Origin of the sequence: Sphingomonas sp. (assembly GCF_026460985.1) — a bacterium.
Classification (GTDB): domain Bacteria; phylum Pseudomonadota; class Alphaproteobacteria; order Sphingomonadales; family Sphingomonadaceae; genus Sphingomonas.
In genome coordinates this window covers 1-54,614 of record NZ_JAPKNM010000068.1, presented here as the reverse complement: position 1 = coordinate 54,614, position 54,614 = coordinate 1, and the positions used below count along the sequence as shown (strand labels likewise).

Genomic DNA, 54,614 nt, shown 5'->3' with positions numbered 1-54,614 from the left:
AGCGTGCATTGCGCGACTTCCACGCCGCGCACGGGATCGTGACGCAGAGCTGGGGGCCGCTGGGGCAGGGGACCCTGCTTGCCGACCCCGAGATCGTCCGCATCGCTGAGGCGCGCGGCTGCTCGCCGGCGCAGGCGATCCTGGCGTGGCATCTGCACCACGGATTGGCGGTGATCCCCAAGGCCTCGTCGCGCGATCGGCTTGCGGCCAACCTTGCGGCGGGGCAGGCGGCGCTGGAAGCGGAGGACATCGCGGCGATCGACGCGCTCGACGATCCGGCGGGGCGGCTGGGTCCCGATCCGGACCGGCTCTAGTCCGGGCACAGACACCTTCCCCGTTCGCCCTGAGCCTGTCTGCCTCCCGCGTTCGGGCATCCGCTCCTAACGCGCGGGGGCGGCTTTCGGCATCGCGGCGATCCATTCGCGCAGCAGCGCCACGCCCTCGGCATGCACCGTCGCGCGGCCCAGCTCGGGCATGGCGATGCCCGGGTCCACGCTCTCCATGCGGTAGATCAGGATCGAGGCGTCGGGTTCGCCCGGCGCAATCGCGAAGTCGCGATCGCCGCTGCCGCGTCCGGCCGCGACGGGGCGCTTGCGGACACCGAGCGCAACAGGGTCGCTCCGGCGCAAGTCGAGGAACAGGCCCGAGTTCGACGCGGCGCCCGCGGTATTGTGGCAATGCGCGCAATTGATCTCGAGATAGGCCCGCGCCCGATCCTCGAGCCTAGCCGCGGGATCGTCCCAGCGCGCGACGCGCGGGGCGTCGGCCGGCAGCCGGTCGAGCATGCCGGCGGCGAGCAGCTTCTGGAGCCGGCCGTCATGGTTGAGGTAGCGTGCCTTGGCGCCGATCGGCGTGATCGTGCCCGACAGGGCGTGGCAGTCCTTGCACTGGTTCTGGTTGGGGACCGCATAGCTGATCTGGCGGATCTTGCCGGCGGGATCGGTGAAGGCGACCGGGATGCGCGTGCCCGCGCGCTTGAGCAGCGCATCGGTCCCCTCGGCGTCCCAGACATAGGGCAAGGCCACCCAGCCGCTCGCCCGGCGGAGCAGCAGCCGCGTCTCGAGCGGTTTGAACCGGCCCTGCTGCGGATAGCCGAAGGTCTTGATCAGCGCCGTGCCGACGGGGAAGTCGAAGGCGGCCTCCGCATCGTAGCGCGCCTTCTGTCCGGCAGGGACGTAGAGAAAGCGGCGCTTCTCGGCATAGTCGGAGAAGAGCGGCGTCTCCAGGCCGTAGGGCATCACCCGCGCTGCGGGCTTCTCGCCGGCGAGATCGGCGAAGAAGCCATAGTCGGAGAGCCTGGCGGGCAGGCCGTCGCCGGTGATCGCCGCATCGTTTACCTCTGCCGGGCGTCCGGCGAGAGCGGCGCAGAAGAGCAGGCAGGCGGCAGCGAGCGCCTTCACCTGGCCGCCGCCTCCATCGCCGCGGGGAGCGTGACGGCGGCCGGGCGCGGGGCGGCGGGGCCGTTGAGCTCGACCGGCGCCGGCTTGGCGGTCTCGAGCGGGGCACCCTGCGCCAGGCCCATGCTCAGCACCGGGACGCCGTCCGCGACATGGAGCGCGCGGGCATCGCCGCTGCCGTCCCATAGGACCGGCGGGATCGATCCGCCGAGCGCGGCGGCGAGCTCGGCGCCGCCCGGAAAGCCCGGCGCGAATCCGGCGCGGCCATGCTTGTTGCCGCTCACCATGATCCGCGTCGGCACCGGCTTGAACTTGGCGTCGTCATAGCTCTGGCGATAGGCGGTGATCATCACGTTCGCGGTGGCGTTGCCCGAGAGCTCGTTGGCGAAGACATGGACATTGTCGTTCGCCATGATCAGTACGCCGGTGCCGGCGGGCACGGTGGCGACGATATTGCCCTTGGGCGCGAAATTGGCCTGGTTGTTGTCGATCACCCTGTTCTCGAACACGCGCACTTCGCCGCCGCCCATCTTGGGCAGGCTCGGCATGTCGAACACCAGGATGCCGCCGGTATTGCCGGTGGCGAGATTGCCGAAGACGTCGGCGTGGCGGCTGTTCTCGATCTCGATCCCGGCGACGTTGGCCGACACCTTCGAGTTGCGGACGACGATCTGCTCGGACTGGCCGACATAGATGCCCGCGTCGGACGCGCCCTTCACTTCGACGCCGTCGATCAGGATCATGGTGCTCGAGACCGGATAGACGCCGTACGCGCCGTTGGTCGCCTTGGGCCCGCCGGTCCATTCGACGCGGATATCCTTGTAGACGATCCGGTCGGCGCCCTTGGACTTGATCCCGTCGCCCTTGCTGTCCTCCACCGCGAAGCCGCGCAGCACCACGTCGTCCGACGTGACCAGCAGCCCCTCGCCGGCGCCGAGCTGGCCCTTGAGGCTGAGCACGGTCTTGTCCGGCCCCGCGCCGCGCACCGTCACGCGGTTCACGTCGAGCGAGAGGCCGTCGGTGAGCTCGAAACGGCCGGGGCCGATCTCGACCACGTCGCCGGGCTTGGCCTCGATCAACGCGGCCTGGAGGCGCTCCTGCGCATCGGCGCCGGCCTCGACCCGGATGGTCTCCGCCGCGGCGGGCACGGCGAGCAGCAGCGCGAACATGGCGATCCGAACCATCTTCCTCTCCCTCTGTTTTCGCGCATCCTGCCGTGCGGGAGAGGCCGGGTCCAGCCTTGTTGACAGGTGTGTCAGCGAGGGCGGGGATCATGCAACCGCTGCCTTGGCGGACGGACGGTTTCTCTGTTCGTCACCCCCGCGAAAGCGGGGGCCCATCTCCCGACCTGTCCACGAACGCTCTGGTGCGTTTTGCTGCTCGCTCAGGAGATGGGTCCCCGCTTTCGCGGGGATGACGATGAAGAGGAGATAGTCTCTCTGTCCCATGTGGACGCCGTTCGCCGCGCACGATAAGCAGCCGGCGCATGGGGTGGGCTCTTCCGCGCGACGTGAACTGGCGAAGGGCCGCGCTCTGGTGCGCGCTGATGCTCACCCTCGGCGCGGGCTGGCTGTTCAAGGGGCATTGCGTGCCCGGCGGCTGGACCGGTGCCGAGCAATATACCACCGGCTGCTACAACGACGTGATGCCCTTCTGGCACGGCCGTGGCGTGGCCGAGGGCAAGATCCCCTATTTCGAGGCACGGATGGAATATCCGGTGCTCACCGGTGCGCAGATCTGGGCGGAGGGCGGGGCCGTGCGGCTGCTCTTCGGCCAAAGCGCGCGCGACTGGCACTTCCTCGGCGCGGTGGTGATCGTCAACGCGCTGCTCGCGGCGCTGCTGATGCGGCTGTTCATCCGCGCCGGGATGGACGAGCGGCGGCTCTGGGGCTGGGCGCTGGCGCCGCCCTTGATTCTCTATGTCGGGCACAATTGGGACATGGCTGCGGTCGCGCTCGCAGTCGGCGCGATGCTGCTGGCGCGCCAGGACCGGTTGGTGCCGGCGGCTGCGGTGGCGGGGCTCGGCACCGCGGCCAAGTTGTTCCCGGTGCTCGCGCTGCCGCTGATCGGCCTCTCCGCGTTATTCGGCGACGCCCGGCCTTGGCCGCAGCGATTGCTCCGCGCGACGGCACTGTCCGTGGCGGCGATCGGCGCCTGGGGCCTGGTCAACCTGCCGGTCGCCTGGTTCGCCCCCGAGAATTGGAGCGAGTTCTACCGCTTCTCGCAGGAACGGCAGGGGACCGCCGCGGCCTCGTGGGAGATATTCTCCAATTTGGGCTGGTGGTTCACCTGGATCGAGGACCGCAACCGCTATGCCGCGATTGCCTTCCTCCTCGGCGCGGCGGCGATCGTCGCGCTCGGCTGGCGCAGGCATCGCACGCACCTCTGGGTGCTGTTCACCCCGGTGCTCGCCTGGTTCATGCTGACCAACAAGGTCTATTCGCCGCAATTCGACCTGTGGCTCTATCCGGTGCTGCTGATGACCGTGCCGCGCCTATGGCCGGTGGCGCTGTTCGTGCTGGGCGACATCGCCGCCTATTTCGCCGAATTCTGGTGGTTCGCTGGAATGGAGCAGGGCTGGCCCGCGACGAGCTATGGCCATATCGCGATCGCGGCGGGTTTCCGCGCGGCGGTGATGCTGTGGATCATCGGCGAGTGCACGCTGCGCGCGCCGCCGGCATGGCTGGTGCGCCGCGTGGACTGATCCGACTCAGGGCAGCGGGAGGTCGGTCTGTTCCTCGCGGCGCGCCCGCGCCTCGGCCATTCCTCGGCTGATATTGCGCGTCGCGCATCCAATGCCGCCTCCGGCACCGACGGCGGAGCAACTGCCGACGCCCGTGCGTCCGGTCGTGAGCGCGTCCTGCGAGCGCACCGACCAACTCTCGCTCACCTGCGGGCGGGCCGGCTGCTCGCGCAGCGTCTTGGGGATGCGGAAGCGCTCGGCCTCGTCGAGCCGCTGGCAGACGACGATCTCCTCGCCATTGTCGTTGGTCGGGCATTTGTCGTCGCCATAGATGACCAGCACGCCGTTCTGCGCGGCATTCTGGGCCTGCGCGGCGGGCGCCAGCAGGGGCGCGGCCGCGAGCCCCGCCACGATCATGATCCGCTTGAGCATCCTGCCTTCTCCTCGACGCCCGTTCTGGCGCTTCAACGCTGAACCCGGCCTGTCATATCCGTTTCGACAGCGCAATGGCGGCCCGGCAGCCCATCCGGATCAGTCCCGAGAGCATTGGATAGCCCAGAGCGGTCTCCGCGCCCGAGGCGATCGCGGTATCGAGATGCTCGAGCTCCTCGTCGCGGAATTGCGACACGGCGGCGCTCAATTCGGGATCGCTCTCGCCCAATTCCTCGAGCTGGCGCTTATAGTGGCGGTCGATCTCGGTCTCGACCGCGGCGGTGCAGGCCATCGCGGCGGCGGGGCCCATCGCCGCAGTGGCAGCGCCGAGTGCGAAGCCGGCGACGTTCCAGAAGGGCTGGAGCGCGGTGGGGCGCACGCCGCGGCGCGCGATCATCGCGTCGAAGAAGGCGCGGTGGCGTTCCTCCTGATTGGCCATGCCGTTGATCGTGCGCGCCGCGGGGGTGCGATCGCCCATCACCGCGAGCTGGCCGGCATAGATGCGCGTCGCGCCATATTCGCCGGCCTGGTCCACTCGGACCATCGCGGCCATGCCCTCGCGGCGGTCGCCCGGCTTCCAGCTCATCGGCGCGCCTTGCGGGGCACCAGCGCGAAGATCGCCACCGCGCCGCCGAGCGAGAGGATCGCGTTGAATCCCGCCAGGCTGATCCCGAAGAGCGTCCATTGCGGTACGTCACAACGCACGAGCGGGCGGCGAAGTGCCTGGTTGAGCAGGTCCATCGCATCGCCATGGCCGACCGGGGCGGTGCAGGCGGTGATCCCCTGCCACCAATGATATTCGACTCCGGCGTGGAAGACGCCGATCGCGCCGCTGACCGCGATCAGCGCGCCGGCGAGGAGCACGAACAGCATCTGCACCGGGCGCGGCAGCGGCGCGAACGCCAGCGCCGCCACCGGAATCGCGGCATAATGCGGCCAGCGCTGCCAGTGGCACATCTCGCACGGCACCAGCCCGAAGAGCTGCGAACCCCATGCCCCGGCCAGCAAGGCAGCCGGCAGCAGGAGCGCGATCAGCCGCGCGGTGCGGAGCCCGTCCCTGCGCACGCCTCAGCGGCCCTTGGTCGCGACCTGGGGCTTGCCGCCCGAGCGAACGATCGTCTGCAGCGCATAATGGAGCTGGAAGTCCTCGATGCCCTGCTTCTTGAGCTGCTCGGCGGTGGCCGAGAAGCGCGGATCGGTGCGCGCATCGTCCTCGAGCGTCGAATCGTCGACCTTCTCGGCGTTGATCAGGTGGCGGCGCAGATCCGCCTCGCGGATCACGGTGCGGTCCTTGTAGTCGGGATCGGAGATCTGCGGCACGAGCAGGTCGGGCTTGATCCCGCCTTCCTGCACCGAATGGCCCGACGGGGTGAAATAGCGCGCGGTGGTGAGCCGCAGCGCGGCGCGCTGGCCCATCGGCAGGATCGTCTGCACCGATCCCTTGCCGAAGCTGCGCACGCCCATGACGAGCCCGCGATGATGGTCCTGGATCGCGCCGGCGACGATCTCCGAGGCCGAGGCGGTGCCCGAATCGACGAGGACGATCACCGGCAGCCCGCGCGCGAGGTCGCCCGGCACCATGGATTCGGCGTAGTAGCGCTCGATGTCGCCCTTCTCGCGGCCGCGCTGCGAGACGATCTCGCCGTGCCCGAGGAACACGTCGGACACCGCGATCGCCTCGCTCAGCAGCCCGCCGCCATTCTCGCGCAGGTCGACGACATAGCCGAGCGGCTTGTGGCCGAGCTGCTTGTCGATGCCCTGGATCGCCTTGATCGTGTCGGCGCCGGTCTGGGCGGTGAAGGTGTTGATGTTGATGTAGCCGACGCCGTTCTTGACCTCCCACTTCACCGGCTTCTGCACGATGATCTCGCGGACGAGGCTGAACTGGAGCGGCTTGTCTGCGCCCGGGCGCACCACGGTCAGGTTGATCTTGGTGCCCGGCGCGCCGCGCATCTGCTCGATCGCCTCGTCGAGGCTGCCGCCGACGATGAACTTGCCGTCGAGATGGGTGATGAAGTCGCCCGACTTGATCCCCGCACGGGCGGCGGGGGTATCCTCGGTCGGCGCGATCACCTTCACCGCGCCGTCTTCCTGCGTCACGGTGAGGCCGAGCCCGCCGTAGTTGCCGTCGGTCTGGATCTTGAGATTGTCGAAGTCGAGCCCGTCGGCATAGCTCGAATGCGGATCGAGCGCCGCGAGCATGCCCTGGATCGCGCCCTTCATCAGCGTCTGATCGTCGACCTTGTCGACATAGTTCGCCTTCACCTGGTTGAAGACTTCCATGAAGGTGTCGAGCTCGCGATAGCTGTTGGTATCGACACCCGCCATTGCGCCCGAGGCGACGGGAACGAGCGCCAGCGCGCTGACGGCGGCGGTGACCTGGAGAAGCGGACGAAGCATCATACGACTTTCGGCAAAAGCGACCTTATAGATTTAGTGCAGGATAACGGCATTTCCACGGCCTGTCAGTTCAGCAATTGCGCGAGGTCCATCGGCTGCCCTCGGCGGCGCAGCTCGACGGTGACGCGCGGATCGCCATTCGCCCAGGCACGGCCGATGACCTGCCCCTGCGCGACCTGGTCGCCCACCCGGACGGCGAGCCCGCCCAGCCCCGCGACGAGCGTGGTCCAGCCCTCGCCATGGTCGATGATCACCACCCCGCCATAGGCGCGGAAGGGGCCGGCATAGACGACCCTTCCTGCGGCGGGCGCGATCGTGCGTGCGTTGGGCGTGGTCGCGAGAGTCAGGCCGCGGGCGCGGACCCCGGTGGCGGACAGCTCGCCCAGGCCGGTGATGAGCCGGCCCGCGACGGGCAGCCGATAGGCGGGCAGGCGCGCTGGGGCGGCGGCGGGGGAGGCCCCGGCGTCGGGGCGCGGCAGCGGGCCGGGCAAAGCGAGCAACTCGCGCTGGACCTGGCTGGCCTCGCCCTGCGTCTGCATCTGATCGACGATGTCGCGTGCCTGCTCGCCGAGCGCCAGCGCGCGATCCGATTCGACCAGGGCGCTGCGTCCGAGCGCCTGCGATCGGGCGCGATGCGTGGCTTCGAGCTGGACCAGGGCGATGCGCTCGCCCTCGAGCCGGGCGCGGCCGTCGCGCAGGCTCTTGACGGCCGTACCGGCAGTGGCGCGGAGCTGCTGGACGCGGGCGAGCTCGGCGCGCACCTCGGCGGTGCGCCGCTCGACCACCGGCATCGTCGTGCCCAGCACCGCGCGGACATGGACCATGTCCTCGGTCGAGCCGGGCTGGATGAGTCCGAGAACGGCGGGCCGTCGCGCCATGGATTGCAGCGCCGCGATCAGCCGGACGATGGGTCCCTGCCGCTCGGCGACCCGCACGCGCTGCCCGGCGAGCAGCCGGTCGACGATCGCGATGCGCGCCTCGGCGGCGGTGATGTCGGCCTCGGCGGCCTTGACCCGTTCGGCGGCGGCGGCCTCCTGCGCCCGGGCCTGCGCGGCGCGGTCACGCTCGTTGGCAGCGGCCGCCTCGAGCGCCTGCGCGCGCGCCTGGGCGGCGTTCGAGGCGGCGGTGGCGGATTTCAGCCGCGCCTGCTGCTCGCGCATCTCCTGCGCGGGCGCCATGCTGCCCGCGGCGAGCATCGCCAGCAAGGCGGCGGCGACGGCGATGCTCCGCGTGGGCCCCATGGCTCAGCCTTCGCGGTGATAGGGATGGTTGGCAAGGATCGAAGTGGCGCGCCACAATTGCTCGGCGAGCATCGCGCGCGCCATCAGGTGCGGCCAGGTCGCGCGCCCGAAGGAAATCAGCAGGTCGGCACCGGCGCGCTGGTCATCGTCGAAACCGTCGGCCGCGCCGATCAGGAAGCGCGCCTCGCGCACGCCGTCGTCGCGCCACCGCCCCAGCCGTTCGGCGATCACCCGCGAGGGCAGGTTCTCGCCGGTCTCGTCGAGCATGACGATGCGCGTGGCGGGGCCCTGATCGGGCATCTTGCCGCCGGTGTCGGGAAGCTCGGTGACCTTGGTCGGCCAGGCGACGCGCTTCAGATAGCGCTCGACCAACTCCGCCTCGGGCCCGCGCCCGATGCGTCCCCTTGCCACGATATGGAGCAGCATAGCCGCTCGTCAGCCGCTCAGGCCTGGCCCGCGGTTTCCCCGAACGACCACATGCGCTCGAGATTGTAGAAGGTGCGCACTTCGGGCCGGAACAGGTGAACGATCACGTCGCCCGCGTCGATCAGCACCCAATCGGCGGTGGGAAGGCCCTCGACCCGCGGGGACCGGCCGAACTCCGCCTTGATCTTCTCGGCCAGCTTTGCCGCCATCGACGCGACCTGACGGGTCGAACGGCCCGAGGCCACGACCATATAGTCGGCGATGCTGCTCTTGCCGGCGAGCGGGATCGAGACGGTTTCGACCGCCTGATCGTCGTCGAGCGAGTTCATCACGAGCGCGTGCAGCGCCTCGACGCCTTCGGCACCGGGGACGCGCTGCACATTGGGGGAAGTTGCCAAGTTAGCTCCTCAGGATTGCAACAGGTCTGTGCGCGGCGGTGGAGACGGCACGGACGGCGTGGATATGGGTATCGCACGCACGTCCGGAAAGTGCCGGTGCCAGGCAGGGTCGGCGGCGCGAATGCGGGTCGCCGAAGTCGGATCGGGGCGAAAGCGCAGCAGCACGAGGGCCGGCAATCTCCAACGCGTCCATTTCTTCGCCTGGCCTGCGGGCCGCACAGCGCGCCGCAGCCAACTCATCGCAGGACTTGCGTGAGCCCGCGCATCATAGCCCGGACGTGCAATCACCGCAATCGGAACCTGCCGCGCAATGTCGCGCCAGCGCTCCCATTGGTCGAATTGGGCCAGATTGTCCGCGCCCATCAGCCAGATGAATCGATGCTTCGGGAACACGCGCGGAAGCCGTTTGAGCGTGTCGGCGGTATAGCGTGTCTTGAGCCGTTTCTCGATTCCCGTGATCCGGATCGGCGCATGCCGCGCCATCGTCCGCGCCGAGGCCATCCGCGCGCTGAACGGCGCCATTCCGGCCTTGTCCTTGAGAGGATTGCCCGGCGAGACCAGCCACCACACCTCGTCCAGCCCCAGCGCGCGGATCGCATGGAGCGAGAGCTTGCGGTGTCCGCGATGCGCGGGGTTGAACGAGCCGCCGAGGAGACCGATGCGTTTCACAATCCGCCAGCCAGTTGCTGCGCGCCATGCAGCACCCGCAGGATGCGGACATGGTCGCGTTCGACGCGATAGAAGAGCACATAGTCGGTCCGCGGTACGCGCCACCGGCGCCGTCCCGCCCGCGTCGTTGCCTGGCCCGCCTGCGGCAATTCCGACAGAATATGCGTGGCCTTCACGATCCGTTCGGCCAATTCAGCCGCCAGCGCCGGGTCGATCGCACCGAAATATCGGACGATCCGTTCGAGGTCGCTTTGCGCAAATTTTGCCCAGCGGATCTCCCGCACTAGGCGGCCGCATCGCGCCGGAGGCCCGCCACCCAGGCTTCCATCTCTTCCTGTGTCAGATACTCGCCGCGCTCGATCTGGCGCTCAGCTTCGTCGAGCGAATCCATCAGCTCGGTCTCGGAAAGCACGAACTCCTCGACCGCGCGCGCCACGATCCAGGATCGCGATCGCTCCATGCGCGTGGCGAGCCGGTCGAGCTTGGCCGAGGTCTCTTCGGCGACGCGGCCGGTGATGACGGTCGTCTTGCTCATGCAACGAATGTATACAATCGATACGCCGCCTTCAAGGTCGCGCCTGGCCGGTCCCGCGCACCACCCATTTGTACGTCGTCAGCCCCTCGAGCGCGACCGGGCCGCGGGCGTGGAGGCGGCCGGTGGAAATGCCGATCTCGGCGCCGAGGCCGAACTCGCCGCCATCGGCGAACTGAGTCGAGGCGTTCCACATCACGATCGCGCTGTCGACCGTGGCGAGGAAACGCTCGGCCGTCGCGGCGTCCTCGGCGACGATCGCGTCGGTATGGTGCGATCCGTGCGCGGCGATATGCGCCATCGCGTCGTCGGCGCCGTCGACCAACTTAACCGAGAGGATCGCGTCGAGATATTCGGTGTCCCAATCCTCGGCATTGGCGGCGGTGACGCGCGGCTCGATCGCGCGGATCTCGGCGTCGCCGCGCAGCTCGCAGCCGGCATCGGCGAGCGCCGTCAGCACCGGCGCGGGATCGGCGAAGCCGCGGTCGATCAGCAGCGTCTCGGTCGCGCCGCAGATGCCCGTGCGGCGCATCTTGGCGTTGAGCGCGAGGGCGCGCGCCATCTCCGGATCGGCGGAGCGATCGATATAAGTGTGGTTGAGCCCGTCGAGATGCGCGAGCACGGGCACGCGCGCCTCGGCCTGGACGCGCGCGACCAGGCCCTTGCCGCCGCGCGGCACCACCATGTCGATCGCGCCCTCTGCGGTCAGCATCGCGCCGACCGCCGCGCGATCGGTGACGGGGACCAGCTGGATCGCGTCGGCGGGCATGCCGCCGGCCTCGAGGCCCTGCGCCAGCGCGGCATGGATCGCGCGATTGCTGCGAATCGCTTCCGAGCCGCCGCGCAGGATCGCGGCGTTGCCCGACATCGCGCAGAGCGCGCCGGCATCGGCGGTGACGTTGGGACGGCTCTCATAGATGATGCCGATCACCCCGATCGGGATGCGTACGCGCGTGAGCACCAACCCATTGGGCCGATCGACGCGCTCGATCACCTTGCCGACCGGATCGTCGAGCCGCGCGACCGCCTCGACGCCCGCCGCGGTCGCCTCGACGCGGCCCGCATCGAGGCGCAGCCGGTCGAGCATCGCGCCCGAGAGCCCAGAAGCCTCGGCCGCGGCCATGTCCTCGGCATTGGCGGCGACGATCGCGTCGCTCGCTTCGCGGATCGCGGCGGCGGCGGCGAGCAATGCGCGGCTCTTCTGCGCGCTGGTCATCGCGGCGAGCGCGCGGGACGCAGCGCGCGCGCGCGCGGCCATGTCGGCGATCAGCATCTGGGTGTCGGTATCGGCCATGCCGGACCCGCTAGCACGGCTCGCCGCAAGCTGATAGGCCATGGCCATGGGGGACTTGGAAGCAGCCGGCGAAATCGTCACCGGAGGATTGCTCGGCCGCGCGATGGAGCCGCGGGCGGGCGAGGGGCATGGTGACGGGGACGTCATGTGCCTCAATTGCGGCACTGCGCTGATCGGGCCGCATTGCCACCATTGCGGCCAGGCGGGGCACATCCATCGCTCGCTCGCCGCGATCGGGCATGAGATCGTCCACGGCGTGTTCCACTTCGAGGGCAAGTTCTGGCGTACGTTGCCCCTGCTCGCCTGGCGGCCGGGGGATCTTACGCGGCGTTACATTGCCGGCGAGCGTGCGCGTTTCGTCTCGCCGATGGCGATCTTCCTCTTCTCGATCTTTGCGATGTTCGCGGTTTTCTCCTTCGCCGGAATCTCCGCGCCGACCGACATGCGTGGAGTCAACGCCTATCCGCTCGCCGCGATCAAGGCGGAGCGCGAGCAGGTGGCGAAGCAGCGCGAAAGGGCGATCGAGAGGCGTGACGACGCCAAATCCGACGCCGAGGATCGCGCCGAGGCGGTCAAGGACATCGCCGAGGCCGACACGCGGCTGAAAGGCTTCGATCTCGCGACGAAGGAGCTCCAGGCCGACCCGGTCGAAGTCAAGGCGACGCACACCGGCTGGTACACGCTCGATCACGGCATCGAGAAGTGGCAGCAGAACCCCTCGCTGATGATCTACAAGCTCCAATCGAGCGTCTACAAATTCTCGTGGCTGCTGATCCCGCTGTCGCTGCCCTTCCTATGGCTGCTGTTCTTCTGGAAGCGTCAATACAAGCTCTACGACCACGCGATCTTCATCATCTATTCGATCTCGTTCATGTCGCTGCTGTTCATCGCGATCACGGTGGCGGCGACGCTCGGCGTGCCGTCGAACTGGCTGGGCGCGGCGGGGCTGCTGATCCCGTTCGTCCACGTCACGCGGCAGCTGCAACAGGCCTATCGGCTGCGCTGGTGGTCGGCGCTGCTGCGCGCGATGGTGCTCACCTGGTTCATCTCGATCGTGCTGAGCCTGTTCCTGCTGATCCTGGTCGCGATGGGGATGATGGGCTGACGCGTACGCGTCACCGGCAGGGATAGGTCCGCTTCATATAGGCGTAGACCGCGGCCTTCATGCTCATGCCGCGCTGGGCCCTGGGGATCCTCTCGAGTTCGGCGAGCATCTGCTTGGGCGTGAGCTTCGGCTTGCCGGTCTCGGGCGGGCAGCTGTGCGGCGTCCGCCCGGCGGCCCGCGCGGCACGCAGGTCGGCGGTATAGGCGGCGCGGATCATCGCGACCTCGCGCCGCACCAGATCGGCATCGGGCGAAAGCGCGGCCAGCGCGCCCTGCGCCTGCAACGCCCTCACCTTGGCGAGGAACTGCGCGACGGTCATCGCCTGCGCCGCGCCCGGCACGACCAGACCCAGCGCGACCAAGCCCACCGTCACACGCCGCATACGAAAAACCCTCCCCCGATCGCTCGGGAGAGGGTTAGTCGCCCGCGTTTTAACGCGGACTGAATTCACGCGCCTTGCGGGGCGGGATTGCCGAACGGCCCCTTGGGCTTGCGGATCTTCGGGATCGAAGTGCCCGCGCTGGCAACCGGCGCGGTCTTGGCGCCCGGGTCCTCGCGGCCCATGTCCTCGCCCGCGATCAGCCGCTTGATCTCCTCACCGGTCAGCGTCTCGTACTCGAGCAGCGCCTGGGCCAGCGAATGGAGCTGGTCGATATGGTCGCTCAGCACCTGCTTGGCGCGGTTGAGACCGCCCTCGACCAGCTTCTTGATCTCGGAATCGATCAGGCGCGCCGTCTCGTCGGACATGTGCGCGGGGCGCGCCATGCCGTAGCCGAGATAATTCTGCTCGTCCTCGGCATATTCGAGCGGACCGACCGCCTCGGACATGCCCCAGCGGGTGACCATCGAGCGCGCCAGCCGCGTCGCAGACTGGATGTCCGACGAAGCGCCCGAGCTCACCCGGTCGTAGCCGAAGATCAGCTCCTCGGCGACGCGGCCGCCCATCGCGATCGAGAGGTGCGCGTACATCTGGTCGCGGTGCATCGAGTTCTGGTCGCGCTCCGGCAGGCGCATCACCATGCCCAGCGCGCGGCCGCGCGGGATGATCGTCGCCTTGTGGATCGGGTCCGATGCCGGCTCGTGCATCGCGACGATGGCGTGACCGGCCTCGTGATAGGCGGTCATGCGCTTCTCGTCCTCGGTCATGAGCATCGACTTGCGCTCGGCGCCCATCATGACCTTGTCCTTGGCGTCCTCGAACTCGCTCATCGCGACGAGGCGCTTGCCGCGGCGCGCCGCGAGCAGGGCCGCCTCGTTGACCAGGTTCGCCAGGTCGGCGCCCGAGAAGCCCGGCGTGCCGCGCGCGATGACGCGCGGATCGACGTCGGGCGCCAGCGGCACCTTCTTCATATGGACCGAGAGGATCTTCACGCGGCCTTCTATGTCCGGGCGCGGCACCACGACCTGGCGGTCGAAGCGGCCCGGGCGCAGCAAGGCGGGATCGAGCACGTCGGGGCGGTTGGTCGCCGCGATGATGATGATGCCTTCGTTTGCCTCGAAGCCGTCCATCTCGACGAGCAGCTGGTTGAGTGTCTGCTCGCGCTCGTCATTCTGGTTGCCGAGGCCCGCGCCGCGCGAACGGCCGACCGCGTCGATCTCGTCGATGAAGACGATGCACGGCGCCGACTTCTTGGCCTGCTCGAACATGTCGCGGACGCGGCTCGCGCCCACGCCGACGAACATCTCGACGAAGTCCGAACCCGAGATGGTGAAGAAGGGCACGCCCGCCTCACCCGCGATCGCGCGGGCGAGCAGGGTCTTGCCGGTGCCGGGCGAGCCGACGAGCAAAGCGCCCTTGGGGATCTTGCCGCCGAGGCGGGCGAACTTGGTCGGGTCCTTGAGGAACTCGACGATCTCCTGGAGCTCCTCGCGCGCCTCGTCGATGCCGGCGACGTCGTCGAAGGTGACCTTGCCTTCCTTCTGCGTCAGCAGGCGCGCGCGGCTCTTGCCGAAGCCCATGGCTCCGCTCCCCGAATTCTTCTGCATCTGCCGGAGCACGAAGAAGGCGATACCGAGGAAGAGCAGGAAGGGCAGCGACTGGACCAGGATATATTGCCAGATCGACGCGCCCTCCTCGGGCCGCGCGTTGATCGCCACGCCCTTCCCGCGCAGCGTCGAGATCAGCTGGGGATCGTTGGGCGCATTGGTGCGGAAGCGCGCATCGCTCGACAGCGTGCCCGAGACGATGCTGGTGCCCGCGGCGCCCGCGGCGATGTTGACCGACTTGACCTCGCCGGCTTCCACCTTGTCGAGGAAGCTCGAATAGGACATCGCGTCGCCTGCGGCCGGGGTGCCGGCGCGGTCGAACAAATTGACGAACAGCGCGAGCGCCGCAAGGATGCCCACCCAGATCAGCAGGCTCTTCATCCAGGGATTGCCGCCGCCGTTTTCGGGACCCTGCGGCTTGTTGTTGTCATTCATATCGAGCTCGATACCTTTCGCCCATCATAGATAGGCACCGCCAGGTTAATGGCAATGGAACAACGTCGATCAGTGTGATCGGCGCGCCGGAGCTGCGCTGAAGCGCCATTCAGCATGTTTCGCGCTCGCTTTCACCCCCGCAATCGTACCGGTGCCGCCCGAAAGGAGCGTGGCGACGAGGCGGTCGAGGCTTTCGCCGCGGAGCTTGTCGAGCGGCGCTTCCTCGTCCCCGGCGCGGACCCGATCCACGGCCCGCTCCACCAGCCGCCGCTGCAGCTCGTAGGGCAAGCCGCCTGCGTCGAGCCGCACCGAAAGGCCATCGGGCCGGCTGCGCGCCTGCCACTCGCGCTCGGCGGCCCAGGCGAGCGCCTCCTCCGCATGGCGCAGGTTGCGCGCCGCGAGCGCCAGCCGGTCGGCCGGCAGCTCGGACGATTCGGCGAGCAGCCTGCGCATCCTGACGCGGTCGAAGCGCGGATCGCGGTTGGACGGATCCTGCACCGCCGCGATCCCCGACGCCGCGACGATCGCCTCCAGCTCGGCGCGCGACCAGTCCAGCAATGGCCGGACCAAAGTGACTCCGCCCAGCGGCCGCGTGGCGCGCATCGCGGCCAGTCCGCCGACCCCGGCGCCCCGGCGCGCGCGCATCAGGAAGGTCTCGGCGACGTCCTCGCGCTGGTGCGCGGTGGCGACCCATGCGACGCGGCCCTTCGCCCATTCGGCAAGCAGGGCATAGCGCAACGCGCGCGCACTCTCCTGCAGATTGCCCGCCGGAAGCGCGCCCGTGAGGATATGGTGCGGCACGCCGAGCGTCTTGCAGATCTCGCCGACGAACCGTGCTTCTTCGGCCGCCTCGGGACGCAGCCCGTGATCGACCGTCGCGGCGATCACTTGTTCGGGAAACGCCGCCGATGCCAGCAGCAGTAGCGCGAGGCTATCGGGACCGCCTGAAACCGCCAGGCCCAACCTGCAATCCTCCCCCGGAGGGGGAGGTGGCAGCCGAAGGCTGACGGAGGGGTAGTCTCCACTGGCGACATGGCTTGGGGCGACTACCCCTCCACCGCTTCGCGGTCCCCCTCCCCCTCCGGGGGAGGAATAGAGGGCCATCACGTCACGGCGGAAACGCTCGACCGCTGCCGGGGCGAGCGTCACAAGCTCATTTGCACTTCTGCGCGACACGTCCCTCGGCCACGCCGGCCTTCATCTCCGCCGACAGCCGCTCCCCATAGAGCTGGTCGAGCTCGGTATAGACCTTGCACACTTCGCTCGCCGGCTTCTTCAGCTTGGTGAGCGCCTGGGCGAGGTAATAGAGGCTGTCGGGCGCGCGCTCGCCGTTCGGGTTCTTCTTGTAATTCTCGTAGAAGGCGACCGCGGCGAGACTCGGCGCGCCGCCGTCAAGATAGGCGCGGCCGAGCAGGTTCTGCGCGTAGCTGGCGCGGCGATGCTGCGGATATTTGGTGGCGACCGCCTCGAGCTCGCGGCGCGCCTCGGGATAGAGCTTCGCCGACCACAGCCGGAAGCCATAGAGATAGCCGTCCTCGGCCGGATCACCGCCATTGGGCTTCTCGATCGCGGCGACCTGTTGTGCGCGGGTGCCGGTGGGCTTGGCGGGCTTCTCCTCGGCGGCCGGGCGCGTGGGCCGGGTCGGGCGCGCGGGCGCCTCGCCGAGATCGACCGGCGCGATCACCGGATCGCCGCCGTTCGAGGCGCCGACATTGGTCGACGCGTCCTCCAGCGCCTTCAGCCGCGCGTCGGTTGCGCGCTTATAGGCGGCGAACCCGTCCTCGAGCTGCTTCAGGCGATAGCCGTCCTGCTCGACCTGGCCGGTGAGCGTCTGCACCTGGCTCTCGAGCGCGGCGACGCGCTGGGTGAGATCGGCGAGCGGCGTTCCCGCTGGGGTGCCGGGCGCCTCGATGCTGGTCTCGGGCACGATCTGCGGCTCGATCGTCTGGCCGGCGCCGCCGGGGAAGACCTTGCGCTGCACCGCGCGCATCTCGCGCTCGAGCCGGTCGACGCGGCCTTCGACCGCGGTCGACTGAGCGTGGGCGACGCCCGTTCCGGCGACAAGGGCCGTCAGAGCTGCCGCGGCCATCCAATAACGCATTTCGTCACACCCCCCGGTGCAGGATTTCGGGAATTGATACGCGCATCTCGTATAGCTGACACGCCGCGCCTGTCGCCAGCCTTAAGGTATCGCCACCGAGTTGCCAGCCGGCGCTTCCCCGGCTGCGGCAGGCGGCGTCGGAGACGCGCCGGATTGACCACGCGCCTGCAGCGCGGCGGCGCTCACCTCGGCCTCGACCGTCTCGACGCCGGTGCCGAGCGGCGGGACGTTCGAGCCGTTGAGCAGCACCTGGATGCGATCGGGCCGTCCGGTGCGGACGCGCGGGCGATCGGCGTCCTGCGGCACGTCATAGCGCTCGCCCGTCGCCATTTCCTTCTCGAACAGCCGGTTGCCGCTCGCGTCGGTCACGCGCAGCCAGACGGTGTCGAGCGCCACCAGGGTGACCTGGCCGCCGCTCACCGGTGCGGGCGCGGGTTCGGCGGCATTGCCGGTATCGACCGTCGCGACATTCTCCACGGGAGGTGCGCTGTCGAATGCGGGCGCGCCGCCGCGGAACAGGTTGGTGCCGTACCAGAGGCCGACGCCGATCAACACGAGGACCGCGACGATGGCACCCGCCAGCGCGATCCCGCGCGAGGGCACGCGCGAACGCTCGTCGAAATCATAGGAAGGCGGCGGCGGGGGGCGTTCCGGACGGTCGCCCAGTTCCACGCGCAGCTCGCGTGCGATCGCGACTTCGTCCGCGCCGACCGCCCGCGCATAGGACTTGGCGAAGCCCATGGCATAGGTGACCGAGGGCAGGCTGGCGAAGTTCGACTGCTCGATCGCCTCGAGATGCCGCAGCGGGATGCGGGTCCGGCTGGCGATCTCGCTCAGTTCGAGCTTCTGCGCCTCGCGTGCCGCACGCAGCTTCTCGCCCACGGTGGCGGGGAAAAGCGTCGGATTCTCGGCGTTGTCGCCTTCCATTCTAGCCTCCGGCGGAAGGGTTGCGGCCCGGTTCGCTCCCGCCTTTGCGCGGGTGTCCCTCAGGCGACAGGCCCTGTCAACGCTGCCGCTAGCAAATCGGGCGAAAGATCAGGCCAGTTCGACCGAATGCTCAGTCGCCCAGGCGGCGAGCATGTCGCGCAGCGGCGTGCGGGGGTCGGCGAGCCATGGTCCCATCGCGCCGATCAGCGCGCCGCGATCGAGCGAGCGGACCATCGCCTTGATCGGCCCCACCGCCGCCGGGGTGATCGAGAGCCGGTCGATCCCGAGCCCGATCAGCGCCATGGCTTCGAGCGGGCGCCCGCCCATCTCGCCGCACACCGCCACCGGCACCTCCGCGGCATGCGCCTGGTCGACCACGCGCTTGAGGAAGCGCAGGATCGACGGGCTCAGCCAATCGTAACGCAGCGCCAGCTTGGGATGCGCGCGATCGGCGGCGAACAGGAACTGGGTGAGGTCGTTGGTGCCGATCGACAGGAAGTCGATCCTGGGCAGCAATATGTCGAGCACTTCGGCGAGCGCCGGCACCTCGAGCATCGCGCCGTAGCGGATCTCGGTCGGCATCTTGCGCCCGCGCGCGGCGAGCCAGGCGCGCTGCGCTTCGAACAGGTCGCGCGCCGCGTCGAACTCCCAGGGCTCGGAGACCATCGGGAACATGATGTTGAGCGTGCGGCCCGCGCCGGCCTCGATCAGCGCGCGCGCCTGGGCCTTCATCAGGCCGTCGCGGTCGAGCGCGAGCCGCAGCGCGCGCCAGCCCATCGCCGGGTTCTCCTCGTCCCCGTCCTCGTCATGGTTGAGATAGGGAAGCGCCTTGTCGCCGCCGATATCGACGGTGCGGAACACCACCGGACGCTCGCCCGCGGCCTCGAGCACGTCCTTGTACAGCCGCTTCTGCGCCTCGCGCTGGGGCAGGGTCGCCGATACGAGGAACTGGAACTCGGTGCGGAACAGCCCGATCCCGTCGGCGCCGGTCAGGTCCAGAGCGGCGAGATCGTCGCGCAGGCCGGCATTGACCATCACGGTGATGCGATGCCCGTCGCCGGTCACCGGCAGCTCGCCGCGCAACTGGGCGAAGGCGGCGCGGCGCTTCTGGCTGAGCGCGAGCTTCGCCTCGAACGCCTCCTGCATCGCCGTGCTCGGGCGGACGAACAGGCTCTCCTCGGCGGTGTCGAGGAGCAGCATGTCGCCCTCGGCGATCAGCCGCCGCACGTCGCGGACGCGGCCGAGCACGGGCACGCCCATCGCGCGCGCGACGATGGTGACGTGCGCGGTGAGCGAGCCTTCCTCGAGCACCACGCCCTTCAGGCGGCGGCGGTCATATTCGAGCAGTTCGGCAGGACCCAGATTGCGCGCGATCAGGATCGAATCGTTCCGCAGGCCCATCTGCGCGGCGGTGCCCAATTGGCCCGAGACGATGCGGAGCAGCCGGTTGGAGAGGTCCTCCAGGTCGTGCATCCGGTCGCGCAACAGCGGATCGTCGATCTCGCGCATCCGCATCCGGGTGCGCTGCTGGACGCGCTCGATCGCGGCCTCGGCGGTGAGGCCGGAATCGATCGCCTCGTTGATCCGGCGGCTCCAGCCTTCGTCATAGGCGAACATCTTGTAGGTCGCGAGGACCTCGTCATGCTCGCCGCCGCCGCCGAACTCGGCCTGGCTGGCCATGCGCTCGATCTGGTCGCGCATCTTGTCGAACGCGGCATAGACGCGGTGGCGCTCGACTTCGATGTCCTCGGCGACCGTGTGCTCGATCGTGATGCGCGGCTGGTGGAACACCGCGACGCCCGCCGCCATCCCCTCGACCAGCTTGAACCCCTTGGCGTGGGTCGCCCCGGTCGATTGCGGCCGGTCGGTGCCGACCCCGGCCGCGGTGTCGATCAGGTCGGCATTGGCGATCAGCTCGGAGAGCACCATCGCCACCGTCTGCAGCGCCTCGATCTCGACATCGGCGTAGCGGCGCGGTTCGACATGCTGGACCGCGAGCACGCCCACCGCGCGCTCGCGACGGATGATCGGCACGCCAGCGAAGCTGTGGAAGCGGTCCTCGCCCGTCTCGGGGCGATAGGCGAAATCGGGATGCGCCGCCGCCTCGTCGAGGTTGAGCGTCTCGACATTGGCGGCGATGGTGCCGACCAGGCCCTCGCCGAGCGCGAGCTTGGTGACGTGGACGGCCTCCTGGTCGAGCCCGCGGGTCGCGAACAATTCGAGCACGCCCTCGCGCAGCAGGTAGATCGAGCAGACCTCGCTATCGAGCGTGGTGCCGATGATCTCCGCCACCGAGTTGAGCTTCGACTGCGCAGGCAGCCGTTTCGCCATCACGTCGTGGAGGCGGGTGAGGATCTCGCGGGCGGAAGCGGCGGCAGTGAGGGCCATGCCCCCGCGCTAACAGATTGCGGGGGCCTACGCCATTGTCCCGCGAGACAAAGGACGAACCTTAGGGAAACAGGGCGTCTGGGCCCGGCGGGCTGGTGTCCGCCACGGCCAGGGCGACCGAAGGCCGGCCGCCCATGCGCCACTCGGCATAAGCGACGCGATAGGCGTCATATTCGCGATAGAAATCGGTGAAGGGTGCCTCGAGCTGCGGCAGCACCTCGGCGGCGAAATCGGCGAACTGGCCGGGCAGCACGGCATCGGTGCGGGCGAGCACGTCGCGCGCGGCCATGCAGAAGCCGTCATGCGCGGTCGGCTGCGCGAAGAAATTGTAGACGCGCGTCATCTGGCGGTCGTGCGCGCTTTCCCATTCGGCGCCGTGGCGCGCGCGATACTGGCTCTTCACGCCGGCATCGGCGGCGGCGAGCGTCGCGCGCTGCTGGCGGAGCAGGCGGTTATACGCGGCGACCGTCTCCAACTCGGCGGCGTCGCGGCAGCCGAGCGCGGCGACGTTGAGCGCGGCGCGGACGTGCCAGCTGGTCTCGTCGCGGCTCAGCCGCTGGTTCGGCGTAACGTAATTGCCCTCGGCGTCGCGTCCCGGGATCAGCTGGTTCGGGGCCGCGCCCGCGGGCGGCGTCGGGGCCGCATTCCAGATCTGGGCGCAGGCCGGCGTCGCGAACAAGGTCGCTGCGGCGAAGGACGAGAGGAATCGTGCGAATCGCTTCATAATCCACCCCCCGGATCGGCGTGGGGATCACGTGCCCGACCCGTGATTCCATTATAGAGAGCGCGGGGAAATCAGGGGTTTAGCGGAATTCCGATACGCAACATTCCGGATGTTGCAGATATACATACTATGCGATATACAGTGTGTAACACATACCATGCGAGACACGGCAGTGCCCATTGAGGAAGACCTGTTCGAAAAGCTGCGCGTCGAGCTCCGGCGCGGCTCGCTGGTGCTGGCGGTGCTCGGGGCGCTGCGCGAGGAGCGCTACGGCTACACGTTGCGCACCAGCCTCGAGGAAGCGGGGCTGCCGATCGACGAAGGCGCGCTCTATCCGCTGCTGCGCCGGCTCGAGGCGCAGGGGCTGCTCACCAGCGAATGGCGCGAGGAAGCGAAGCGCAACAAGCGCTTCTACCGGCTCTCCCCCGACGGGCTCGAGATCCTCGCCCGGCTGCTCGGCGAATGGAACGCGATCTCGGAATCGATCCTGCGGCTTACCGGAAAGGACAAGTGATGGACCTCATCGAACGCTATCTCGCGTCGGTCCGGCAGAACCTGCCGGCGGACAAGGCCGACGACATCATCGCCGAGCTCCACGACGAGCTCGCGACGCGGCAGGAAGCGCGGGAAGACGCGCTCGGGCGGCCGCTGGGGCGCGACGAGCTGACCGCGTTGCTCCGCGAGTTCGGCCATCCGCTGGTGATCGCGGCGCGCTACCGCCCCCAGCAATATCTGATCGGGCCCGAGATCTTCCCCTTCTATCTCTTCGCGTTGCGTGTGGTGCTCTCCATCGGCGCGATCTCGCTGGTCGCGGTCGGCGCGATCTCGGCGGCGCTCGGCGACGGCGATCTGGTGCGGATGTTCGCACGGATCACCGGCAATCTCTGGGACTTCTTCCTTACCGCGGTGGCGGTGGTTACGCTCGGCTTCGCGCTGTTCGAGCGCTATGGCGGCCCGGTCGACCAGCTCTATCGCTGGACCCCCGAGCATCTTCCCGTGCCGCTCGCCCGGCGCAAGGGGCAATGGGAAGCCGCGTTCGAAGTCGGGATGGGGCTCGCCTTCCTGCTCTGGTGGACCGGCGTGATCCACTTGCCCGTGGTCGCGGCGAGCGACACCTTCCGCATCGAGCCCGCGCCGGTTTGGGAGGACTATTATCTGCCGATCCTGCTGCTCGCCACGGCGCAGTTCGTCGCCAATCTCGCCAAATGGCTGCTGCCGCACCTGCGCCGGACCAATGCGGTGCTGGCGATCGCGATCTCCGTCGCGGCGATCGCCCTCGTCGCGGGGCTCTACCAGGCGGGCGCCTGGGTGACGGTCGTGGCGATCGGAACCGGCTCGGCCGACGTCGCGCGGCTGAGCGAGAGCCTGGACCTGTCGATCCGCATCACTTTGATCGTCCTGGCGGTGATCATGGCGCTGCAGGCGCTGGGCGAGCTGTGGAAGCTCGCCCGCGGGGGCCGTGAAGTTTCCTTCGCAGCCTAACCCCTTCAAGCGTCATCCCCGCGCAGGCGGGGATGACGGAAGTAAACCCTTTTACGCCGCGCGCTTCTCCAGCGCGTGCGCGGCCTCGGCCATCAGCGTCGCGATGATCTCGGCGACGGGCTCTTCGCGGGTGACCATGCCGACCGACTGGCCCGCCATCACCGAGCCGTGCTCGATATCGCCGTCGATCACCGCGCGGCGCAGCGCGCCCGCCCAATAATGTTCGATCTGGAGCTGGGCCTCCATCATCTCGACCTTGCCGTCGTCGAGCAACTGGGCGACTTCGCGCTGCTTGGCGGTGAACAGCTCGCCGCCGGCATTCTTGAGCGCGCGGACGGGGATCACCGGCAGCCGCGGATCGATCTGGACGCTGGCGACGGCATCGCGCGCCGAGGCCCGGATGAACGCCTTCTTGAAGTTGGCGTGCGCGATGCTCTCGGTCGCGCAGACGAAGCGCGTGCCGAGCTGGACGCCCGCCGCGCCCATGTCGAGATAGCCCGCGATCGCCTCGCCACGGCCGATCCCCCCGGCGACGAACACCGGGACCTGGGCGGCGACCTCGGGCAGGATCTCCTGCGCGAGCACGCTGGTCGAGACCGGGCCGATATGCCCGCCCGCTTCCATGCCCTCGACCACCAATGCGTCGACGCCCGAGCGGATCAGCTTCTTGGCAAGGCTCAGCGCGGGCGCGAAGCAGATCAGCTTCGCGCCGAATTCCTTGATCGCGTCGAGGCTTCCCGCAGGCGGCAGGCCGCCCGCGAGCACGACATGCGTGATATTGTGCTTCTTGCACACCGCGATCAGCTCGAGCAGCTGCGGGTGCATCGTGATCAGGTTGACGCCGAAGGGCCTGGTCGTCAGCGCCTTGGTGCCGGCGATCTCCTTGTCGAGCAATTCGGGGGTCATCGCCCCGCAGGCGATCAACCCGAAGCCGCCCGCGTTGGACATCGCCGCGACGAGGTTGCGCTCGCTCACCCACGACATCGCGCCGCACATGATCGCGACTTCGCTGCCCAGGAATTCGCATCCGCGCGTCATGCGGCGGGCCAGGCGCTCGGCGCCGATCGTGCTATTTGTGGTCATGGCGGCAGGGCCTAGCCGCGTCGGCGGTATCGGGGCAAGCCGGAACGCCGCTCACTCGTCCTTCACATTGCCATAGGTGATGCGGATGCTCACCCAGGTGCCGATCAGCTCCTTGCCGCCGACGCGCGGCGCGCGCACGCGGAACTGCCACGCGGCCTGGCGGACCGCACCGGCATAGCCCGATCCGCGCGGACCCTCGCCCAGCTCCTGGCAATCCTCGACGCGGTGGTCGGTCACCGTCCGGCAGGCGATCAGCCCCCAGCCCGGGCCGCGCGCGCGGCTCGAGATATAGGGCGAGAGCTCGGCGTCCCGTGGCCGTCGATACCATTCGGCGGCGTAGAGCGGCTCGCCATTGGGCGCCTTGCCGACGACTTGGCTGTCGCCGGGCCGGCTGCCCGATTCGGCCGACGCGGCCGCCTCGCCTTCCGGCGCGGCGCGTGGCGCGGAGCCTTTTCCGGCGATGTCGGCGGCCCGGTATTCGGAGCGCGTCATGCGGACGAACCCGGGGGGCAGCTCGACCACCGGCGGCTCGGGCGCCTGGGGCGGCGGCTCGACCGGTTTCGGCGGGGCCGGCTTGGGCTTGCCGCTCGCCGCCTTGCGCTCCTGCGCCTTCTCTTCCTTCCGATCCGCCGCTTCGCGCTCGCCGGACGGGCCCTCGATGCCGAAGACGGTCGGCACATCGCCCTTGTCCTTGCCGGGAATGGTCGGCGCGAGGAACCACAGCAGCAGCGCCACCAGCAGCTCGACGAAGAGCGCGAGCGCGAATGCCATGCCGCGCTGCCTGAGCGATGCGCGCAGCCGGCGGGTGGCGCTCGGGCGCGTTTCGATGGACTCGGCTACGGACAAGGCGAGGCGAGCGATGCCGCCCGAAGGCGGCGGAAAGATGTCAGGCCGCGGTGTCTTCCGCGTCGAGGCCGTAGGCGGTGTGGAGCACGCGCACCGCCAGCTCGGTCTCGTCCTCGTCGATCAGCACCGAGACCTTGATCTCGCTGGTCGTGATCGCCTGGATGTTGATCCCGCGCGCGCCCAAAGTCTTGAACATCGTCGCGGCGACGCCGGCATGGCTGCGCATGCCCACGCCGACCACCGAGATCTTGGCGACGCGCGTGTCCTGGAGCAGCTCGGCGAAACCGATGTCCGCCTTGGACTGGTTGAGCGCCTCGATCGAACGGGCGAGGTCGGCGGCGGGCACGGTGAAGGTCACGTCGGTCGCGCTCGCGGACCCCGCGCTCTGGTGCGCGATATTCTGGATGATCATGTCGACGTTGATGTTCGCGTCGGCGAGCGGGGTGAAGATCGAAGCGACGGCGCCGGGCTTGTCCGGCACCGCGGTCAGCGTGATCTTGGCTTCGTTCTTGTCGTGCGCAATGCCGGTGATGAGCTGGCTTTCCACGTCCTGAATCTCCTCTTCGCCCACGATCATCGTTCCGGGCAATGTGTCCGCCATCGGCGCATTCTCGCCGGTGAACGACGAAAGCACCTGGACGCGGACCTGTTCCTTCATCGCCAGGCCCACCGAGCGCGTCTGAAGCACCTTGGCCCCGACGCTGGCGAGCTCCAGCATTTCCTCGTACGTGACCTTCTTGAGCTTGCGCGCCCTCGGCACGATGCGCGGATCGGTGGTGTAGACGCCGTCCACGTCGGTGTAGATGTCGCAGCGATCGGCCTTGATCGCCGCCGCCACCGCCACCGCGCTGGTGTCCGATCCGCCGCGGCCGAGCGTGGTGACGCGGCCGGTCTCATCGTTCGTCACGCCCTGGAAGCCGGGGATCACCGCCACTTCGCCGCGCGCCCAGCCCTCTTCCAGCCCGCGCGAATCGATCGACTTGATGCGCGCCTTGGCGTGCGCGGCGTCGGTCCAGATCGCGACCTGCGATCCCAGCCACGAGCGCGCCGGCACGCCGATCGCCTGGAGCGTCATCGCGAGCAGCCCGCTGGTGATCTGCTCGCCGCTCGAGACGACCACGTCATATTCGCGCGGATCGTAGAGCGAGCTCGCCTCGCGGCAGAAGCCGACCAGCCGGTCGGTCTCGCCCGCCATCGCGGAGACCACCACGGCGACCTGGTTGCCGGCCTCCCACTCGCGTTTGACGCGCGCGGCCACATTGCGGATGCGCTCGATGCCGGCCATCGAGGTGCCGCCGAACTTCATCACGATGCGTGCCATGTCGGGTGCTTGTTTTCCGGGCCTTGGGTAGGATGAGGCGGCCTGATAGGAGCGGGCCATGGCGAACGCAACCAAAGCAACTATTGACCCGAGTGAAGCTGAGCATTTCGGCAGGCTCGCCGCCGACTGGTGGAATCCGCGCGGTTCGTCGGCGATGCTCCACCGCCTGAATCCCGCGCGGCTCGCTTATGTCCGCGAAGTGATCGACGCGCACTGGGACGGCGACGGCATGTCGTTCGCGCCGCTCGCGGGGAAGACCGCGCTCGACGTCGGCTGCGGCGCCGGGCTGCTCGCCGAGCCGCTCGCGCGGATGGGCGCGCGGGTCACGGGGCTCGACGCCGCGCCCGAGAATATCGGCGCCGCCCGCGCGCACGCCGCCGCGATGGGCCTCGACGTGGAATATGTCGCGGGGGGGATCGAGGACCTGCCGGGCCGCCGCTTCGACCTCGTCACTTCGATGGAAGTGATCGAGCATGTCGCGAACCCCGCGGCCTTCGTCGCCGGCCTCGCCGACGCGCTCGCGCCCGGCGGGCTGATGATCCTCTCCACGCCCAATCGCACCGCGCTGTCGCGCCTCGCGATGATCACGTTCGGCGAAGGCAGCGGCGCGATCCCGAAGGGCACGCACGACTGGAGCCAGTTCCTCACACCCGACGAGCTGACCGCCCTGCTCGAGGGCGCCGGCCTGCACGTCGGCGACCTGCGCGGGCTGGGCTTCTCGCCCGCGCGCGGCTTCGTGCTGAGCGACGATACCAGCCTCGATTATCTGGTCACAGCTCGGCGCGCCTGACTCGGCCTATTGCCCCATGTTGAGCACCGCCACCGGCCCCACGTCGAGCACATGCTTGCCCGTGTTGACGTGGAAGGCCGCACCGATAGCGCCGGCGGCATAGTCCTTGTCCGCTCGGCCGGCGAACTGGTGGAGCTTCCACTCGGGCGTCACGTCGAAAGGCTTGCTGAACACCGCGGTATAGGGCGCGGCGGAGAGCTGGAGCTGTGCGTTGACCTTCGCGGTCGGCGCGTCGCCTTTGCTCAGCCGGGCGTAGAAGGCGATGACCAATTTGTCGCCCGCCTTGACCGGCTTGATCAGCGGCACGTTGACGCCGACGCTCCACGGATCGCCGCCACCGGTCACCGGAAGGCGAAGGGCGTGTCCGCCCTGGACGTTGCCGTCCTTGATCACCTTGGGCGCGGGCGTCATGCCGTAGACCTGGAAGCTGGCGGGATTGGTGTTGTTGGCGACCTTCTCCGCCAGCGCGTCCTCGCTCGACTTGGCGTCCTGCGCGATGCCGGGCATTGCGATCAGCGCGGGCATGGCGATCCCGAGCGCGAGTGCGATCCGCAAGTTCATGCTTCCCCCTCCTGAACCTTATCTTGTCCGGAGGAGATTATGCCGTGCCGCGCCGCCGTCAACGGCGAAGTGATAGCGCTAACCGGGGCTCAGAAGAGCCTGCCCCCGTTCGGGACATCCGCGCTCGGCCGCACCAGCACCACCTTGCCCGCGGCATCGGGGAAGCCGAGCGTCAGCACCTCGGACATCACCGGCCCGATCTGGCGCGGCGGGAAATTGACCACCGCTGCCACCTGCATGCCCGACAGCTCCTCGAGCGTATAATGCTCGGTGATCTGCGCCGAGGAGCGTTTCCGGCCGATCGCCGGCCCGAAATCGATGAGCAGTTTGTAGGCCGGCTTGCGCGCCTCGGGGAAGGGCAGCGCCTCGACGATCGTGCCGACGCGGATGTCGACGCTAAGGAACTGGTCGAAGCCGATCATCTCGGCGGACGCGGCGGCGGGATCGTGGGTGACGTGCATGGCGGGCGCCTTATCGCGCCGAACCCGCCTCCGCCAAGGCCACAGCAAGCCGGCCCGCCATGGGCTCGTTTCCGTCAGGGCTAGGTCGCATCGACATTCAAATCCTCCCCCGCCAGGGGGAGGTGTCGCCGAAGGCGACGGAGGGGGAGGTGGGCGACCCGCTGGCCGTCGTGCTTCCTCCCCCTCCGCCATGCTTCGCATGCCACCTCCCCCTGGCGGGGGAGGATTGAAAGTCCTCGCTCGCCTGAATGTGGATACGGGCTCAGCGGCTGGCCCCGTCATAATGGTCGATCTGGAGCGCATCGAGGTCGATGCCCTCGGCACAGCGCAGGTTGATCTCGACCATCGGCCCCTGCGGTCCCTCGCCCTCGGCGAAGGGCGCGATCCCGCAAGTCGCGCAGAAGTGATGGTGGATGACGTGGTGGTTGAACTCGTAGGTCGCGATTCCCTCGCGCGGCGTGTGCAGCGTGAACTTGTCGGGCGTGGTGAAATGGTGAAGCGGCGCCTTGCGCCGGCAGATCGAGCAGTTGCACGCCAGCGCCCTGGCCGGCGGCTCCTCGTCGACCGTGTAGCGAATCGCGCCGCAATGGCAGCTCCCGGTGAACGGCATCGCGCATCTCTCCTGTCCAGCCGAACCCAATTCGCAACCAGCCTTCGCGATCTGCTCGGCTCCTTGGGCTCCACACCGGCGTAATGGCCGGGCGCGCCTGCAACGCTGCAACATTGCCGTCGATCCCGCTTGTGCCGCTGATCATTGCGGACCATCATCCAGCGCGGGTGACGCTGCCTTTGGGGGGACTATAGGATGTTGCCGCTTCTCGCACTGCTCCTCACGCCAGCAGTCGCGGACAACGCTCCCTGTCCGCTCGGAGCGGGGTGGGCAACGCAGCCGTCCTCGACCGGCATCCGTAATATTCTCAGCATGGATCGGGGCGGCTTGACGTGGAACCATGTGCCGATCTCGAATGAGATTCTGCGCCAATATCTCCGCAACGCAGCCCGTATCTCGCCGCGCCCTGAAATGGTCATCGATACGACCGGGATGGCTTGTGCCGAGCAGCAGCGCCTCGCTGGGGAGATTGAGGCTGCTGCTGCCTGCACGCCGGACATCTGTCGCGCCTACGACGTGGTCCGCGGGCCACTCCCGCCGGCGCCCGCTCTCGATGTACGCCGCCGCTGAGCTCCGTTCTGCGGTCCGTCACTAGCGGTTGACGCGGGCCCGCCACGTCCGGCATTTCCCGGCCATGGGGGACGTCAAGCTGCATCCGAGTTGGCTCGAACCGCTCAAGGCGGAATTCGCGAGCCCGTACATGGAAACGCTCAAGGCGTTCCTCGTCGCCGAGAAGGCGGCGGGCAAGCGCATCTTTCCTGCGGGCAGCGAATGGTTCCGCGCGCTCGACCTGACGCCGCTGGAGCAGGTCCGCGTCGTCATCCTCGGCCAGGATCCCTATCATGGCGAGGGGCAGGCGCACGGCCTTTGCTTCTCGGTGCGGCCGGGCACGCGGACGCCGCCGAGCCTCGTCAACATCTACAAGGAGATGGAGACGGACCTCGGCATCCCGCGCGCGCGCCACGGCTTTCTCGAGCATTGGGCTGAGCAGGGGGTGCTGCTGCTCAACGCCGTGCTCACCGTCCAGATGGGCATGGCCGCCTCGCACCAGGGGCGCGGCTGGGAGCGCTTCACCGACGCAGTGATCCGGCTGGTCAATGCGAAGGCGGAGCCGGTGGTGTTCCTGCTCTGGGGCAGCCATGCGCAGAAGAAGGCGGCGTTCGTCGATTCGATCGACAGAGGCGGCCGCCATCTGGTGCTGAAGGCGCCGCACCCGTCGCCGCTCTCGGCGCATTCGGGCTTTTTCGGCTGCCGGCATTTCTCCAAGGCCAATGCGTTCCTGGCGAGCCGCGGGCAGAAGCCGATCGACTGGGCGCTCCCCGGATAACCGGGAAGGCTGAAGGGGGAGAGAGTGTGCATGCGTAAGCCCGTCGCGACGTTCGTGAGCCTGGCGCTGATCCTGTCGGGCTGCGGCGGCGGAGGGGGTGGCGGCGGCTCTGTGGTCACGCCGCCCGCCGTCACGGTGACGCCGACGCCTTCCGTTGCCACCGGCTGCTCGCTGCGCGAACGGCAGGATTGGGCGGCGACGCAATTGCGCGAATGGTATCTCTTCCCGGAGACGCTGCCCGCGAGCCTGGATCCGTCGCCTTATGCGACCCTGGGCGACTATGTCGACGCGCTCACCGCCACCGCGCGGGCGCAGCGGCGCGATCGCTATTTCACCTATGTCACCTCGATCGCCGAGGAGAATGCCTATTACGCCTCGGGCTCGAGCGCCGGGTTCGGCTTCCGCCTCGGCTATGATTCGGCGGGCGGCCGGGTCTTCGTCATCGAATCGTTCGAAGGCACGCCCGCGCTGAACGCCGGGATCGACCGCGGCGCCGAGATCGTCGCGATCGGCACCAGCGCGTCCAATCTGCGCACGGTGAGCGCGATCATGGCGAGCCAGGGTGCCGCGGGGGTCTCCGACGCGCTCGGCCCGTCGACCGCCGGCACGACGCGGATGCTGCGCGTGACCGATGCGACGGGCACGCGCGACGTGACGGTGGCCAAGGCCGATTTCACGCTGGCGCCGGTCTCTTCGCGCTACGGCGTGAAGCTGATCGACGATGGCGGGCGCAAGATCGGCTATCTCAACCTGCGCACCTTCATCTCCACCGCCGATTCGGCGCTGCGATCGGCGTTCGCGCAGTTCAAGGCGGAGGGCGTCACCCAGGTGATCGTCGACCTGCGCTACAATGGCGGCGGCCTCGTCTCGACCGCGCGGCTGATGGGCGACCTGATGGGCGCCAATCGATCGGCGAACGACGTGCTCGACTATATGACCTACCGGCCCGAAAAGGCGGCCGAGAACCAGACGCGCTATTTCCAGGCGCGGACCGAGTCGATCGCACCGACGCGGATCGCGTTCATCGGCACCGGCGGTACCGCCTCGGCGAGCGAGCTGGTGATGAACGCCTTCATCCCCTGGCTCCATGCCGATGCTGCGCTGATCGGCACCAACACCTATGGCAAGCCGGTGGGGCAGATCGCGGTCGACCGCGCGGCCTGCGACGATCGGCTGCGGGTGATCGCCTTCGCGGTCCAGAACGCCGCGCGGCAGGGCAATTATTTCGATGGGCTGGCCGGCACGATGGAGGCCAGCTGCCGCGCCGGCGACGACATCGCCTATCCGCTCGGCGATCCGCGCGAGGCCTCGACCAAGGCGGCGCTGGACTTCCTGGCGGGGCGCAGCTGCACTGCGATCGCCACGGGCGGGCAGGGCACGCTGGCGCTGCGCGAAGGCGCGCGCGAGCTGCTCGTCCCCGAGCGCCCGAGCACCGCGCAGCGGGAAGTGCCGGGGGCGTTTTAGCCTCCTTCCCTTCCCCTCCCTGCAAGGGAGGGGCTAGGGGTGGGTGCGCGCGTCTGCGCGCTCAAAAAGACTCACTACCGGCTCCGCCAGAAGCGACGGCCGAGGCATCGAGCCTCGTCCGCCGCTACCCACCCCCGGCCCCTCCCTTGCAGGGAGGGGAGAGGTGTTGCTCTACGTCTCCGACCCTCCGGGAGCCTCTTCGGCCTCCGCCTCCGCTGCCTCGCCCCCCGGCGCCAGCGCCCGCACTTCCTCGATGAAGCGCGCGAGCGAGATCGGCTTGGAGACATAGGCGTTAGCGCCCGCCGCGCGGATGCGTTCCTCGTCCTCGCGGCCGGCATAGGCCGTGACCGCCATGATCGGGATCGCGCGCAGGCCGGCGTCGCGCTTCATCTCGCGGATGAGGTCGTAGCCGGTGACGTGCGGCATCTGGATGTCCATCACGATCAGGTCGGGCGCGAATTCGCGCGCCCTGGCGACCGCCTCGCGCCCGTCGCTCACCGGCTCGGCGGCGAAGTCGTGGGCGCGCAGCAGATCGCAGAACAGCTTCAGATTGAGTTCGTTATCCTCGACAACGAGAACCCTTTTTGCCACGCGATGACCTCATGCAGTTGGAGACGGTTTAGGCGATGCCGCGGGTGGAAACAAACGCAGAGGCGATTGCGCTCCAGGCGCTGGCCTGGACTTTGGGCGATTCGGCGCGCGCGTCGCGGCTGCTGGACCTGACCGGCCTCGATCCGGCAGGGCTCCGCGCGCGGGCGGGCGAGCCGGCGCTGCTCGCGGCCATGCTCGGTTTCCTCGAGGCGCACGAGCCCGATCTGGTCGCCTGCGCCGATGCGCTCGCGGTGCAGCCCGCCGATCTCGTCGCCGCCCGCGCGGAGCTGGAACGCGCATGAAACCGCTGCTGATCACCGATTGCGACGAAGTGCTGCTCCACATGGTGCGCCATTTCGGCGTCTGGCTCGACGAGGCGCACGACATCGAGTTCACGCCCAATGGCGGCGACTTCGCCACTTCGATGCGCCGGCGCGCCGACCAGGCCTTGGTCGAGCGCGAGCAGATGTGGGCGCTGCTCGACGGCTTCTTCCCGTCCGAGATGGCGCGCCAGACGCTGGTGCCGCATGCGCGCGAGGCGCTGGCGGCGCTGGCCGAGCATGCCGAGATCATCGTCCTCACCAACCTCGGCGATCATTGCCGCAGCCACCGCATCGACCAGCTCGCCGCGCACGGCATCGTCCACCGCGTCGAATGCAACCAGGGGCCCAAGGGGCCGCCCGTCGCGCGACTGGTCGAGGAGGCGGGCGCGCCGGTGGCGGTCTTCGTAGACGATCTCGCGGTGCATCACGAATCGGTGGCCAAGCACGCGCCGCACGTCCACCGGCTGCACATGATCGCCGAGCCCGACCTTGCCCCGAACGTCCCTCCCGCGCCCCACGCGCATGCCCGAATCGACGATTGGCGGGAGGCGCGCGACTGGATCGCGGCGCGCTTCGCGGCAGGCTTGACCGCCGATGCCGCGAGTGGTTGAGCGACTCGCATGACCGACGCAATCGACGCGAAGCTGGCCGAACTCGGCCTGTCCCTCCCCGAAGCAGCGGCGCCCGTCGCGGCCTATGTGCCCGCGGTGGAGGCAGGCGGGCTGCTTCATGTCTCGGGGCAGCTGCCGTTCAAGGACGGCCAGCTGATGACCGGGCGCCTGGGCGAGGATCGCGACCTCGCTTTCGGCCAGGAGGCGGCGCAGCGCTGCGGGCTGATGCTGGTCGCCCAGATCAAGAAGGCGCTGGGCGGGGATCTCGGCCGTGTCGAGCGGATCGTGAAGCTCGGCGTCTTCGTCAATTCGGCCGGCAGCTTCACCGATCAGCCCAAGGTCGCCAACGGCGCGTCCGAGCTGATGCAGGCGCTGTTCGGGGAGGCGGGTCGGCACGCGCGGAGCGCGGTGGGCGTGCCGGTATTGCCGCTGAACGCAGTGGTCGAGGTCGACGCGGTGGTGGCCATCCGCGGCTGATCGCTGTTGCGGCGCAGCCACAGTTCGTCACGATCGAGCAACAAAAGAGCAAATAATGTTGTGCGCCGCAGCGCGTTACGGCAATGATCTTGTGTCGTCTGGAAGCCGCGCAGGTCACGAACCTTAAAGAAGCGGTGCCGGGCGGCGGCAGGTGGGGACCCTTTAAGCACTGAATTTGAAAGGGATTTCCATGCGCTTTTCGATGATCAGCCTCGGCGCGCTCGCGCTCGCCACGGCGACGCCCGCCATGGCACAGGAAGCCGGCGAGGCGACCGAGCCGGCGCCGGCCGTCACGGTCACCGGCAGCTTCGGCGTGACGACCGACTATCGCTTCCGCGGCCTCAGCCAATCCAACCAGAAGGCGGCGGGCCAGGCGACGATCAACGTCAACCACGAATCGGGCCTCTATGTGGGCACCTGGGCGTCGACCATCTCCGAGCAGTCGCTTCCCGGCTATGGCGAGGCCGAGGTCGATCTCTACGGCGGCTACACCAAGACGCTCGACAATGGCCTCGGCTTCGATGTCGGGCTGCTCTATTATCTGTATCCGCTGTCGCGCGACACGCTGGGCGGCGTCTCCAACGACACCGACTTCTTCGAGCCTTATGCCTCGGTGAACTACACGCTTGGGCCGGTGAACGTGAAGGTCGGCGCCAATTATGCATGGGGCGGCCAGGCCGGCCTCGGCGACGACGACAGCCTGTACCTGTACAGCAACGTCGCGGCGACGATCCCGAACACGCCGGTCAAGCTGCTCGGCCATGTCGGCCGTTCGGATGGCGCGCTCGGCGCGTTCAACCTCGATCCGACCGACGAGAGCTATATCGACTGGTCGCTCGGCGCCGAAGTCACCGCCAAGGGCTTCACCTTCGGCGTCTCCTATGTCGACACCGACATCACCGACCAGCGCGTGCTGGGCGAGAAGTTCAGCAACGCGGTGGGCGGCGATAGCACCATCCTCGGCTACATCACGTACGCATTCTGATCCTGGCGGAGGGCGCCTCGGCGCCCTCCCTCATGCGGACGCGAAAAAGCCGGGCTGCTCCATCGAGCGGCCCGGCTTTTTGATGTGATGAGAGCGAGCGGCTTATTGCGGCGTGCTGGTCCGCGCGGCCTGGCCGTCGCCCTGCGGCGCGGCGATGATGTCGCGCGTCGTCTGCCCCTTGTCGACCACGTTGGTGGTGGGGCTGCCCGCGGTGCTGCGCGCGCCGGGCTCGGCCGCGGTGCGGCCGGCGGCGTCGAGCGTCGCATTCTCCGACGCGCTGCGCGCCTGCGAGCCGCCGAACAGCGCCTCGAGCGCCTGCGCCGAGGGCGTGGTGTCCTGCGGACGCGGCGCGCCCGGCTGGGGCGGCACCAAAGCGAAATCGGGCGGGATCACGAGCGGCGCGGCGCGCGCGACGGCGAACTCGTCGGGACGCGCACGGTCGTAACCGCCCTTGCCGCAGGCGGAGAGCGAGCCGACGAGTGCAACGCCCGTAGCGATCAGAACCAACTTACGCATTGACTTCATTCTCCACAGGAGCGGGCGTCCCGGCCCGCTTATCGCGCACGAACAGGGCGCGGATCAACAGGATCAGCACGCCGATGGTAATCGCCGCATCGGCGACATTGAAGACCAAAAAGGGGCGCCACTCGCCGAAATGCAGATCGGCGAAATCGACGACATAGCCGAGCCGGGTGCGATCGAGGATGTTGCCCAGCGCGCCGCCGAGCACGAGGCCCAATGCGATCACGTCGGGCGTCTTCTTCTCGCGCATCATCCACCAGAGCACGCCCAAGGCGATCCCGCCGGTGAGCGCCACCAGCAGCCAGCGCATCGTCGCGCCGGTCGCGGGCAGCAGCCCCAGCGACACGCCGACATTCTTGACGAAGCGCAGGTCGAAGATCGGCAGCACGGTCAGCGACGCGTCCTGCACGTTGAGCCCGAGCGGTCCGGTGACATAATATTTGGTGCCCTGGTCGATCAGGAACACCAAGGCCGCGACGAGCAGCCCGATCCAGCGAATCTTCATCAATCAACCACCTTGGCGCAGCGGTCGCACAGCAGGCCGTCCTGCGCAACTTCGGGAAGATGCCGCCAGCATCGTCCGCATTTGTGGCGTTGGGTGGGCGTCACGGTGACGCTGTCCGCTTCGGTGACTTTCGACACGATGAACAGTTCGGCGAGATCGTCGCCCGAAAGCGGCAGCACGGGCGCGGTGACCTCGGCCTCGAGGCTCGAGCGCACCTTCTTCTCGCGCCGATAGGGCTCGATCGCCTCCGTCACCGTCTGTCGGAGTGCGCGGATCGCGTTCCAGTCGGCGCTCGTCGCCGCACTTTCGGGCAATTCGGGCCAGTCGAGCAGATGGACCGAACCGTCCTCGCTCGGGAAGCGCGCCTGCCACACTTCCTCGGCGGTGAAGCTGAGAATCGGCGCGGCGTAGCGGACCAAAGCGTGGAACAATGTGTCGAGCACCGTCCGGTACGCGCGCCGCTTCGGATCCGTGGCCGCGTCGCAATAGAGGCAGTCCTTGCGGATATCGAAGAAGAAGGCCGACAGGTCCTCATTGGCGAAGTCGGTCAGCGCGCGGCTGTAGCGGTTGAACTCGAACGCCTCCGCCGCGGCGCGCAGCTCGGCGTCGAGCTCGGCGAGCTTGGCGAGCACATAGCGCTCGAGCTCGGGCATCTCGCCGACGGGCAGCTTCTCGGCCTCGTCGAACCCGTCGAGCGCGCCGAGCAGGTAGCGGAAGGTGTTGCGCAGCTTCCGGTAGGTATCGCCGGTGCCCGCCAGCACTTCCTTGCCGATGCGCACGTCCTCGAAATAATCGGTCTGCGCGACCCAGAGGCGCAGGATGTCCGCGCCGCTCTCGCCGATGATCTTCAAGGGATCGACGACGTTGCCGAGCGACTTGCTCATCTTCCGCCCATTGCCGTCGAGCGCGAAGCCATGGGTGAGCACCGCGCCATAGGGCGCGCGGCCGCGGGTGCCGCAGCTTTCGAGCAGCGACGACTGGAACCAGCCGCGATGCTGGTCCGAGCCTTCGAGATAGAGGTCGGCGCGGGCGTCCTCGCCATAGCGCGCCTCGACCACGAAGGCATGGGTCGATCCCGAATCGAACCACACGTCGAGGATGTCGGTGATCACTTCGTAATCGGCGAGGTCGTAATCCTCGCCGAGCAGCGCCTGGTGATCGGCCTGGAACCAGGCATCGGCGCCGCCGGTGGCGAAGGCCTGGAGGATGCGCGCATTGACCTGGCGGTCGCGGAGATAGTCGCCGGTCGCGCGGTTGACGTAGAGCGCGATCGGCACGCCCCAGGCGCGCTGGCGGCTGATCACCCAGTCGGGCCGCCCTTCGACCATCGATCGGATGCGGTTGATCGAGCGCTCGGGCACCCAGCGGGTATGCTCGATCGCGTCGAGCGCGATTCCGCGCAGGGTGGGGCCATTTCCTTCAATAAGCCCCTCCCCTTCAGGGGAGGGGGAAGGGGTGGGGGATGTCTCACCGAGACCGTCGCCCGCGGACAGGCCCCACCCCAACCCCTCCCCTGAAGGGGAGGGGCTAGGAACCGGGGCATCCATCGGGATGAACCATTGCGGCGTCGCGCGGAAGATGATCTTGGCCTTGGAGCGCCAGCTGTGCGGATAGCTGTGCGGGAAGTCCTCGGAGGCCGAGAGCAGCGCCCCGGCTTCGCGCAGGTCGCTGCAGATCGGGCCGTCGGGCGCGACGAACTTCTTGTTGATCACCGATCCCTGGCCGCCGAGCCACAGCCAGTCGGGTCGATAGGTGCCGTCGCCCTGCACGGCGAAGACGGGATCGAGCCCGTGCGCCTTGCAGAGCAGGAAGTCGTCCTCGCCATGGTCCGGCGCCATATGGACGAGGCCGGTGCCGGTGTCGGTGGTGACGAAGTCGCCGGGCAGGAACGGGCGCGGCTTGGCGAAGAACCCGCCGAGATGGTGCATCGGGTGGTGGGCGATCGTACCGGCGAGGTCGGAGCCCTTCACCGTGTCCAGCATCGCACCGTCCTTGAAGAGCGGTTCGTGGACGACCGAGCGCCCGTTCACGGGCTCTGCATAAGGCTGCGGGAACCCAACGCGGCGCAAGAAGCTCTCAACCAGCCCATCGGCGACCAGAACGAACGGAAGCTCGCCCTGCGCTGTGTCGACCATGTTCAACAGTACGTATTCAACGTCAGGCCCATAGGCGAGAGCTTGGTTGACGGGGATCGTCCAAGGGGTGGTCGTCCAGATGACAGCCTTCGAACCAACCAGATTGCTGATCGGGCTTTCGACGATCTCGAACGCAACGTCGATCTGCGTCGACACCACGTCCTCATATTCGACCTCGGCCTCGGCCAGCGCGGTCTTCTCGACCGGCGACCACATCACTGGCTTGGCGCCGCGATAGAGCTGGCCGCTCTCGGCGAACTTGAGCAGCTCGCCGGCGATGATCGCTTCGCTCTGATAGTTCATCGTGAGGTACGGCGTGTCCCAGTCGCCCATCACGCCGAGCCGCTCGAACTGGCCGCGCTGCACGCCCACCCATTTCTCGGCATAAGCGCGGCATTCGGCGCGGAAGGCGACGGGGTCGACTTCGTCCTTGTTGAGCTTCTTGGCGCGATAGGCTTCCTCGACCTTCCACTCGATCGGCAGCCCGTGGCAGTCCCAGCCGGGGACGTAGGGCGCGTCCTTGCCGAGCAAGGTCTGGCTGCGCACGACGATGTCCTTGAGGATCTTGTTCATCGCATGGCCCATGTGAATGTCGCCATTCGCATAGGGCGGGCCGTCGTGCAGGATGAAGCGCTCGCGCCCGGCGCGCGCCTCGCGGAGCTTCTGGTAGAGCCCGATCTTCGCCCAGCGCTCGAGGATCGCCGGTTCCTTGCTCGCAAGGCCGGCCTTCATGGGGAAATCGGTCTTCGGGAGGAAGACGGTGTCGCGCCAGTCGCGCGTGGACTCTTTTTCGTCGCTCATGGGTCCGCGCCGATTAGAGGATGCGGGCGCGAGTGAGAAGAAGAAGTTTGATCACGCAAAGGCGCAAAGGCGCGAAGGGCCACCGGCCTGGGATGAAGGAGCGCACGGCGAGTCCTTCGTGCCTTCGCGTCTTCAAGTTCGCGCAGAGGCGCAGAGGACGCAGAGAGTGCGCAGCGAACCGCGTCAGCGGTCCTCAAAAAATGACCGGATTGGAGACAGGCGCCTACCGGCGCAAATCCTGCTGCTCTCTCTGCGTCCTCTGCGCCTCTGCGCGAACAATCACTTCAACGCAGTCCGCGCCGCCTCCGCATCCGCGTCCATCTGCACCTTGAGCGCATCCAGCGAATCGAACTTCGCCTCGGGGCGCAGATAGTCGATCAGCGAGACCTCGATCAGCTGGTCGTACAGGTCGCCATGGAAAGCGAAGAAATAGCTCTCCAGCAGCTCCTCGGGCGGGTCGAAGCTCGGGCGGATGCCGAGATTGGCGACTCCATCCAGCACGCGCCCGTCGGGCAGGCGGCCGCGCACCGCGTAGATGCCGTAGGCGGGGCGCAGATAGTTGGCGAGGTGCATGTTGGCGGTGGGATAGCCGAGCTGGCGGCCGAGCTTGGCGCCGTGCTGGACCGGACCCTCGATCGCGAAGGGCCGGGTGAGCAGCCGTGCCGCGCCGCGCGGATCGCCCTCGCGCAGATACTGGCGGATGCGGCTGGAGGAGACGGTCTCGCCGTCGAGCCGGACGGGCGCGACGACCTCGGCCGAATAAGCGAACTCGGTGCCGAGCGCGGCGAGCGTCGCGACGTCGCCCTCACGCCCCTTGCCGAAGGTGAAGTCGTTGCCGGTCACCACGCCGCCCGCGCCGATGGTATCGCGCAATTGCTGCTCGGCGAATTCGCGCGCGCTGAGCCCGGCAAGCGCGGCATCGAAGTTGAAGACGAGCATCGCGTCGGCGCCTGCCGCGGCGACCAGGCGTGCGCGCTGGTCGAGCGTGGTCAGGCGGAAATGCCCCGATTGCGGCTGGAAATAGCGCTTGGGATGCGGATCGAAGGTCGCGACGATCGCGGGACGCCCCTCGGCCCGCGCGCGATCGATCGCGCGGCCGACCACCGCCTGATGCCCGAGGTGAAACCCGTCGAAATTGCCGAGCGCGACGATCCCGCCGCGAAGATGCGCCGGAAGCGGCGAGCCGTTGTCCAGTCGCTCCATGGCGGGGGCTATAGGGGGAGGGGAGGCATCTGCCAATTCTTCCCCGGCTTGCTGGAGGGGACTATGATTGCGTCACGGTCAGCATTCCCTCTCCCCTTGTGGGAGAGGGAGGGAGCCGACTTTAGTCGGCGGAAGGGTGAGGGGGAGTGAGACTCAGTCCCCCTCACCCTTCCCACTCGCTACGCGAGCGGGCCCCTTCCCTCTCCCACAAGGGGAGAGGGAGTTTAGTTCGGAACGATCCCCGCCCGCAGCACCCGCAGCACATTGCCGCCCATCACCTTGCGGATCTCCTCGGGCGTGAAGCCCCGATCCACCAGCGCCTGGGTCACCGCCACCAGCTGCGACGTGTCGAACCCGGTGGTCACCGCGCCGTCGAAGTCCGAGCCGAGGCCGACATGGTCGATCCCCACCAGGTCGCGGACATGGGCGATCGCGCTGGCGATCGCGGCCGGCGCGGTCGAGCAGATCGCGGCGTCCCAATAGCCGATGCCGACCACCCCGCCGGTCTTCGCCACGCCGCGAATCTCCTCGTCGGTGAGGTTGCGGTTGACCTTGCACGTCGCCTGGACGCCGCCATGGCTGGAGACCACCGGGCGGCGCGCCATGCGGAGAACCTCGGCGACGGTCTGGTGGCTCGAATGCGCGATGTCGACGATCATGCCGATCTTCTCCATCCGCTGCACGGTCTGGACGCCGAGCGGGGTGAGCCCGCCTTTCTTCACGCCGTGCATCGATCCGGCGATCTCGTTGTCGAAGAAATGCGTGAGCCCGGCCATGCGGAAGCCCGCGGCGTGGAGCTTGTCGAGATTGCCGAGCTGACCTTCCATGTCCTGCAGTCCCTCGATCGAGAGCATGCCGCCGACGACCTGCTTCCCCGCCGCCCGGTCGGCGAGCAATTGGTCGAGTTCCCGCGGCGTGCGGATCACGCGGAGCTTGCCCGCCGATCCCGCCGCGGCGCGATCGAGTTTCCGCGCATGCCAGAGCGAGCGTTCGAGCAGCGAGTTCCACGTCTTGATCGGCTGGAGCTGCGCCACCGCGAGCATCGTGATGTTGTCGGTATCGCCGGGGTTCGAATCGTAATTCTGCCCCTTGGGGGTCTTGGTCACCGACGAGAAGATCTGGAGCGCGACATTGCCCTGGAGGAGCCGCGGCAGGTCGACCTGGCCGCGCTCGGCGCGGTCGAGCAGGCTGCGGCGCCAGAGCAGGGTGTCGCCGTGCATGTCGGCGATCTGGAGCGAGGCGTGGAGCTTCCGCGTCTGGTCGGTCACCTTGGGGAGCGTGGCGGGCTCCACCTTGTTCCTTCCGGCCTCGACGATCGGCGGGGCGATGCCGAAAAAGCCGATGCCGGCGAGCACCAGCAGCGCCGCGAGCCCCCACAGGATCCTCTTCATGTTCTCCGCTCCAACGTGACGAAGCTGTAGGCGGGGCGCCCCGCTTCGCTCGCATGTTCTTCGCGCGCGATCTCGCGCCAGCCGGCGTCGAAGGCGGGGACAGTCGCGTCGCCCTCGGCATCCATATGGATTTCGGTGAGCTCGATCCGGTCGGCGCGGTCGAGGAACAATGCGAAGACCTCGGCGCCGCCGATCACCGCGACCTCGCCTTCGCCCGCCAGCGCCAGCACCGCCTCGGGCGAATGCGCGACTTCGGCTCCCTCGGCGGACCAGTCCGGATCGCGGGTCAGCACGATGTGGCGGCGGCCGGGCAGCGGCGAGGGGAAGCTCTCGAAGGTCTTGCGGCCCATCACCATCGGCTTGCCCATCGTCTGCGCCTTGAAGCGCTTGAGATCGGCGGGCAGGTGCCAGGGTAGCTTGCCCTCGCGTCCGATCACGCCGTTATCGGCGCGGGCGAGGTGGAAGGTGATGCGCCCCATGTCGCGGCTCAGCTTGGCTGGCAGCGCATCAGCGCGGCGGCCTGGTCCTGCGCCGCGCCGTTGGCCGGGCCGTCGGTCACGCGGACCTGGTAGAGCTCGGGCCACATCTTGCCGGTGACGAAGATGCGCTTGGCCGCGGCGTCATAGGCGATGCCGTTGGGCACTTCGTCCGCGCTGGGGGTGGGCGGGCCGAGCGCGGAGACGTCGACGAAGCTCCTCACCTTGCCGGTCTGGGGATCGATCCGTGCGATCAGGTCGGTCTGCCAGACGTTCGCCCAGATCTCGCCGTCGATCCATTCGAGCTCGTTGAGCTGGGCGACGGGACAGCCATTGGCGGTGACCGCGAGCGTGGATTGCTGCGCCATCGTCTCGGGATCGAGGAAGCGCAGGGTCGCGGTGCCGTCGCTCATGATCACCGACTTGCCGTTCTGGGTGAGGCCCCAGCCTTCGCCGGTATAGCCGAACTCGCCCTTCAGGCTCAGATCGGCGCGATTGTAGATGAAGCCCTTCTGGTCCTTCCAGGTCAGCTGGTAAATCCGGTCCTTCCAGCCGATGATGCCCTCGCCGAAATAAGGCGGGGAGAGCGGGGCCTGCGCGGTCACCTCGCCGGTATCGAGCACGACCTTGCGGATGCCCGACGTGCCTTCCTCGCCGGTGCTCTCGAACAGCGTGCCGCCGTCGTAGAACAGGCCTTGCGTGAAGGCCTGCGCATCGTGCGGGTAGCTCTTCACCACCTCGACCGTCTGGACCTTGGGCGCCTCGTCCTTCGCGCCGCCGCAGCCGGCGAGGGCGAGCAGCGGCAACAGCGCGGGCAGCGCGCGGATCGTCTTGCTCCGCATCAGACCGCCACCGGGGCCTTGATGTGCGCCTGCGCCGCATAATCGTGGATCACGAAATCCTCATAGTCATAGGCGTCGATCGCCGGCGCCTTGCGCAGGATCTCGAGGCGGGGAAGCGGGCCGGGTTCGCGCGAAAGCTGCTCGCGCGCCTGGTCGAGATGGTTCGAATAGAGGTGGCAATCGCCCCCGGTCCAGATGAACTCGCCCGGCTCGAGCCCGGCCTGCTGCGCAAGCAGATGGGTGAGCAGCGCGTAGCTGGCGATGTTGAACGGCACGCCGAGGAAGATGTCGGCCGAGCGCTGGTAGAGCTGGAGGCTGAGCCGGCCGTTCGCGACATAGGTCTGGAACAGGCAGTGGCACGGCGCCAGCGCCATGGCGTGGAGCTCGCCGGGGTTCCATGCCGATACGATCTGGCGGCGCGAGCCGGGGTTGGTGCGGATCGTCTCGATCAGCTCGGCGATCTGGTCGATCTCCTTGCCCTCGGCGGTCTCCCAGCGGCGCCATTGCTTGCCGTAGACCGGTCCGAGATCGCCCGACTCGTCGGCCCATTCGTCCCAGATGCTCACCTTGCGCTCCTGCAGCCAGCGGACATTGGTGTCGCCGCGCAGGAACCACAGCAATTCGATGATGATGGATCGGATATGGAGCTTCTTGGTGGTGAGCAACGGGAAGCCCGCCGCCAGGTCGAAGCGCATCTGGTGGCCGAACACCGAGCGCGTCCCCGTGCCGGTGCGGTCCATCGTCTCCGCGCCCTGGGTCAGCGCGCGTTCCATCAAGTCGAGATATTGACGCATCGCGCGAGCCTAGCGGGGTGATCGGCGCACGCCAAGCGGATCGCTTCGCTCCGTTTCGGAGGGAGAAGTACTTAGGGGATGCGCGCCGGGCTGGCAGCTAGGCGCGATGGCCCTGAACGCCCCCGAAGCCCCGCGCCGGCTCGCCGGCCCCGCCGCGGCGGGCGCGCTGTTCGCGCCCCTCGCGGACGAGGCGACCGAGGTGCTCGCCTTCGCCTATCTGGGCGCGGAGCAGCGCGTGCTGGGGCTGCGTCATGCGCGCTCGGGCTCGATCGACCGGCTGATGCTGCCGATCCGCGACGTCGTGGCCGATGCGCTCGCCTTCGACGCGGTGGCGGTGGTGATGGCGCACAACCATCCGAGCGGCGATCCGACCCCGAGCGTCGCCGATCGCGAGGCGACGCGGCTGCTGGCGCGGGCGCTGGGGACATTGGAGATGCGGCTGCTCGACCATCTGATCGTGGCGAGCGGGGGGATCACCAGCTTCCGCCGGCTCGGCCTACTCTGATCCCTTGCCCGGCTGCACCGCCGCGGGGGTGGCGCGCGCGCCGCTTTTGCATGCCTTGATCATGCCGGGCTCGGGGCGCTCGCCCTCGGCGCGGAAGATCGCGATATAGCCGCCGGCCGACGGCATCGGCCGCATCGAGACGAGGCCGTAGCCGACCGCGGCGAATTCGCATTTGAGCAGATTGGGCGGGGTGCCGTGATGCTCGGTAGGCCTGTCGGCGTCGACGACGATCACCTGCCCGTCGGGGGTGAGCGACGGGCGCAGCCGCCAGAGGAATTCGTAGGGGCTCTCGATCTCATGGTACATGTGCACCATCAGCACGCGGTGGAAGCTCGCCTCGGGCAGCCGCGGATCGGCAGGCAGGCCGAGCCGGACGCTGACATTGTCGAGCCGCTCGCGCACCACGCGCGTCGCCAGCGCGTCGCGGACCTCGGGGACGATGTCCTCGGCGACGACGCGGCCTTCCTTGCCCACGCGCTGCGCGAGGCGGATCGTGTAATAGCCCTCGCCCGCGCCGATATCGGCGACGGTCATGCCCGGCTTGATGCCGGCGAGGTCCATCACCTTGCCCGCTTCGTTGAGCCGGTCGCGCGCCTCCTCGGTCGACCAGCGCGCCGAGACGATCGTCGCGACGGGGCGATCGGCGGCGGGAAAGCCGGTATTGTTGGTCTGCGCCTTGTGCTCGCGCGGCGCCCGGCTGCCGCCATCGCAGGCGGTCAGCAGCAGCAAGGCGGCGCCCAGAGCGAGGGCTGACCTCAATCGACATCCTCCACTTCGACCGTCTCGCCGGTCACGCGCTGGGATAGCGCGGCCGCCATGAACGCGTCGAGGTCCCCGTCGAGCACGTCGCCCGGCGCGGTGGAAGTGACGCCGGTGCGCAGGTCCTTCACCAGCTGATAGGGCTGGAGGACATAGGAGCGGATCTGGTGGCCCCAGCCGATATCGGTCTTGGTGGCGTTCTCGGCATTGGCGGCCTGCTCGCGGATCGCGAGCTCGCGCTCGTAGAGGCGCGCGCGGAGCTGGTTGTATGCCTCGGCCTTGTTCTTGTGCTGCGAACGCTGGTTCTGGCACTGGACGACGATGCCGGTGGGGATGTGCGTGATGCGCACCGCCGAATCGGTGGTGTTGATATGCTGGCCGCCGGCTCCGCTCGCGCGATAGGTGTCGATGCGCAGGTCGCTCTCGTTATACTCGACCTCGATATTGTCGTCGATCACCGGATAGACCCACACGCTCGAGAAGCTGGTGTGGCGCCGCGCCGCGCTGTCATAGGGCGAGATGCGCACGAGCCGGTGCACGCCGCTCTCGGTCTTGGCATAGCCATAGGCGTTCTCGCCCTTGACCAGCAAAGTCGCCGACTTGATCCCGGCCTGCTCGCCGGCGTGATAGTCGATCAGCTCGACCTTGAGGCCGTGGCGCTCGGCCCAGCGCGTGTACATGCGCTGGAGCATGCCCGCCCAGTCCTGGCTCTCGGTGCCGCCCGCGCCCGAGTTGATCTCGATATAGGTGTCGTTGGGATCGGCCTCGCCCGAGAGCAGGGCCTTGACCTTGTCGACCTCGGCGCGCTCCGCCAGCGCGGCGAGCGCGGTGGTGCCTTCGCTCGCCATCTCCTCGTCGCCCTCGGCCTCGGCCATCTCGATCAGCTCGGCGGTGTCGTTGAGCTCGGTCTCGATCGCGCGGGTCGCGCTGACCGCCTCGTCGAGGCGGCGGCGCTCGCGCATCACGTCCTGTGCCTGCTTGGCGTCGTTCCAGAGCGTCGGATCCTCGACGCGCGCATTGAGCTCGTCGAGCCGGCGCAGCGCGCGGTCCCAATCGAGGAACCGGCGCAGCAGCGCCAGCGCCGCCTTGATCTTGTCGACATGAGCCTGCGCTTCGGCGCGCATGGTAGAAACCTTTCGAACTAACTCTGTGTCATCCCGGCGAAAGCCGGGATCTCGTGCCTCGTGCCGTTCGCTCGCGGCCTGAGGTCCCGGCTTTCGCCGGGACGACGTATGTAGGAATGCGCGCTAGTAGATTCCGCCCTCGCGTTGCAAGAAGTCGCTGTCGCTTGGCGACTGGGTCCGGGGCGCGGCCTTCTTCTGGACCGCCTTGGCCTCCGCGCTCTCCTCTCCCTCCTCCGCCGGTCCGCGGCGGCGGCGCTGCGGCTCGACCTCGGGCTTGAAGGCTTCCCAGATCACCGAGGCGAGCGGGTCGTTGGTCGGCCAGCCGCCGGCCACCCTGCGGCCGCTCGCGCGGTCGATGCGGGCCATGCGGATGCCTGCGGGCGCCGTGAAGGGCAGCACTTCCATGCCCTTGAAGGCGGGGATGGCGAACTGCTTGAAGATCGGCGCGGCGATTGAGCCGCCCTGGGCATAGCCGCCGAGATTGGTCGGGGTGTCGTAGCCGAGATAGAGGCCGGCGATCATCTGCGGCGCGCCGCCGACGAACCACACGTCGGTGGGCCCCGACGTGGTGCCGGTCTTGCCCATGAGCGGCCGGCCGAGGTCGCGCAGCACCGTCGCGGTGCCGCGCTGGATCACGCCCTCGGTGATGTGGACGATCTGATAGGCGCTCATCGGCTCGACGACCTGGCGCGCGCGGACCGCCGGGCGCGGCATCGCGCCGCCGTCCCAGTCGCGCGCGTTGCAGCGGTCGCAGGCGCGCCAATTCTCGGGGAAGATCACTTCGCCGCGGCGGTTCTGGACGAAGTCGATCAGCGTCGGATTGAGCGCGCGGCCATGGTTCACCAGGATCGAATAGGCATTGACCATGCGCAGCACGGTCGTCTCGCCCGCGCCGAGCGCATAGCTGAGATAATTGGGGAATTTCTGCTTCGAGACGCCGACGCGCTGGATCAGGTCGACCACCTTGTCCATGCCGATCTGGTTGGCGACCTGGACGGTCATCAGGTTGCGCGACTGCTCGACGCCCCAGCGCAGCGTCTTCGGCCCGGCGCCGCGCTGGTTGCCGAAGTTGCGGAAGCATTTGTTGCCGAGACCCGCGCCCTGCCAGACGCAGAAGGGCGCATCGACGACGATCGTCGCGGGCGTGAGGCCCTGCTCCATCGCCGCGGCATAGACCAGGGGCTTGATCGTCGAGCCCGGCTGGCGCTGCGCCTGGGTGGCGTTGTTGAACGGATGGAGCCGCGAATCGAACCCGCCCTGCATCGCCAGCACGCGGCCGGTGCGCGGATCCTCGACGACCATGCCGCCCGAGACCCTGGGCACCGAGCGGAGCGCCCAGGCGCCGCCCTCGGGCGCCACGGCGAGGATGTCGCCGGCCTTGATCGCGTCGAACGCCTCGCCGCCCTGGCCGCGCACCGGCATGGTCGCGAGCCCGCGCGGCAGCGTGCCGGTCTGGCCGTTGTCGAAGCCGATCTGCCAGCCGCCGGCGCTCTCCGAAATCGCGACCGCTGCGCGCCAATCCTCGTAATCGACGCCGATATTGGTGTTGAGGAAGGGCTGGAGCCAGCCGTTCGCCACGTCGACATGGTTGATCGGCCCGCTCCAGCCGCGTCCGCGATCATAGCGCAGCAGGCCGTCGCGCAGCGCCTTCTGCGCATATTCCTGGAGCCGCGGATCGAGCGAGGTGCGCACCCAGAGGCCGCCGCCATAGACGCTGTTGGGGCCGTCCTCGGCCTTCTCGCCGAACTTGTCGATCAGCTGGCGGCGGACGTCCTCGACGAAATAGCCGCCGACGCGCTCGAACTTCGGCGTCTGGCGGGGCACGGTGCCGAGCGGCTCGGCGCGCGCGGCGTCGCGTTCGGCGGCGGTGATGAAGCCGTTGTCGTGCATCTCGCCGAGCACCCAGTTGCGCCGCTCGATCGCGCGCTCGGCATAGCGGTCGGGATCGTAATTGGCCGGGCCCTTGGGCAGGATCGCGAGATAGGCCATCTGCGGCAGGCTGAGCTGGTCGAGCTCCTTGCCGAAATAGGCCTGGCTCGCCGCCTCGACGCCGCCGGCGTTGCGGCCGAGCTCGATCGAGTTGAGGTAGAGCTCGAGGATCTGCTCCTTGGAGAGCGTGCTCTCGATCTTGTAGGCGAGGATCGCCTCCTTCAGCTTGCGCGTCGGCGAATATTCGCTGCCGATCAGCAGGTTCTTGGCGACCTGTTGGGTGATCGTCGATCCGCCGCGGGCGCGCTGGCCCGAGCCCATCTTGGTGATGTAGTCGACCACCGCGCCGGCGGTGCCGGGGATGTCGACGCCGTGATGGCTGAAGAAGGTCTTGTCCTCGGCCGAGAGGAACGCCTCGACCAGTTGCTTGGGATATTCGGCGTAGCTCAGCTGGACGCGGCGCTCGCGGGCATAGCTGTGGATCGGCAGCCCGTCGACCGAGCGGACATTGGTGGGCAGCGGCGGCTCATAGGCGCGCAGCGTGTCGACCGAGGGCAGGTTGCGCGCGATCAGCAGCCAGATCAGGAACCAGAAGACGCCTGAGAGCAGCGCCAGCCAGGCGAGGATTCGGAACCACCAGCGACGATGCACGCGCTGGTACCAGCCGCGGATACCCCCGGCTCCACGCTTGATCGTCACCGTTTCGCTGGAAATGCTGCCGTCCGCCATGCGGGGTGCGGTGTAGCAAGTTTCTCGGGCGATGAAACCCGATCAAAACGCCGCCGAAACCAACCCGCCGCATTCTCCTCTATAAAGAGGCTGTGGGGAGGGGAGAAACAACCGGATCAGCGCGAGGCCATGCGAGTCGCGAAATGGATCTCGACCGCCTTGCGGACGCTCTGGGCCACCTTGCGCTGCCCCTCGGCGGAAGCGAGGAACTCGGCATCGTTGAGGTTCGAGATATAGCCGGTCTCGAACAGCACCGACGGCATGTCCGGCGCCTTGAGCACGATCAGCGAGGCCATGCGGTGGTAATTGGGCTTGATCGGGATGAGCGGCTGCGCCTCGCGGCCGAGCAGCCGGGCGAAGTTCGCCGACATGTTCATCGTCTCGCGCTGAGTGAGATCGATCAGGATCGAAGAGATGTCGGGGCTGGCCACGCCCAGATCGACGCCGGCGATGATGTCCGCCTTGTTCTCGCGCGCGGCGAGGCGGGCAGCCTCCTTGTCGGAGGCGACTTCGGAGAGCGTGTAGACCGTCGCGCCGGTCGCGTCGGGATTGCCGGCGCTGTCGCAATGGACCGAGATGAACAGGTCGGCCTTCAATCGGCGGGCGAGGCCATAGCGCTCCTGGAGCACGAGGAAGCGATCGTCCTCGCGGGTGAGCGCGACGCGGACGCGGCCCGAGGCGAGCAGGGCGTCCCTGATCGCGCGTGCCACCTGGAGCGTCACGTCCTTCTCGCGAAGGCTGCCGTCGGGGGAGAGCGCGCCCGGATCGTGCCCGCCATGCCCGGCGTCGATCACGACGAGCGGGCGGCCGGCATCGCCATAGACGCGCGGCAGCGGCGCGCGCGGCAGGCGCTTCGGCAGCGTCATCGACACGCTGTACGGATGCCGGCTCGCCGGCTGGAGATAGGTGAAGGGCGGCAGGAAGCTCATCCGCCGCTCGGCCGCGGCGCGCGCGAAGCGTTCGTCGTCGACGGTCCTGAGCTGGAGCGTGAGGGTGCGCCCGTCGCGGCCGAACCTGCCCTCGGAGACGATCGCCGGGCGTGCGAGATCGAAGACGATGCGCGCGCCGCCGTCCTGCGCGCCCTGGCGGATCTTCGCCACTGCGCCGCCGGCGACCGCGTCGCGGCCCGGCTCCGCGCCGGCCACGTCGAGCGCGATGCGCTGGGGCCCGGCGAGCAGGAACGCGCTCGCCTGCGTGACCGGCGCGTCGAACTTCACGACGACGCGGTCGCCGTGCACGCGCACTTCCTGCACGACGCCTGCCCAGCTAGGCACCCCGGTCAACCAGCCGGAGAGTAGGGCAAGCAGGAATAGCACCCGCGCGATATGCCGCGCCGGGCCATAAGGGGTCCAGCCCAAATGCATGTTTGCTAACTCTTGAACGCGTCGTCCCTGACGGAACCGTGCTAGACGACGACCTTCAAATCGGAGTGAAACAGCTTGGTTAACCGGCATAAATTTGCCGGAGGCCGGCAAATGGCTGCCGCTGCGGCATGTTGCACTTAAGCGCCGGCTCGCGGTTGCCGCGTGGCGCGGGGGGTGCTAGCAGGAGGTCGCTCCGATCCTTGCATCGGGCCGTATTCGCGACCAAATCCGTCGCGACAGTTCAGGTTGAAGCTTGCATGAGGCAATTTCCCCATCGTCCCACCCGCCAGGCCGTCGCGGCCGGCCGCGTGACGATGGCGGAGCTTCCGGACCGCGCGTCCGGGCGTGCCCTTCGAGCAGCAGCAGTTTTCGAAACCTGCGAGACCACAGCCGGCGCTGCCGGCCAAGGCCGCATCTTATATCGCGCGCATGCGCCCCACCCCTTCAGGGATACCGCCTTCAGGGGTTCAGGCCGGCGCGCCCGGAGAACAATAAATGACAATGCGTATGCTGATCGACGCACGCCACCGGGAAGAGACCCGGGTGGCCGTCGTCAAAGGGAGCCGGATCGAGGAATTTGACTTCGAGTCTGCCGAACGGAAGCAGCTCAAGGGCAATATCTACCTGGCCAAGGTCACGCGGGTCGAACCGTCGCTCCAGGCGGCGTTCGTCGATTACGGCGGCAACCGGCACGGCTTCCTTGCCTTCAGCGAAATCCATCCCGATTACTACCAGATCCCCAAGGAAGACCGCGACGCGCTGCTCCGCGAAGAAGCCGAGCATGCCGCCGAGGAAGCTGCGCTGCGTGCCCAGGACGACGCCGACGAGGACGATCACGAGGGCGAGGACGGCGTAGAGGTCCTCGAGCGTCCGCACGACGACGAGGAGCATGAGGACGAAGGCGAGGCGGCCGAGGGCGAGGAAGCGTCCGAGGGCGGGCGCGGCCGTGGCCGTCGCCGCGGGCGCGGCGGCAAGGAAGACGAGGCCGAGGCGCTGCGCCAGCGCCGCATGAACCTGCGCCGCCGCTACAAGATCCAGGACGTGATCCGCCGCCGCCAGGTGCTGCTGGTCCAGGTCGTCAAGGAAGAGCGCGGCAACAAGGGCGCGGCGCTGACCACCTATCTGAGCCTCGCCGGCCGCTATTGCGTGCTGATGCCCAACACCGCGCATGGCGGCGGCATTTCCCGGAAGATCAGCTCGGCGGCCGACCGCAAGCGCCTGAAGACGATCATGGCGGACCTCAAGCTGCCGCCGACGATGGGCTGCATCGTCCGCACCGCCGGGCTCCAGCGCACCAAGACCGAGATCAAGCGCGACTTCGACTATCTCGCGCGGCTGTGGGACGGGATCCGCGAGACGACGCTGCAATCCTCGGCGCCGGCTCTGGTCTATGGCGACAGCGACCTGCTCAAGCGCGCGATCCGCGACATCTACAACAAGGATATCGACGAAGTGATCGTCGAGGGCGAGGAAGGCTATCGCCAGGCCAAGGAGTTCATGCGGCTCCTGATGCCCAGCCACGCCCGCAAGGTGAAGCAATATGCCGACGCCGTGCCGCTGTTCCAGCGCGCCGGGGTCGAGGAGCAATTGTCGGCGATGTACCACCCGGTGGTGCAGCTCAAGTCGGGCGGCTATCTCGTGATCAACCCGACCGAGGCTCTGGTCTCGATCGACATCAACTCGGGCCGCTCGACGCGCGAGCATTCGATCGAGCAGACCGCGACCCAGACCAACCTCGAGGCCGCGCAGGAGATCGCGCGCCAGCTGCGCCTGCGCGACATGGCCGGCCTCGTCGTCATCGACTTCATCGACATGGATCACGGATCCAATGTCCGTAAGGTCGAGAAGGCGATGAAGGAGGCGCTCAAGAACGATCGCGCGCGCATCCAGGTCGGCCGCATCAGCGCGTTCGGGCTGATGGAGATGAGCCGCCAGCGGCTGCGCACCGGCGTGCTCGAGGCATCGACCCGCCAGTGCCCGCATTGCGAAGGCACCGGGCTCGTCCGCACCGCATCGTCGGCGGGGCTTTCGGCGCTGCGCCTGATCGAGGACGAGGCCGCGCGCGGCCGCGGCTCGCAGCTGGTGCTGCGCGCCAGCCAGGAAGCGGCCTTCTACGTGCTCAACCGCAAGCGTTCGGAGCTCGCCGAGATCGAGGACCGCTACGGCGTGACGATCGAGATCGCGTCCGACGGCGAGCTCGAAGGCGCGCGCATGTCGGTCGAGGCGGGCGGCCCGCCGCCGGCGCACGCGCCCAGGATCGAGCGCCTCATCGATGTCCCCGAGGACGAGGACTATATCGAGGAAGTCGACGAGGAAGAGGACGAGGAGGAGGAAGCGGCCGAGGCGCCGCGCGCCCGTCAGCCGCGCGAAGCCCGCGAGCGTGACGAAGGCGAGGGCGAAGGCCGCGGAAAGCGCCGCCGCCGCCGCCGTGGCCGTGGTCGCCGCGGTCGCGAGCACGAGGCCGGCGAAGGCGGCGAGGCCGAGCATGGTGAAGCCGAGCACGGTGACGAGGGCGAAGAGCCCGAAGCCGTGGAAGTCGAGGCCGAGGCGCCCGAGCATGCCGACCGGGACGGCGAAGGTGGCGAGGGTGAAGGCGGCCGCAAGCGTCGTCGTCGCGGGCGTCGCGGCGGCCGTCGTGGTGCGGGCCAGGCCGATGAGGCGGGTGCCGAAGCTACCGGCGAGGACGCGGAGCCGGCAGCCGATGTGACCGCGCCTGCCGAAGCCGAAGCGGCTCCGGAAGCCGCCGAGGCTCCGGCCAAGCCCAAGCGTTCGCGCCGCAAGAAGGCCGATGCAGAAGCGCCGGTTGCGGTGACGGCCGAAGCCGCTCCCGAGGCTCTTGTGGTGGAAGCGGAAGCCGCCGAGGCTCCGGCCAAGCCCAAGCGCGCGCGCCGCAAGAAGGCGGACGCCGAGGCCGCGCCGGTCGAGGCCGCGCCCGAAGCTGTCGCTGAGGTTGTCGACGAAGTGCCGGCCGAGAAGCCCAAGCGGACGCGCCGCAAGGCCGCCGCCCAGGCCGCGCCGACGCCCGCCGACGCCTCGGTGGAGGCGCCGGCGGAAGCCGAAGCGGTGGCGCAGGATCTCGCGCCCGAGGATTCGCAGGACCCGGGCGCCCCGCGCCGCGGCTGGTGGCAGCGGACGTTCGGCGCCTGACTCTAGGGGAGCGCGCGGATCCCTAGGTTCCGCGCGCTCCCGAGGAGCTTCACGACATGTTCATCGCGCATATCCAACAGCGTTGCCGCCAGAGGAGTTTGCCCCGATGATGCCGCGCATGAAGCGTCTTGCGGCCTTGCTGGCCCTCATCTGCCTGACCTGCTTCGCGGCGCGCCCCGCGTTCGCCCAGTCGGTGCTGCGCGACGCCGAGACCGAGGCGCTGCTTGCCGACATGACCCGCCCGATCATCCAGGCGGCGGGGCTCTCGCCCAACAATGTCCGCGTGGTGCTGGTCAACGATCCGTCGATCAACGCCTTCGTCGCGGGCGGGCAGATCGTCTACATCCATTCGGGGCTGATCGACGCCGCCGACAACGCCAACGAAGTCCAGGGCGTGATCGCGCATGAGATCGGGCACATCGTCGGCGGGCATGCCGTGTTCCAGAACGACGGCGGCTATACCAACATCTCGATCCTCAGCCTGCTGCTCGGCGCCGCGGCGATGGCGGCGGGCGCGGGCGAGGCGGGCACCGGCATCCTGATGATGGGCCAGCGCGCCGCGATCGGCAAATATCTCGCCTTCAGCCGCGTCCAGGAATCCTCGGCCGACGCGGCGGGCGCGCGCTTCCTCAAGGGCGCGGGGGTCAGCGGCAAGGGCATGATCAGCTTCTTCAACAAGCTGACCGCGCAGATGCACCGCTACGGCTATTACGCGACCACGAACAATCCCGAGGTCGATCCTTTCGCGCAGACGCACCCGATGTCGGCCGATCGCGTGCAGACGCTCACGGCGGACCTGCAATCGGCGCCTTCCTGGAGCAAGCCGCTCGACCCGAAGATCGAGCAGCGCTTCAAGCGCGTGCAGGCCAAGCTGCGCGGCTATGTCAACGAACCCGAGGCGACGCTGCGGCGCTATCCGACCACCGACCAGTCGGCACCGGCGCATTATGCGCGGGCCTATGCCTATCACAAATCGGGCTATCCCGATCAGGCGGCGGCGGAGACCGCGGCCTTGGTGAAGACCGCACCCGACGATCCCTATTTCCTCGAGCTCGAGGGCCAGATCCTGCTCGAATCGGGCAGGCCGGCGGAGGCGATCGCGCCGCTGCGCGAGGCGACCCAGCGCTCGAACAACCAGCCGCTGATCGCCGCGACCTTCGGCCACGCCCTGCTCGCGACCGAGGACAAGGCGAACCTCGCCGAGGCCGAGAACGTGCTCCGCCAGGCGGTCGCGCGCGACAAGGAGAATCCCTTCGCCTGGATGCAGCTCGGCACCGTCTATGAGCGCAAGGGCGACGAGCCGCGCACCGCGCTGGCGACCGCTGAGCGCGCGCATCTGATGGGCGACGCGCGCACCGCGCTGATCAGCGCGCGCTCCGCCATGGCGAACCTGCCGCAAGGCTCGACCGACTGGATCCGCGCGCAGGACATCGCGATGGTCGCGCAGACCATGATGGACGAAGAGAAAAAGAAGCGCCGATGAGCGAGAGGGTTTTGCGCAGTCCGCTGGCGCTTGCCGGCACGATGCTCGTGTCCGCATTGCTCGGCGCAGGCGCCTTCGCGCTGATCCTGGCCTGGGTGCCCGGCCTCGCCGGGCCCGCGATCCGCGGCTATCTGCTCGAGCATCCCGAGGTGCTGCCCGAGGCGATGGACCGGCTCCAGGCGCGCGAGACCGCACGTTACGAGAAAGCGCGGGAGGGCGCGCAGAAGGCCGTGCCGCAGCTCCTCGCGCAGCTGCAAAAGCCCTTTGCCGGGGCCTGGGCGGGCAATCCGAACGGCGACGTCACCGTGGTCGCCTTCATGGACTATGCCTGCGGCTATTGCCGCGCGAGCCTGCCGGGGATCGAGGAACTGCTCGCCAGGGATCCCAACGTTCGCGTGGTCTATCGCGAATTCCCGGTGCTCGGGCCCGAGAGCGTGGTCGCGGCGCGCTGGGCGCTGGCGGCCGCCGAGCAGGGCAAGTTCCGTGCGTTCCACGACGCGCTCTACGCGGCGGGGCCGCCCAGCGTCGAGAACATCACCCTCGCGGCCGGTAAGGCGGGGCTCGACAAGGAGCTCGCGAACAAGGCGGTCCAGTCCAAGACGGTCGAGCAGGAGATCCTCGCCAACCACAAGCTCGGCGAGCAATTGGCGATGACCGGGACCCCGGCCTGGGTGATCGGCGGCAAGCTCCTTTCCGGCGCGCGGGACTATGCCGGACTGGCCCAGGCCGTGGCCGAGGCGCGCGCGGGAAGGTAATCCTGATCCTCCCCCGCCAGGGGGAGGTGGCATGCGCAGCATGACGGAGGGGGAGGAAGCAAGCCGGGAGGTTTGGGCTT

Annotated in this window: 56 protein-coding genes (1 of these 56 running past the window's edge); 17 read left to right on the top strand and 39 right to left on the bottom strand. The window is 68.6% G+C overall.

The window, feature by feature from the left end; translation table 11 throughout:
* Window positions 1-314: the 3' end of an aldo/keto reductase gene (locus MT490_RS11580; RefSeq protein ID WP_297387547.1), read on the top strand. It extends 499 nt beyond the left edge of the window; the window shows 314 of its 813 coding nt (coding positions 500-813); the start codon falls outside the window, past its left edge; it ends in the stop codon at window positions 312-314.
* 66 nt (window positions 315-380) lie between these two features.
* Here MT490_RS11580 and MT490_RS11575 read toward each other — a convergent pair whose 3' ends face one another.
* Window positions 381-1,400, bottom strand: a complete 1,020-nt coding sequence (locus tag MT490_RS11575) for an SO2930 family diheme c-type cytochrome (RefSeq protein WP_297387544.1) — start codon at window positions 1,398-1,400, stop codon at window positions 381-383.
* Window positions 1,397-2,581: a parallel beta-helix domain-containing protein gene (locus tag MT490_RS11570; RefSeq protein WP_297387541.1), complete on the bottom strand. Its 1,185-nt coding sequence runs from the start codon at window positions 2,579-2,581 to the stop codon at window positions 1,397-1,399. Before MT490_RS11570 ends, MT490_RS11575 begins: the two co-directional genes overlap by 4 nt.
* A 302-nt stretch (window positions 2,582-2,883) precedes the next feature.
* Here MT490_RS11570 and MT490_RS11565 point away from each other — a divergent pair, with 302 nt between their 5' ends.
* A complete protein-coding gene (locus MT490_RS11565) occupies window positions 2,884-4,101 on the top strand; it encodes a glycosyltransferase 87 family protein (RefSeq protein ID WP_297387538.1) in 1,218 nt (405 codons plus the stop codon).
* 6 nt (window positions 4,102-4,107) lie between these two features.
* Here the strand turns inward: MT490_RS11565 and MT490_RS11560 are convergent, their stop codons facing one another.
* The 11 genes from MT490_RS11560 to MT490_RS11510 form a co-directional block, all read right to left on the bottom strand.
* The gene (locus MT490_RS11560) at window positions 4,108-4,512 is read right to left on the bottom strand and encodes a hypothetical protein (protein ID WP_297387535.1); all 405 of its coding nucleotides are present in this window, start codon (window positions 4,510-4,512) and stop codon (window positions 4,108-4,110) included.
* A gap of 52 nt (window positions 4,513-4,564) precedes the next feature.
* The gene (locus MT490_RS11555) at window positions 4,565-5,098 is read right to left on the bottom strand and encodes a demethoxyubiquinone hydroxylase family protein (protein ID WP_297387533.1); all 534 of its coding nucleotides are present in this window, start codon (window positions 5,096-5,098) and stop codon (window positions 4,565-4,567) included.
* The gene (locus MT490_RS11550; protein WP_297387530.1) at window positions 5,095-5,577 is read right to left on the bottom strand and encodes a disulfide bond formation protein B; all 483 of its coding nucleotides are present in this window, start codon (window positions 5,575-5,577) and stop codon (window positions 5,095-5,097) included. The genes MT490_RS11555 and MT490_RS11550 overlap by 4 nt, the downstream gene beginning before the upstream one ends.
* A gap of 3 nt (window positions 5,578-5,580) precedes the next feature.
* The gene (locus MT490_RS11545; RefSeq protein WP_297387528.1) at window positions 5,581-6,912 is read right to left on the bottom strand and encodes a S41 family peptidase; all 1,332 of its coding nucleotides are present in this window, start codon (window positions 6,910-6,912) and stop codon (window positions 5,581-5,583) included.
* Between the two features lie 65 nt (window positions 6,913-6,977).
* Window positions 6,978-8,153 carry a peptidoglycan DD-metalloendopeptidase family protein gene (locus MT490_RS11540; RefSeq protein ID WP_297387525.1) on the bottom strand — a complete coding sequence of 392 codons (1,176 nt, stop codon included), beginning with the start codon at window positions 8,151-8,153 and terminating at the stop codon, window positions 6,978-6,980.
* A 3-nt stretch (window positions 8,154-8,156) separates the two neighbouring features.
* The gene (locus tag MT490_RS11535; RefSeq protein ID WP_297387522.1) at window positions 8,157-8,579 is read right to left on the bottom strand and encodes a 23S rRNA (pseudouridine(1915)-N(3))-methyltransferase RlmH; all 423 of its coding nucleotides are present in this window, start codon (window positions 8,577-8,579) and stop codon (window positions 8,157-8,159) included.
* A gap of 17 nt (window positions 8,580-8,596) precedes the next feature.
* A complete protein-coding gene (gene rsfS, locus MT490_RS11530; protein WP_297387638.1) occupies window positions 8,597-8,908 on the bottom strand; it encodes a ribosome silencing factor in 312 nt (103 codons plus the stop codon).
* Between the two features lie 78 nt (window positions 8,909-8,986).
* Window positions 8,987-9,646 (bottom strand): nicotinate-nucleotide adenylyltransferase, encoded by a 660-nt coding sequence (locus tag MT490_RS11525; RefSeq protein WP_297387518.1) that lies wholly within the window; start codon window positions 9,644-9,646, stop codon window positions 8,987-8,989.
* On the bottom strand, window positions 9,643-9,930 hold the full coding sequence (locus MT490_RS11520) for a type II toxin-antitoxin system RelE/ParE family toxin (RefSeq protein ID WP_297387516.1): 288 nt from the start codon (window positions 9,928-9,930) through the stop codon (window positions 9,643-9,645). Before MT490_RS11520 ends, MT490_RS11525 begins: the two co-directional genes overlap by 4 nt.
* Window positions 9,930-10,181, bottom strand: a complete 252-nt coding sequence (locus tag MT490_RS11515; RefSeq protein ID WP_297387514.1) for a ribbon-helix-helix protein, CopG family — start codon at window positions 10,179-10,181, stop codon at window positions 9,930-9,932. The genes MT490_RS11520 and MT490_RS11515 overlap by 1 nt, the downstream gene beginning before the upstream one ends.
* 31 nt (window positions 10,182-10,212) lie before the next feature.
* The gene (locus MT490_RS11510; RefSeq protein ID WP_297387512.1) at window positions 10,213-11,472 is read right to left on the bottom strand and encodes a glutamate-5-semialdehyde dehydrogenase; all 1,260 of its coding nucleotides are present in this window, start codon (window positions 11,470-11,472) and stop codon (window positions 10,213-10,215) included.
* Window positions 11,473-11,518: 46 nt separating this feature from the next.
* Here MT490_RS11510 and MT490_RS11505 point away from each other — a divergent pair, with 46 nt between their 5' ends.
* Window positions 11,519-12,577, top strand: a complete 1,059-nt coding sequence (locus MT490_RS11505; protein ID WP_297387509.1) for a DUF3667 domain-containing protein — start codon at window positions 11,519-11,521, stop codon at window positions 12,575-12,577.
* 10 nt (window positions 12,578-12,587) lie between these two features.
* Here the strand turns inward: MT490_RS11505 and MT490_RS11500 are convergent, their stop codons facing one another.
* The 7 genes from MT490_RS11500 to MT490_RS11470 all read right to left on the bottom strand — a co-directional run bounded on the left by MT490_RS11500 (window position 12,588) and on the right by MT490_RS11470 (window position 21,138).
* Window positions 12,588-12,959: a hypothetical protein gene (locus tag MT490_RS11500; RefSeq protein WP_297387506.1), complete on the bottom strand. Its 372-nt coding sequence runs from the start codon at window positions 12,957-12,959 to the stop codon at window positions 12,588-12,590.
* 65 nt (window positions 12,960-13,024) lie between these two features.
* The gene (ftsH, locus tag MT490_RS11495) at window positions 13,025-14,998 is read right to left on the bottom strand and encodes an ATP-dependent zinc metalloprotease FtsH (protein ID WP_297387504.1); all 1,974 of its coding nucleotides are present in this window, start codon (window positions 14,996-14,998) and stop codon (window positions 13,025-13,027) included.
* 69 nt (window positions 14,999-15,067) lie between these two features.
* Complete coding sequence (gene tilS / locus MT490_RS11490; RefSeq protein ID WP_297387501.1) at window positions 15,068-15,961, bottom strand: tRNA lysidine(34) synthetase TilS; 894 nt, start codon at window positions 15,959-15,961, stop codon at window positions 15,068-15,070.
* A gap of 190 nt (window positions 15,962-16,151) precedes the next feature.
* Window positions 16,152-17,087, bottom strand: a complete 936-nt coding sequence (locus MT490_RS11485; RefSeq protein ID WP_297387499.1) for a hypothetical protein — start codon at window positions 17,085-17,087, stop codon at window positions 16,152-16,154.
* A 93-nt stretch (window positions 17,088-17,180) separates the two neighbouring features.
* Window positions 17,181-18,026 carry a helix-turn-helix domain-containing protein gene (locus MT490_RS11480; protein ID WP_297387496.1) on the bottom strand — a complete coding sequence of 282 codons (846 nt, stop codon included), beginning with the start codon at window positions 18,024-18,026 and terminating at the stop codon, window positions 17,181-17,183.
* A gap of 108 nt (window positions 18,027-18,134) precedes the next feature.
* Window positions 18,135-20,414, bottom strand: a complete 2,280-nt coding sequence (gene ptsP / locus MT490_RS11475) for a phosphoenolpyruvate--protein phosphotransferase (RefSeq protein WP_297387493.1) — start codon at window positions 20,412-20,414, stop codon at window positions 18,135-18,137.
* A gap of 61 nt (window positions 20,415-20,475) precedes the next feature.
* Entirely contained in the window at window positions 20,476-21,138 is a 663-nt protein-coding gene (locus tag MT490_RS11470; RefSeq protein WP_297387491.1) for a hypothetical protein, read from the bottom strand.
* A 157-nt stretch (window positions 21,139-21,295) separates the two neighbouring features.
* On the opposite strand from MT490_RS11470, the gene MT490_RS11465 reads away from it, so the two are divergent.
* Entirely contained in the window at window positions 21,296-21,652 is a 357-nt protein-coding gene (locus tag MT490_RS11465; protein ID WP_297387488.1) for a helix-turn-helix transcriptional regulator, read from the top strand.
* The gene (locus MT490_RS11460; RefSeq protein WP_297387485.1) at window positions 21,652-22,620 is read left to right on the top strand and encodes a hypothetical protein; all 969 of its coding nucleotides are present in this window, start codon (window positions 21,652-21,654) and stop codon (window positions 22,618-22,620) included. Before MT490_RS11465 ends, MT490_RS11460 begins: the two co-directional genes overlap by 1 nt.
* A 51-nt stretch (window positions 22,621-22,671) precedes the next feature.
* Here the strand turns inward: MT490_RS11460 and MT490_RS11455 are convergent, their stop codons facing one another.
* From MT490_RS11455 to MT490_RS11445, 3 genes are all read right to left on the bottom strand, one after another.
* Entirely contained in the window at window positions 22,672-23,703 is a 1,032-nt protein-coding gene (locus MT490_RS11455; RefSeq protein ID WP_297387482.1) for a nitronate monooxygenase, read from the bottom strand.
* A gap of 51 nt (window positions 23,704-23,754) precedes the next feature.
* Complete coding sequence (locus MT490_RS11450; protein ID WP_297387480.1) at window positions 23,755-24,474, bottom strand: hypothetical protein; 720 nt, start codon at window positions 24,472-24,474, stop codon at window positions 23,755-23,757.
* A gap of 115 nt (window positions 24,475-24,589) precedes the next feature.
* Window positions 24,590-25,870: an aspartate kinase gene (locus MT490_RS11445; RefSeq protein WP_297387477.1), complete on the bottom strand. Its 1,281-nt coding sequence runs from the start codon at window positions 25,868-25,870 to the stop codon at window positions 24,590-24,592.
* A gap of 58 nt (window positions 25,871-25,928) precedes the next feature.
* Between MT490_RS11445 and ubiG the strand changes: the two genes are divergently transcribed.
* A complete protein-coding gene (ubiG, locus tag MT490_RS11440) occupies window positions 25,929-26,660 on the top strand; it encodes a bifunctional 2-polyprenyl-6-hydroxyphenol methylase/3-demethylubiquinol 3-O-methyltransferase UbiG (RefSeq protein WP_297387474.1) in 732 nt (243 codons plus the stop codon).
* A 6-nt stretch (window positions 26,661-26,666) separates the two neighbouring features.
* Here ubiG and MT490_RS11435 read toward each other — a convergent pair whose 3' ends face one another.
* The 3 genes from MT490_RS11435 to MT490_RS11425 all read right to left on the bottom strand — a co-directional run bounded on the left by MT490_RS11435 (window position 26,667) and on the right by MT490_RS11425 (window position 28,292).
* Window positions 26,667-27,221 (bottom strand): carbohydrate binding domain-containing protein, encoded by a 555-nt coding sequence (locus MT490_RS11435; protein ID WP_297387471.1) that lies wholly within the window; start codon window positions 27,219-27,221, stop codon window positions 26,667-26,669.
* Window positions 27,222-27,310: 89 nt separating this feature from the next.
* Window positions 27,311-27,682, bottom strand: coding sequence for a tRNA-binding protein (locus tag MT490_RS11430; RefSeq protein WP_297387468.1), 372 nt, complete (start codon window positions 27,680-27,682; stop codon window positions 27,311-27,313).
* Window positions 27,683-27,944: 262 nt separating this feature from the next.
* Entirely contained in the window at window positions 27,945-28,292 is a 348-nt protein-coding gene (locus MT490_RS11425) for a GFA family protein (protein ID WP_297387465.1), read from the bottom strand.
* A gap of 195 nt (window positions 28,293-28,487) precedes the next feature.
* Here MT490_RS11425 and MT490_RS11420 point away from each other — a divergent pair, with 195 nt between their 5' ends.
* From MT490_RS11420 to MT490_RS11410, 3 genes are all read left to right on the top strand, one after another.
* On the top strand, window positions 28,488-28,862 hold the full coding sequence (locus MT490_RS11420; RefSeq protein ID WP_297387463.1) for a hypothetical protein: 375 nt from the start codon (window positions 28,488-28,490) through the stop codon (window positions 28,860-28,862).
* Between the two features lie 64 nt (window positions 28,863-28,926).
* Entirely contained in the window at window positions 28,927-29,619 is a 693-nt protein-coding gene (ung, locus tag MT490_RS11415; protein WP_297387460.1) for a uracil-DNA glycosylase, read from the top strand.
* Window positions 29,620-29,649: 30 nt separating this feature from the next.
* Entirely contained in the window at window positions 29,650-31,083 is a 1,434-nt protein-coding gene (locus MT490_RS11410) for a S41 family peptidase (protein ID WP_297387458.1), read from the top strand.
* Window positions 31,084-31,254: 171 nt separating this feature from the next.
* On the opposite strand, the gene MT490_RS11405 is transcribed toward MT490_RS11410, so the two are convergent.
* Window positions 31,255-31,674, bottom strand: coding sequence for a response regulator (locus MT490_RS11405; protein WP_297387455.1), 420 nt, complete (start codon window positions 31,672-31,674; stop codon window positions 31,255-31,257).
* Between the two features lie 35 nt (window positions 31,675-31,709).
* Between MT490_RS11405 and MT490_RS11400 the strand changes: the two genes are divergently transcribed.
* The 4 genes from MT490_RS11400 to MT490_RS11385 all read left to right on the top strand — a co-directional run bounded on the left by MT490_RS11400 (window position 31,710) and on the right by MT490_RS11385 (window position 34,070).
* A complete protein-coding gene (locus MT490_RS11400; RefSeq protein ID WP_297387452.1) occupies window positions 31,710-31,976 on the top strand; it encodes a DUF3572 family protein in 267 nt (88 codons plus the stop codon).
* Complete coding sequence (locus MT490_RS11395) at window positions 31,973-32,608, top strand: HAD family hydrolase (RefSeq protein WP_297387449.1); 636 nt, start codon at window positions 31,973-31,975, stop codon at window positions 32,606-32,608. The genes MT490_RS11400 and MT490_RS11395 overlap by 4 nt, the downstream gene beginning before the upstream one ends.
* A gap of 9 nt (window positions 32,609-32,617) precedes the next feature.
* Window positions 32,618-33,085, top strand: coding sequence for a RidA family protein (locus MT490_RS11390; RefSeq protein ID WP_297387446.1), 468 nt, complete (start codon window positions 32,618-32,620; stop codon window positions 33,083-33,085).
* A gap of 190 nt (window positions 33,086-33,275) precedes the next feature.
* Window positions 33,276-34,070 carry a TorF family putative porin gene (locus tag MT490_RS11385; protein ID WP_297387443.1) on the top strand — a complete coding sequence of 265 codons (795 nt, stop codon included), beginning with the start codon at window positions 33,276-33,278 and terminating at the stop codon, window positions 34,068-34,070.
* Window positions 34,071-34,172: 102 nt separating this feature from the next.
* Here the strand turns inward: MT490_RS11385 and MT490_RS11380 are convergent, their stop codons facing one another.
* From MT490_RS11380 to MT490_RS11345, 8 genes are all read right to left on the bottom strand, one after another.
* Window positions 34,173-34,586: a DUF3035 domain-containing protein gene (locus tag MT490_RS11380; protein WP_297387440.1), complete on the bottom strand. Its 414-nt coding sequence runs from the start codon at window positions 34,584-34,586 to the stop codon at window positions 34,173-34,175.
* Window positions 34,579-35,097 carry a signal peptidase II gene (gene lspA / locus MT490_RS11375; protein WP_297387437.1) on the bottom strand — a complete coding sequence of 173 codons (519 nt, stop codon included), beginning with the start codon at window positions 35,095-35,097 and terminating at the stop codon, window positions 34,579-34,581. Before lspA ends, MT490_RS11380 begins: the two co-directional genes overlap by 8 nt.
* Window positions 35,097-38,033 carry an isoleucine--tRNA ligase gene (ileS, locus tag MT490_RS11370; RefSeq protein WP_297387434.1) on the bottom strand — a complete coding sequence of 979 codons (2,937 nt, stop codon included), beginning with the start codon at window positions 38,031-38,033 and terminating at the stop codon, window positions 35,097-35,099. Before ileS ends, lspA begins: the two co-directional genes overlap by 1 nt.
* Before the next feature lie 279 nt (window positions 38,034-38,312).
* Window positions 38,313-39,236 (bottom strand): bifunctional riboflavin kinase/FAD synthetase, encoded by a 924-nt coding sequence (locus MT490_RS11365; protein WP_297387431.1) that lies wholly within the window; start codon window positions 39,234-39,236, stop codon window positions 38,313-38,315.
* A 224-nt stretch (window positions 39,237-39,460) separates the two neighbouring features.
* Window positions 39,461-40,627, bottom strand: a complete 1,167-nt coding sequence (locus MT490_RS11360) for a dipeptidase (protein ID WP_297387428.1) — start codon at window positions 40,625-40,627, stop codon at window positions 39,461-39,463.
* The gene (locus MT490_RS11355) at window positions 40,624-41,106 is read right to left on the bottom strand and encodes a dihydrofolate reductase (protein WP_297387424.1); all 483 of its coding nucleotides are present in this window, start codon (window positions 41,104-41,106) and stop codon (window positions 40,624-40,626) included. The genes MT490_RS11360 and MT490_RS11355 overlap by 4 nt, the downstream gene beginning before the upstream one ends.
* A gap of 8 nt (window positions 41,107-41,114) precedes the next feature.
* Window positions 41,115-41,945 carry a glutaminyl-peptide cyclotransferase gene (locus MT490_RS11350; protein WP_297387422.1) on the bottom strand — a complete coding sequence of 277 codons (831 nt, stop codon included), beginning with the start codon at window positions 41,943-41,945 and terminating at the stop codon, window positions 41,115-41,117.
* A complete protein-coding gene (locus tag MT490_RS11345) occupies window positions 41,945-42,739 on the bottom strand; it encodes a thymidylate synthase (protein WP_297387420.1) in 795 nt (264 codons plus the stop codon). The genes MT490_RS11350 and MT490_RS11345 overlap by 1 nt, the downstream gene beginning before the upstream one ends.
* A gap of 106 nt (window positions 42,740-42,845) precedes the next feature.
* Here MT490_RS11345 and MT490_RS11340 point away from each other — a divergent pair, with 106 nt between their 5' ends.
* The gene (locus MT490_RS11340; RefSeq protein WP_297387417.1) at window positions 42,846-43,244 is read left to right on the top strand and encodes a JAB domain-containing protein; all 399 of its coding nucleotides are present in this window, start codon (window positions 42,846-42,848) and stop codon (window positions 43,242-43,244) included.
* On the opposite strand, the gene MT490_RS11335 is transcribed toward MT490_RS11340, so the two are convergent.
* From MT490_RS11335 to MT490_RS11320, 4 genes are all read right to left on the bottom strand, one after another.
* A complete protein-coding gene (locus MT490_RS11335; protein ID WP_297387415.1) occupies window positions 43,236-44,003 on the bottom strand; it encodes a methyltransferase domain-containing protein in 768 nt (255 codons plus the stop codon). The two genes, MT490_RS11340 and MT490_RS11335, sit on opposite strands and share 9 nt — an antisense overlap.
* Window positions 44,000-45,127, bottom strand: coding sequence for a peptide chain release factor 2 (gene prfB, locus MT490_RS11330; RefSeq protein ID WP_297387413.1), 1,128 nt, complete (start codon window positions 45,125-45,127; stop codon window positions 44,000-44,002). Before prfB ends, MT490_RS11335 begins: the two co-directional genes overlap by 4 nt.
* Before the next feature lie 123 nt (window positions 45,128-45,250).
* The gene (locus MT490_RS11325) at window positions 45,251-47,785 is read right to left on the bottom strand and encodes a transglycosylase domain-containing protein (protein WP_297387409.1); all 2,535 of its coding nucleotides are present in this window, start codon (window positions 47,783-47,785) and stop codon (window positions 45,251-45,253) included.
* A gap of 116 nt (window positions 47,786-47,901) precedes the next feature.
* A complete protein-coding gene (locus tag MT490_RS11320; protein ID WP_297387407.1) occupies window positions 47,902-49,149 on the bottom strand; it encodes an N-acetylmuramoyl-L-alanine amidase in 1,248 nt (415 codons plus the stop codon).
* Window positions 49,150-49,644: 495 nt separating this feature from the next.
* Between MT490_RS11320 and MT490_RS11315 the strand changes: the two genes are divergently transcribed.
* From MT490_RS11315 to MT490_RS11305, 3 genes are all read left to right on the top strand, one after another.
* Entirely contained in the window at window positions 49,645-52,296 is a 2,652-nt protein-coding gene (locus MT490_RS11315) for a ribonuclease E/G (protein ID WP_297387405.1), read from the top strand.
* 118 nt (window positions 52,297-52,414) lie between these two features.
* Complete coding sequence (locus tag MT490_RS11310) at window positions 52,415-53,779, top strand: M48 family metalloprotease (RefSeq protein WP_297387403.1); 1,365 nt, start codon at window positions 52,415-52,417, stop codon at window positions 53,777-53,779.
* Window positions 53,776-54,534, top strand: a complete 759-nt coding sequence (locus MT490_RS11305; protein ID WP_297387400.1) for a DsbA family protein — start codon at window positions 53,776-53,778, stop codon at window positions 54,532-54,534. The genes MT490_RS11310 and MT490_RS11305 overlap by 4 nt, the downstream gene beginning before the upstream one ends.
* Window positions 54,535-54,614 lie beyond the last annotated feature (80 nt).

Excerpts from the sequence above, each read along its gene's own strand:
- MT490_RS11460 (WP_297387485.1), top strand. The coding sequence starts at position 21,652 with ATGGACCTCATCGAACGCTATCTCGCGTCGGTCCGGCAGAACCTGCCG.
- MT490_RS11400 (WP_297387452.1), top strand. The coding sequence starts at position 31,710 with ATGCCGCGGGTGGAAACAAACGCAGAGGCGATTGCGCTCCAGGCGCTG.
- MT490_RS11565 (WP_297387538.1), top strand. The coding sequence starts at position 2,884 with ATGGGGTGGGCTCTTCCGCGCGACGTGAACTGGCGAAGGGCCGCGCTC.
- MT490_RS11365 (WP_297387431.1), bottom strand. The coding sequence starts at position 39,236 with ATGGAGCGACTGGACAACGGCTCGCCGCTTCCGGCGCATCTTCGCGGC.
- MT490_RS11325 (WP_297387409.1), bottom strand. The coding sequence starts at position 47,785 with ATGGCGGACGGCAGCATTTCCAGCGAAACGGTGACGATCAAGCGTGGA.
- MT490_RS11355 (WP_297387424.1), bottom strand. The coding sequence starts at position 41,106 with ATGGGGCGCATCACCTTCCACCTCGCCCGCGCCGATAACGGCGTGATC.
- MT490_RS11555 (WP_297387533.1), bottom strand. The coding sequence starts at position 5,098 with ATGAGCTGGAAGCCGGGCGACCGCCGCGAGGGCATGGCCGCGATGGTC.
- MT490_RS11345 (WP_297387420.1), bottom strand. The coding sequence starts at position 42,739 with ATGCGTCAATATCTCGACTTGATGGAACGCGCGCTGACCCAGGGCGCG.
- MT490_RS11430 (WP_297387468.1), bottom strand. The coding sequence starts at position 27,682 with ATGCACGTCACCCACGATCCCGCCGCCGCGTCCGCCGAGATGATCGGC.
- MT490_RS11510 (WP_297387512.1), bottom strand. The coding sequence starts at position 11,472 with ATGGCCGATACCGACACCCAGATGCTGATCGCCGACATGGCCGCGCGC.
- ubiG (WP_297387474.1), top strand. The coding sequence starts at position 25,929 with ATGGCGAACGCAACCAAAGCAACTATTGACCCGAGTGAAGCTGAGCAT.
- MT490_RS11560 (WP_297387535.1), bottom strand. The coding sequence starts at position 4,512 with ATGCTCAAGCGGATCATGATCGTGGCGGGGCTCGCGGCCGCGCCCCTG.
- MT490_RS11465 (WP_297387488.1), top strand. The coding sequence starts at position 21,296 with ATGCGAGACACGGCAGTGCCCATTGAGGAAGACCTGTTCGAAAAGCTG.
- MT490_RS11410 (WP_297387458.1), top strand. The coding sequence starts at position 29,650 with ATGCGTAAGCCCGTCGCGACGTTCGTGAGCCTGGCGCTGATCCTGTCG.
- MT490_RS11570 (WP_297387541.1), bottom strand. The coding sequence starts at position 2,581 with ATGGTTCGGATCGCCATGTTCGCGCTGCTGCTCGCCGTGCCCGCCGCG.
- MT490_RS11390 (WP_297387446.1), top strand. The coding sequence starts at position 32,618 with ATGACCGACGCAATCGACGCGAAGCTGGCCGAACTCGGCCTGTCCCTC.
- ung (WP_297387460.1), top strand. The coding sequence starts at position 28,927 with ATGGGGGACGTCAAGCTGCATCCGAGTTGGCTCGAACCGCTCAAGGCG.
- MT490_RS11445 (WP_297387477.1), bottom strand. The coding sequence starts at position 25,870 with ATGGCACGCATCGTGATGAAGTTCGGCGGCACCTCGATGGCCGGCATC.
- prfB (WP_297387413.1), bottom strand. The coding sequence starts at position 45,127 with ATGCGCGCCGAAGCGCAGGCTCATGTCGACAAGATCAAGGCGGCGCTG.
- MT490_RS11385 (WP_297387443.1), top strand. The coding sequence starts at position 33,276 with ATGCGCTTTTCGATGATCAGCCTCGGCGCGCTCGCGCTCGCCACGGCG.
- MT490_RS11470 (WP_297387491.1), bottom strand. The coding sequence starts at position 21,138 with ATGAAGCGATTCGCACGATTCCTCTCGTCCTTCGCCGCAGCGACCTTG.
- MT490_RS11480 (WP_297387496.1), bottom strand. The coding sequence starts at position 18,026 with ATGGAAGGCGACAACGCCGAGAATCCGACGCTTTTCCCCGCCACCGTG.
- MT490_RS11485 (WP_297387499.1), bottom strand. The coding sequence starts at position 17,087 with ATGGCCGCGGCAGCTCTGACGGCCCTTGTCGCCGGAACGGGCGTCGCC.
- lspA (WP_297387437.1), bottom strand. The coding sequence starts at position 35,097 with ATGAAGATTCGCTGGATCGGGCTGCTCGTCGCGGCCTTGGTGTTCCTG.
- MT490_RS11315 (WP_297387405.1), top strand. The coding sequence starts at position 49,645 with ATGACAATGCGTATGCTGATCGACGCACGCCACCGGGAAGAGACCCGG.
- MT490_RS11505 (WP_297387509.1), top strand. The coding sequence starts at position 11,519 with ATGGGGGACTTGGAAGCAGCCGGCGAAATCGTCACCGGAGGATTGCTC.
- MT490_RS11380 (WP_297387440.1), bottom strand. The coding sequence starts at position 34,586 with ATGCGTAAGTTGGTTCTGATCGCTACGGGCGTTGCACTCGTCGGCTCG.
- MT490_RS11535 (WP_297387522.1), bottom strand. The coding sequence starts at position 8,579 with ATGCTGCTCCATATCGTGGCAAGGGGACGCATCGGGCGCGGGCCCGAG.
- ptsP (WP_297387493.1), bottom strand. The coding sequence starts at position 20,414 with ATGGCCCTCACTGCCGCCGCTTCCGCCCGCGAGATCCTCACCCGCCTC.
- MT490_RS11515 (WP_297387514.1), bottom strand. The coding sequence starts at position 10,181 with ATGAGCAAGACGACCGTCATCACCGGCCGCGTCGCCGAAGAGACCTCG.
- ftsH (WP_297387504.1), bottom strand. The coding sequence starts at position 14,998 with ATGAATGACAACAACAAGCCGCAGGGTCCCGAAAACGGCGGCGGCAAT.
- MT490_RS11360 (WP_297387428.1), bottom strand. The coding sequence starts at position 40,627 with ATGAAGAGGATCCTGTGGGGGCTCGCGGCGCTGCTGGTGCTCGCCGGC.
- rsfS (WP_297387638.1), bottom strand. The coding sequence starts at position 8,908 with ATGAACTCGCTCGACGACGATCAGGCGGTCGAAACCGTCTCGATCCCG.
- MT490_RS11305 (WP_297387400.1), top strand. The coding sequence starts at position 53,776 with ATGAGCGAGAGGGTTTTGCGCAGTCCGCTGGCGCTTGCCGGCACGATG.
- MT490_RS11310 (WP_297387403.1), top strand. The coding sequence starts at position 52,415 with ATGAAGCGTCTTGCGGCCTTGCTGGCCCTCATCTGCCTGACCTGCTTC.
- MT490_RS11395 (WP_297387449.1), top strand. The coding sequence starts at position 31,973 with ATGAAACCGCTGCTGATCACCGATTGCGACGAAGTGCTGCTCCACATG.
- MT490_RS11435 (WP_297387471.1), bottom strand. The coding sequence starts at position 27,221 with ATGAACTTGCGGATCGCACTCGCGCTCGGGATCGCCATGCCCGCGCTG.
- MT490_RS11450 (WP_297387480.1), bottom strand. The coding sequence starts at position 24,474 with ATGGCATTCGCGCTCGCGCTCTTCGTCGAGCTGCTGGTGGCGCTGCTG.
- ileS (WP_297387434.1), bottom strand. The coding sequence starts at position 38,033 with ATGAGCGACGAAAAAGAGTCCACGCGCGACTGGCGCGACACCGTCTTC.
- MT490_RS11540 (WP_297387525.1), bottom strand. The coding sequence starts at position 8,153 with ATGGGGCCCACGCGGAGCATCGCCGTCGCCGCCGCCTTGCTGGCGATG.
- MT490_RS11320 (WP_297387407.1), bottom strand. The coding sequence starts at position 49,149 with ATGCATTTGGGCTGGACCCCTTATGGCCCGGCGCGGCATATCGCGCGG.
- MT490_RS11425 (WP_297387465.1), bottom strand. The coding sequence starts at position 28,292 with ATGCCGTTCACCGGGAGCTGCCATTGCGGCGCGATTCGCTACACGGTC.
- MT490_RS11500 (WP_297387506.1), bottom strand. The coding sequence starts at position 12,959 with ATGCGGCGTGTGACGGTGGGCTTGGTCGCGCTGGGTCTGGTCGTGCCG.
- MT490_RS11545 (WP_297387528.1), bottom strand. The coding sequence starts at position 6,912 with ATGCTTCGTCCGCTTCTCCAGGTCACCGCCGCCGTCAGCGCGCTGGCG.
- MT490_RS11455 (WP_297387482.1), bottom strand. The coding sequence starts at position 23,703 with ATGACCACAAATAGCACGATCGGCGCCGAGCGCCTGGCCCGCCGCATG.
- MT490_RS11420 (WP_297387463.1), top strand. The coding sequence starts at position 28,488 with ATGTTGCCGCTTCTCGCACTGCTCCTCACGCCAGCAGTCGCGGACAAC.
- MT490_RS11340 (WP_297387417.1), top strand. The coding sequence starts at position 42,846 with ATGGCCCTGAACGCCCCCGAAGCCCCGCGCCGGCTCGCCGGCCCCGCC.
- MT490_RS11350 (WP_297387422.1), bottom strand. The coding sequence starts at position 41,945 with ATGCGGAGCAAGACGATCCGCGCGCTGCCCGCGCTGTTGCCGCTGCTC.